63 protein-coding genes and 5 pseudogenes (1 of these 68 only partly in view) are annotated in these 56,751 nt (G+C 42.2%); 44 read left to right on the forward strand and 24 right to left on the reverse strand.

Features of this window, described 5'->3' with window-relative positions; genetic code table 11:
* The 3 genes and pseudogenes from V8V91_RS23280 to V8V91_RS23290 form a co-directional block, all read left to right on the forward strand.
* A pseudogene (locus V8V91_RS23280) lies at positions 1–424 on the forward strand (alpha-E domain-containing protein) (it extends 310 nt beyond the left edge of the window).
* Between the two features lie 38 nt (positions 425–462).
* Positions 463–1,128 carry a transglutaminase N-terminal domain-containing protein gene (locus V8V91_RS23285; protein ID WP_373397453.1) on the forward strand — a complete coding sequence of 222 codons (666 nt, stop codon included), beginning with the start codon at positions 463–465 and terminating at the stop codon, positions 1,126–1,128.
* Positions 1,125–1,412 (forward strand): transglutaminase family protein, encoded by a 288-nt coding sequence (locus V8V91_RS23290; RefSeq protein WP_373397454.1) that lies wholly within the window; start codon positions 1,125–1,127, stop codon positions 1,410–1,412. Before V8V91_RS23285 ends, V8V91_RS23290 begins: the two co-directional genes overlap by 4 nt.
* Here V8V91_RS23290 and V8V91_RS23295 read toward each other — a convergent pair.
* Positions 1,409–2,179 (reverse strand): DUF6503 family protein, encoded by a 771-nt coding sequence (locus V8V91_RS23295; RefSeq protein WP_373397455.1) that lies wholly within the window; start codon positions 2,177–2,179, stop codon positions 1,409–1,411. The genes V8V91_RS23290 and V8V91_RS23295 overlap by 4 nt on opposite strands.
* 388 nt (positions 2,180–2,567) lie before the next feature.
* Between V8V91_RS23295 and V8V91_RS23300 the strand changes: the two genes are divergently transcribed.
* The 9 genes from V8V91_RS23300 (at position 2,568) to V8V91_RS23340 (ending at position 11,549) form a co-directional block, all read left to right on the forward strand.
* The gene (locus tag V8V91_RS23300) at positions 2,568–3,527 is read left to right on the forward strand and encodes a PepSY-associated TM helix domain-containing protein (protein WP_373397456.1); all 960 of its coding nucleotides are present in this window, start codon (positions 2,568–2,570) and stop codon (positions 3,525–3,527) included.
* A gap of 23 nt (positions 3,528–3,550) precedes the next feature.
* Complete coding sequence (locus V8V91_RS23305) at positions 3,551–3,760, forward strand: PepSY domain-containing protein (protein WP_373397458.1); 210 nt, start codon at positions 3,551–3,553, stop codon at positions 3,758–3,760.
* Between the two features lie 183 nt (positions 3,761–3,943).
* On the forward strand, positions 3,944–4,612 hold the full coding sequence (locus tag V8V91_RS23310) for a response regulator transcription factor (RefSeq protein ID WP_373397459.1): 669 nt from the start codon (positions 3,944–3,946) through the stop codon (positions 4,610–4,612).
* Positions 4,609–4,779, forward strand: coding sequence for a hypothetical protein (locus tag V8V91_RS23315; protein WP_373397460.1), 171 nt, complete (start codon positions 4,609–4,611; stop codon positions 4,777–4,779). The genes V8V91_RS23310 and V8V91_RS23315 overlap by 4 nt, the downstream gene beginning before the upstream one ends.
* A 20-nt stretch (positions 4,780–4,799) precedes the next feature.
* Positions 4,800–5,972: a sensor histidine kinase gene (locus tag V8V91_RS23320; RefSeq protein WP_373397461.1), complete on the forward strand. Its 1,173-nt coding sequence runs from the start codon at positions 4,800–4,802 to the stop codon at positions 5,970–5,972.
* Positions 5,973–6,061: 89 nt separating this feature from the next.
* The gene (locus V8V91_RS23325) at positions 6,062–8,527 is read left to right on the forward strand and encodes an efflux RND transporter permease subunit (protein ID WP_373397462.1); all 2,466 of its coding nucleotides are present in this window, start codon (positions 6,062–6,064) and stop codon (positions 8,525–8,527) included.
* Positions 8,478–10,079 carry an efflux RND transporter permease subunit gene (locus tag V8V91_RS23330; protein ID WP_373397463.1) on the forward strand — a complete coding sequence of 534 codons (1,602 nt, stop codon included), beginning with the start codon at positions 8,478–8,480 and terminating at the stop codon, positions 10,077–10,079. Before V8V91_RS23325 ends, V8V91_RS23330 begins: the two co-directional genes overlap by 50 nt.
* Before the next feature lie 23 nt (positions 10,080–10,102).
* Complete coding sequence (locus tag V8V91_RS23335) at positions 10,103–10,336, forward strand: hypothetical protein (protein WP_373397464.1); 234 nt, start codon at positions 10,103–10,105, stop codon at positions 10,334–10,336.
* A gap of 88 nt (positions 10,337–10,424) precedes the next feature.
* Positions 10,425–11,549, forward strand: coding sequence for an efflux RND transporter periplasmic adaptor subunit (locus V8V91_RS23340; protein ID WP_373397465.1), 1,125 nt, complete (start codon positions 10,425–10,427; stop codon positions 11,547–11,549).
* Between the two features lie 175 nt (positions 11,550–11,724).
* Here V8V91_RS23340 and V8V91_RS23345 read toward each other — a convergent pair whose 3' ends face one another.
* Together V8V91_RS23345 and V8V91_RS23350 are read right to left on the reverse strand one after the other, a co-directional pair.
* A complete protein-coding gene (locus tag V8V91_RS23345) occupies positions 11,725–12,099 on the reverse strand; it encodes a hypothetical protein (protein WP_373397467.1) in 375 nt (124 codons plus the stop codon).
* Positions 12,100–12,206: 107 nt separating this feature from the next.
* Positions 12,207–12,365: a hypothetical protein gene (locus tag V8V91_RS23350; RefSeq protein ID WP_373397468.1), complete on the reverse strand. Its 159-nt coding sequence runs from the start codon at positions 12,363–12,365 to the stop codon at positions 12,207–12,209.
* A gap of 814 nt (positions 12,366–13,179) precedes the next feature.
* On the opposite strand from V8V91_RS23350, the gene V8V91_RS23355 reads away from it, so the two are divergent.
* The 8 genes from V8V91_RS23355 to V8V91_RS23390 all read left to right on the forward strand — a co-directional run bounded on the left by V8V91_RS23355 (position 13,180) and on the right by V8V91_RS23390 (position 20,932).
* Positions 13,180–16,395, forward strand: coding sequence for a SusC/RagA family TonB-linked outer membrane protein (locus V8V91_RS23355; RefSeq protein WP_373397469.1), 3,216 nt, complete (start codon positions 13,180–13,182; stop codon positions 16,393–16,395).
* Positions 16,396–16,432: 37 nt separating this feature from the next.
* Positions 16,433–17,362: a SusD/RagB family nutrient-binding outer membrane lipoprotein gene (locus V8V91_RS23360; RefSeq protein WP_373397470.1), complete on the forward strand. Its 930-nt coding sequence runs from the start codon at positions 16,433–16,435 to the stop codon at positions 17,360–17,362.
* Between the two features lie 114 nt (positions 17,363–17,476).
* A complete protein-coding gene (locus V8V91_RS23365) occupies positions 17,477–17,980 on the forward strand; it encodes a SusD/RagB family nutrient-binding outer membrane lipoprotein (protein ID WP_373397471.1) in 504 nt (167 codons plus the stop codon).
* 81 nt (positions 17,981–18,061) lie between these two features.
* On the forward strand, positions 18,062–18,328 hold the full coding sequence (locus tag V8V91_RS23370; protein WP_373397472.1) for a hypothetical protein: 267 nt from the start codon (positions 18,062–18,064) through the stop codon (positions 18,326–18,328).
* Positions 18,268–19,041 (forward strand): hypothetical protein, encoded by a 774-nt coding sequence (locus V8V91_RS23375; protein ID WP_373397473.1) that lies wholly within the window; start codon positions 18,268–18,270, stop codon positions 19,039–19,041. Before V8V91_RS23370 ends, V8V91_RS23375 begins: the two co-directional genes overlap by 61 nt.
* A gap of 109 nt (positions 19,042–19,150) precedes the next feature.
* Positions 19,151–19,975, forward strand: coding sequence for a hypothetical protein (locus tag V8V91_RS23380; RefSeq protein WP_373397474.1), 825 nt, complete (start codon positions 19,151–19,153; stop codon positions 19,973–19,975).
* A complete protein-coding gene (locus tag V8V91_RS23385) occupies positions 19,972–20,367 on the forward strand; it encodes a metallophosphoesterase (protein ID WP_373397475.1) in 396 nt (131 codons plus the stop codon). The genes V8V91_RS23380 and V8V91_RS23385 overlap by 4 nt, the downstream gene beginning before the upstream one ends.
* Entirely contained in the window at positions 20,324–20,932 is a 609-nt protein-coding gene (locus V8V91_RS23390; protein WP_373397476.1) for a metallophosphoesterase, read from the forward strand. The genes V8V91_RS23385 and V8V91_RS23390 overlap by 44 nt, the downstream gene beginning before the upstream one ends.
* Here V8V91_RS23390 and V8V91_RS23395 read toward each other — a convergent pair.
* Positions 20,887–21,665: pseudogene (locus tag V8V91_RS23395) on the reverse strand (serine hydrolase domain-containing protein). The gene V8V91_RS23390 and the pseudogene V8V91_RS23395 sit on opposite strands and share 46 nt — an antisense overlap.
* 822 nt (positions 21,666–22,487) lie before the next feature.
* On the opposite strand from V8V91_RS23395, the gene V8V91_RS23400 reads away from it, so the two are divergent.
* Positions 22,488–22,790, forward strand: coding sequence for a GIY-YIG nuclease family protein (locus tag V8V91_RS23400; RefSeq protein ID WP_373397477.1), 303 nt, complete (start codon positions 22,488–22,490; stop codon positions 22,788–22,790).
* Between the two features lie 324 nt (positions 22,791–23,114).
* On the opposite strand, the gene V8V91_RS23405 is transcribed toward V8V91_RS23400, so the two are convergent.
* From V8V91_RS23405 to V8V91_RS23430, 6 genes are all read right to left on the reverse strand, one after another.
* Positions 23,115–23,672, reverse strand: coding sequence for an OsmC family protein (locus V8V91_RS23405; protein WP_373397478.1), 558 nt, complete (start codon positions 23,670–23,672; stop codon positions 23,115–23,117).
* 142 nt (positions 23,673–23,814) lie between these two features.
* Positions 23,815–24,678 (reverse strand): helix-turn-helix domain-containing protein, encoded by an 864-nt coding sequence (locus V8V91_RS23410; protein WP_373397480.1) that lies wholly within the window; start codon positions 24,676–24,678, stop codon positions 23,815–23,817.
* 630 nt (positions 24,679–25,308) lie between these two features.
* The gene (locus tag V8V91_RS23415; protein WP_373397481.1) at positions 25,309–25,746 is read right to left on the reverse strand and encodes a VOC family protein; all 438 of its coding nucleotides are present in this window, start codon (positions 25,744–25,746) and stop codon (positions 25,309–25,311) included.
* A 235-nt stretch (positions 25,747–25,981) separates the two neighbouring features.
* Complete coding sequence (locus V8V91_RS23420; protein WP_373397482.1) at positions 25,982–26,314, reverse strand: hypothetical protein; 333 nt, start codon at positions 26,312–26,314, stop codon at positions 25,982–25,984.
* Between the two features lie 248 nt (positions 26,315–26,562).
* Positions 26,563–27,552, reverse strand: a complete 990-nt coding sequence (locus V8V91_RS23425) for a hypothetical protein (RefSeq protein ID WP_373397483.1) — start codon at positions 27,550–27,552, stop codon at positions 26,563–26,565.
* A 401-nt stretch (positions 27,553–27,953) separates the two neighbouring features.
* A complete protein-coding gene (locus V8V91_RS23430) occupies positions 27,954–28,265 on the reverse strand; it encodes a hypothetical protein (protein ID WP_373397484.1) in 312 nt (103 codons plus the stop codon).
* A gap of 411 nt (positions 28,266–28,676) precedes the next feature.
* Here V8V91_RS23430 and V8V91_RS23435 point away from each other — a divergent pair, with 411 nt between their 5' ends.
* Positions 28,677–29,393 carry an SDR family NAD(P)-dependent oxidoreductase gene (locus V8V91_RS23435; protein WP_373397485.1) on the forward strand — a complete coding sequence of 239 codons (717 nt, stop codon included), beginning with the start codon at positions 28,677–28,679 and terminating at the stop codon, positions 29,391–29,393.
* Positions 29,394–29,516: 123 nt separating this feature from the next.
* Here V8V91_RS23435 and V8V91_RS23440 read toward each other — a convergent pair whose 3' ends face one another.
* Positions 29,517–30,080: a VOC family protein gene (locus V8V91_RS23440; protein ID WP_373397486.1), complete on the reverse strand. Its 564-nt coding sequence runs from the start codon at positions 30,078–30,080 to the stop codon at positions 29,517–29,519.
* 258 nt (positions 30,081–30,338) lie between these two features.
* Positions 30,339–30,821 (reverse strand): HD domain-containing protein, encoded by a 483-nt coding sequence (locus V8V91_RS23445; protein WP_373397487.1) that lies wholly within the window; start codon positions 30,819–30,821, stop codon positions 30,339–30,341.
* 329 nt (positions 30,822–31,150) lie between these two features.
* Here V8V91_RS23445 and V8V91_RS23450 point away from each other — a divergent pair.
* The 6 genes and pseudogenes from V8V91_RS23450 to V8V91_RS23475 all read left to right on the forward strand — a co-directional run bounded on the left by V8V91_RS23450 (position 31,151) and on the right by V8V91_RS23475 (position 36,533).
* Positions 31,151–31,869 (forward strand): annotated as a pseudogene (locus V8V91_RS23450) (FAD-dependent oxidoreductase).
* The gene (locus V8V91_RS23455) at positions 31,794–32,276 is read left to right on the forward strand and encodes an FAD-dependent oxidoreductase (protein WP_373397488.1); all 483 of its coding nucleotides are present in this window, start codon (positions 31,794–31,796) and stop codon (positions 32,274–32,276) included. Before V8V91_RS23450 ends, V8V91_RS23455 begins: the two are co-directional and overlap by 76 nt.
* 83 nt (positions 32,277–32,359) lie before the next feature.
* On the forward strand, positions 32,360–32,938 hold the full coding sequence (locus V8V91_RS23460; RefSeq protein WP_373397489.1) for a helix-turn-helix domain-containing protein: 579 nt from the start codon (positions 32,360–32,362) through the stop codon (positions 32,936–32,938).
* A 1-nt stretch (position 32,939) separates the two neighbouring features.
* Entirely contained in the window at positions 32,940–33,458 is a 519-nt protein-coding gene (locus V8V91_RS23465; protein ID WP_373397490.1) for a hypothetical protein, read from the forward strand.
* Positions 33,459–33,551: 93 nt separating this feature from the next.
* Positions 33,552–34,070 carry a GNAT family N-acetyltransferase gene (locus V8V91_RS23470; protein WP_373397491.1) on the forward strand — a complete coding sequence of 173 codons (519 nt, stop codon included), beginning with the start codon at positions 33,552–33,554 and terminating at the stop codon, positions 34,068–34,070.
* 84 nt (positions 34,071–34,154) lie between these two features.
* A complete protein-coding gene (locus V8V91_RS23475; protein ID WP_373397493.1) occupies positions 34,155–36,533 on the forward strand; it encodes a tetratricopeptide repeat protein in 2,379 nt (792 codons plus the stop codon).
* 55 nt (positions 36,534–36,588) lie between these two features.
* Here the strand turns inward: V8V91_RS23475 and V8V91_RS23480 are convergent, their stop codons facing one another.
* Entirely contained in the window at positions 36,589–37,263 is a 675-nt protein-coding gene (locus V8V91_RS23480; RefSeq protein ID WP_373397494.1) for an OmpA family protein, read from the reverse strand.
* A gap of 252 nt (positions 37,264–37,515) precedes the next feature.
* Between V8V91_RS23480 and V8V91_RS23485 the strand changes: the two genes are divergently transcribed.
* From V8V91_RS23485 to V8V91_RS23535, 11 genes are all read left to right on the forward strand, one after another.
* Positions 37,516–38,364, forward strand: a complete 849-nt coding sequence (locus V8V91_RS23485) for an ectonucleotide pyrophosphatase/phosphodiesterase (RefSeq protein WP_373397495.1) — start codon at positions 37,516–37,518, stop codon at positions 38,362–38,364.
* Positions 38,361–38,720 carry a hypothetical protein gene (locus V8V91_RS23490; RefSeq protein WP_373397496.1) on the forward strand — a complete coding sequence of 120 codons (360 nt, stop codon included), beginning with the start codon at positions 38,361–38,363 and terminating at the stop codon, positions 38,718–38,720. The genes V8V91_RS23485 and V8V91_RS23490 overlap by 4 nt, the downstream gene beginning before the upstream one ends.
* A 42-nt stretch (positions 38,721–38,762) precedes the next feature.
* Positions 38,763–39,161 carry a group III truncated hemoglobin gene (locus tag V8V91_RS23495; protein ID WP_373397497.1) on the forward strand — a complete coding sequence of 133 codons (399 nt, stop codon included), beginning with the start codon at positions 38,763–38,765 and terminating at the stop codon, positions 39,159–39,161.
* Between the two features lie 231 nt (positions 39,162–39,392).
* On the forward strand, positions 39,393–40,124 hold the full coding sequence (locus tag V8V91_RS23500; protein WP_373397498.1) for a formate/nitrite transporter family protein: 732 nt from the start codon (positions 39,393–39,395) through the stop codon (positions 40,122–40,124).
* Positions 40,125–40,145: 21 nt separating this feature from the next.
* A complete protein-coding gene (locus tag V8V91_RS23505) occupies positions 40,146–40,838 on the forward strand; it encodes a DUF1080 domain-containing protein (protein WP_373397499.1) in 693 nt (230 codons plus the stop codon).
* Positions 40,839–40,974: 136 nt separating this feature from the next.
* Positions 40,975–41,256 (forward strand): hypothetical protein, encoded by a 282-nt coding sequence (locus tag V8V91_RS23510; RefSeq protein ID WP_373397500.1) that lies wholly within the window; start codon positions 40,975–40,977, stop codon positions 41,254–41,256.
* Entirely contained in the window at positions 41,253–41,720 is a 468-nt protein-coding gene (locus V8V91_RS23515) for a hypothetical protein (protein ID WP_373397501.1), read from the forward strand. Before V8V91_RS23510 ends, V8V91_RS23515 begins: the two co-directional genes overlap by 4 nt.
* A 5-nt stretch (positions 41,721–41,725) precedes the next feature.
* On the forward strand, positions 41,726–42,112 hold the full coding sequence (locus V8V91_RS23520; RefSeq protein ID WP_373397502.1) for a hypothetical protein: 387 nt from the start codon (positions 41,726–41,728) through the stop codon (positions 42,110–42,112).
* On the forward strand, positions 42,088–42,408 hold the full coding sequence (locus V8V91_RS23525) for a hypothetical protein (RefSeq protein ID WP_373397503.1): 321 nt from the start codon (positions 42,088–42,090) through the stop codon (positions 42,406–42,408). Before V8V91_RS23520 ends, V8V91_RS23525 begins: the two co-directional genes overlap by 25 nt.
* Positions 42,408–42,797 (forward strand): hypothetical protein, encoded by a 390-nt coding sequence (locus V8V91_RS23530; RefSeq protein WP_373397504.1) that lies wholly within the window; start codon positions 42,408–42,410, stop codon positions 42,795–42,797. Before V8V91_RS23525 ends, V8V91_RS23530 begins: the two co-directional genes overlap by 1 nt.
* A gap of 79 nt (positions 42,798–42,876) precedes the next feature.
* On the forward strand, positions 42,877–44,016 hold the full coding sequence (locus V8V91_RS23535) for a hypothetical protein (RefSeq protein ID WP_373397505.1): 1,140 nt from the start codon (positions 42,877–42,879) through the stop codon (positions 44,014–44,016).
* Between the two features lie 162 nt (positions 44,017–44,178).
* Here the strand turns inward: V8V91_RS23535 and V8V91_RS23540 are convergent, their stop codons facing one another.
* Both V8V91_RS23540 and V8V91_RS23545 read right to left on the reverse strand, forming a co-directional pair.
* The gene (locus tag V8V91_RS23540; protein WP_373397506.1) at positions 44,179–44,490 is read right to left on the reverse strand and encodes an RES family NAD+ phosphorylase; all 312 of its coding nucleotides are present in this window, start codon (positions 44,488–44,490) and stop codon (positions 44,179–44,181) included.
* A gap of 5 nt (positions 44,491–44,495) precedes the next feature.
* Positions 44,496–44,957, reverse strand: a complete 462-nt coding sequence (locus V8V91_RS23545; protein ID WP_074223292.1) for an antitoxin Xre-like helix-turn-helix domain-containing protein — start codon at positions 44,955–44,957, stop codon at positions 44,496–44,498.
* Between the two features lie 211 nt (positions 44,958–45,168).
* Here V8V91_RS23545 and V8V91_RS23550 point away from each other — a divergent pair, with 211 nt between their 5' ends.
* On the forward strand, positions 45,169–45,723 hold the full coding sequence (locus tag V8V91_RS23550; protein ID WP_373397507.1) for a transposase: 555 nt from the start codon (positions 45,169–45,171) through the stop codon (positions 45,721–45,723).
* 28 nt (positions 45,724–45,751) lie between these two features.
* On the opposite strand, the pseudogene V8V91_RS23555 reads toward V8V91_RS23550, so the two are convergent.
* From V8V91_RS23555 to V8V91_RS23595, 9 genes and pseudogenes are all read right to left on the reverse strand, one after another.
* A pseudogene (locus V8V91_RS23555) lies at positions 45,752–48,733 on the reverse strand (DNA polymerase III subunit alpha).
* A gap of 865 nt (positions 48,734–49,598) precedes the next feature.
* Positions 49,599–49,832: a type II toxin-antitoxin system RelE/ParE family toxin gene (locus V8V91_RS23560; protein WP_373400798.1), complete on the reverse strand. Its 234-nt coding sequence runs from the start codon at positions 49,830–49,832 to the stop codon at positions 49,599–49,601.
* Between the two features lie 85 nt (positions 49,833–49,917).
* Positions 49,918–50,124, reverse strand: coding sequence for a hypothetical protein (locus V8V91_RS23565; protein WP_074223298.1), 207 nt, complete (start codon positions 50,122–50,124; stop codon positions 49,918–49,920).
* A gap of 164 nt (positions 50,125–50,288) precedes the next feature.
* On the reverse strand, positions 50,289–50,849 hold the full coding sequence (locus tag V8V91_RS23570) for a pentapeptide repeat-containing protein (RefSeq protein ID WP_373397508.1): 561 nt from the start codon (positions 50,847–50,849) through the stop codon (positions 50,289–50,291).
* A 55-nt stretch (positions 50,850–50,904) separates the two neighbouring features.
* Positions 50,905–51,204, reverse strand: a complete 300-nt coding sequence (locus tag V8V91_RS23575; RefSeq protein ID WP_373397509.1) for a hypothetical protein — start codon at positions 51,202–51,204, stop codon at positions 50,905–50,907.
* A gap of 74 nt (positions 51,205–51,278) precedes the next feature.
* Positions 51,279–51,680 (reverse strand): creatininase family protein, encoded by a 402-nt coding sequence (locus V8V91_RS23580; RefSeq protein WP_373397511.1) that lies wholly within the window; start codon positions 51,678–51,680, stop codon positions 51,279–51,281.
* A gap of 56 nt (positions 51,681–51,736) precedes the next feature.
* Positions 51,737–51,946 (reverse strand): ATP-binding protein, encoded by a 210-nt coding sequence (locus V8V91_RS23585; protein ID WP_373397512.1) that lies wholly within the window; start codon positions 51,944–51,946, stop codon positions 51,737–51,739.
* Positions 51,943–53,574, reverse strand: coding sequence for a tetratricopeptide repeat protein (locus V8V91_RS23590; RefSeq protein ID WP_373397513.1), 1,632 nt, complete (start codon positions 53,572–53,574; stop codon positions 51,943–51,945). The genes V8V91_RS23585 and V8V91_RS23590 overlap by 4 nt, the downstream gene beginning before the upstream one ends.
* Before the next feature lie 358 nt (positions 53,575–53,932).
* On the reverse strand, positions 53,933–54,541 hold the full coding sequence (locus tag V8V91_RS23595) for a hypothetical protein (RefSeq protein WP_373397514.1): 609 nt from the start codon (positions 54,539–54,541) through the stop codon (positions 53,933–53,935).
* 332 nt (positions 54,542–54,873) lie between these two features.
* On the opposite strand from V8V91_RS23595, the gene V8V91_RS23600 reads away from it, so the two are divergent.
* The 4 genes and pseudogenes from V8V91_RS23600 to V8V91_RS23615 form a co-directional block, all read left to right on the forward strand.
* Positions 54,874–55,572 carry a ferritin-like domain-containing protein gene (locus V8V91_RS23600; RefSeq protein ID WP_373397515.1) on the forward strand — a complete coding sequence of 233 codons (699 nt, stop codon included), beginning with the start codon at positions 54,874–54,876 and terminating at the stop codon, positions 55,570–55,572.
* Positions 55,573–55,596: 24 nt separating this feature from the next.
* On the forward strand, positions 55,597–55,914 hold the full coding sequence (locus tag V8V91_RS23605; RefSeq protein WP_373397516.1) for a ferritin-like domain-containing protein: 318 nt from the start codon (positions 55,597–55,599) through the stop codon (positions 55,912–55,914).
* Complete coding sequence (locus tag V8V91_RS23610; protein ID WP_373397517.1) at positions 55,895–56,044, forward strand: hypothetical protein; 150 nt, start codon at positions 55,895–55,897, stop codon at positions 56,042–56,044. Before V8V91_RS23605 ends, V8V91_RS23610 begins: the two co-directional genes overlap by 20 nt.
* 26 nt (positions 56,045–56,070) lie before the next feature.
* Positions 56,071–56,415: pseudogene (locus tag V8V91_RS23615) on the forward strand (ferritin-like domain-containing protein); the annotation flags it as partial.
* Positions 56,416–56,751: the final 336 nt, after the last annotated feature.

Below are 56,751 nucleotides of genomic sequence, written 5' to 3' on the forward strand. Positions count from 1 at the left end.
TTCCGCTGAAGAGGTAGGTACTCCTTTGGATTTCTTGCATTGGATGGCATTGTTGAAATCGGTCACAGGTTTTAACTCCTACAGGAGAATCTATGGAAATATAGATCCTGCCGGAGTAGTTGAATTCATGGTGTTGAATAAGTATTTCCCTAGGTCCATTTACTATTGTATTAAAGAAGCCGAGAACTGTCTCTTAGCCATTTCTGGGAACATGTCCGGTGGGTATCAAAATAGTGCGGAAAAAGCGATGGGTGAATTACGATCCAAACTGGAATATGCAGAAGTTAGCGAGATCATCAACATCGGTTTGCATGAATATTTGGATAACCTCCAAATTAAGATCAACCATATCTCCAATCATGTCAATGAGAACTTCTTTAAAATCAAAGACAATCTCTTAGTACAGAGTCAGGTGAATGAATAGAAATCACGAATTCAATTTCTACCCATCTGCGTATTGAAGTGCCTCCGAAATGGTACTTTTTAGGGGAAGTAGCGAGTGAAAAATTCACTTGGACTTCCGAATTCTATAGACGGTTACACTACATTTTAATGAGACTTCAAGTCAACCATGTCACTGATTATACCTACGAAGGTCAGGTATACATCGGTGTACATAAACTTTATTTGTTCCCACAGGTACGTCCACATTTCAATATCCTGAAAACAGCTCTCAGGGTTTCTCCCAATCCTGTAAATCAAAGTATGAGGCAGGATCTTTTCGGTAATTTCTATTCACTGGTTTGGTTTAATGATTTATCAAGCCGCTTAAAAATTGAGAGTGCCCTGACCTTGGAGATCCAGAGTTTTAACCCATTTGCCTTCTTGGTAGATGATGAGTTTGTTCAATCGAATACCCATTCTTCCCAGCCCTTCTTCATTTATTCAGGTCCTGAAAAAGAATTGATTTCTTATTTTATTTTTAGTGATCAGGTTCCAGAATACCAATCATTTATTCAGGAGTTTTGGAAGGGGAATGAAGACCTCATCGGTTTTCTGGTTCGAATTACCGCAGGGGTAAAAGCAGCCTGGGAACATGTCATACGATATGAAATGGACCTTTGGTCTCCCCAATACACCTTTGCTGAAAAGAGGGGTCCTGTCGGGATTTGGCTTGGATGCTCATGAATATTCTTGGGAACATGGGGCTTGCCACCAAGTTTGTAAGTGGATATGCCTTTAATCCCGAGTTAAATGATGGGCATGAATTACACGCTTGGTTGGAGGTCAATCTGCCTGGAGCCGGTTGGGTAGGGTTGGATCCCAGTTTGGGCCTACTAACCGATCACCATTACATACCCTTAGCAGCTCATGCCAAACCAGCTCTGGCTTCACCTGTTCAAGGTACATTTACAGGAAAAGGAGACTCACATCTGAGTACGGATGTTCAAATAAAATTGGTCGAAAATTAATCGGCATACACTCCTTTTTCCGGCTTTTCAAAAATGGAGTCATCAAATGGTTCATTTAGTAATAAAATATCGGCAAAACTTACCTGATAGCGGATTCCTCTGGTAGAATCGTTTTCAATGGTAAAACCTGTGAGGTACCTTGGAAATACCAGGCCATCAGCGTTTCGGTAATCCTCATACCTCAGTGCGGTAAAGGATGGGTTAGGATTGCCAAAATAAGTCACCGTATAAAGCAAATACTCTAACCTTCCCGTTTCTTCATTCAGTAGCATGAAATATTGATCATTGGGAGATTTCCCGTTTTCCGGACTCATTTTAGCCTGTAAAGTTTTATAGGAGACCCCATTTAGGGTTTTGTTTTCTACTTGAGAAACTGTGATTCCAGGATCTGTGAAGACGTAGGGGATAGAATAAAAATAGAAATATAAATTATGGTAAAAGTCAATGGACTGTCCTCCAAAAGCGTCCCTGCTTGGAGAAACCCAGGTACCAGTATCATCTTTCCCTATTGAAAAATTGAACCCATCCAATCGGATTTTCCGGGAATCGAGGTTGATGAAATAGTTCTCTTGTGTCAAATTGGTTTCGTGGATCATAGAAAAACTCATGGCTCTCGCTTGAATCCATTTTGACCAGTCTCCATGTGCATCCAATAAGGCTTCGTATTCTGGGGATACTTCGGGTAAAGGTTTTTCATCATTGGGTTGACATGCAAAGCACAGGACAAACAAAAGGGCTGACAACAATGGGCTTATTTTCTTCATCATTCAAATATTTGGATTCCAAGTTAAAGATATTCACCGAACCAATACCATTTGGGTTGGATCAATTAAAAATATCTTGAGGAGAGAAAAAAGGAGGGGGAACAATTCTGTCCTTAGTCCTTCCATCTAAACCACAAGAAAATTGATCCAGGGTCTAACCCATGTTCTGATTAACTTTTATTTGGTTTTTTATCCGATTGATATCTTTAAAGAGTGCTTGTTTATAGAATTCCAGGACCTATTTAGAGGTCGAAGCTTCACTTTTTCAAAGCCTGATAAAAAAATCGAATATTTTATATTGGAATTAGTCTAAATAATAATTAGGATTGTTAGTTTTGTGCCGAACCATAAATGAAGCTTTCTGTCAGACCATTAATCCATTGACCTCCTCATGAAGAAATCAACTCTTTGGCAATCCGTTAGACATATTTTCAATGAAATCCACCTTTATGCAGGGTTGATTTCGGGCATCATTGTAATAGCTGTCTGTTTAAGTGGGACGATCTATGTTTACAATACTGAGATCAGAGAATCTGCAAATCCCGAACTCTATTCAGTGGAGGAAACAGGGACTAGGAAATCAGCAGAAGAATTGAAATTGAAGTTGGAAAGCGAGTTGGAATCAAAAGTAGTAGGAGTCAATTGGAATACGGATCCAGAAAGTAGTGTTCAGTTTACCTTAAAAAAGGAGGAAGAAAAGGGCAGGGGGACCACTTATTATGTAAACCCATATACAGGTGAAATTCTGGGGGATTCTGGAGTGAAAACCGCAGCCTCTGAATTCATGGGCTATATGTTTAGCCTTCACAGATGGTTGTTGTTGGACCGGGTAGAGGAGCCTATGATGGAGAGCATGTCCAATCGAGATTTGGGTAGGTTTATCAACGGAGTTGCCACGCTGCTTTTTACCCTGGGGGTGCTAACTGGAATAGTAATCTGGTTCCCTAAAAAAGTGAAAAACTGGAGACAAGGTCTGAAAGTAAAATGGAATGCAAACTGGAAAAGAGTCAATCATGACCTGCATAATACCCTGGCATTTTATTCCTTGATATTTTTATTGATCATGGGAGCGACGGGACCATTTTGGTCTTTTCAATGGTATAGGGAAGGTTGGCAGAAAACTTGGGATACCTATAGAGACCCTAATGCCAAAGTAGAGGAAAGTGCCAAACCTGAACCTTTGGCATTCACCCCAGGAGAGTTTACCCTGGATGAAGTACTAGAAGCCACTGATGAGGCTCTTCCCTATGAGGGGTATACAGGATTTCCTTGCCTGGAAAAGACAACGAACCAATCAGTGTCAGTAAGTATAGAAGCGGATTTTTTGCTCGGGCAGGGGCAGATCAGTTAAAAATTAATGCAGGTACGCTAGCAGTGGTAGAAGCTAATTTATTCTCAGATTTACCAATGAGACAGCAGGTGGGAAGATCGGTGAAATCTTTACATACAGGCGAGATTTTTGGACAATTCACGAAATTCATCTGGTTTTTGGCTTGTCTGATTGCTACCAGTTTACCGATCACAGGCACGCTTATCTGGCTGAATAAAAGAAGAAGAAGCCCACTAAAAAAAGAAAGCCTGTAGCGCGAACAGTGGAAATGGCCTGATATTTTGAGCCCCTTCTTAATAGAAAGGGCTTTTTTTTTGAATCATTCTACTACTTTTAAGAGAATCTTAAGAGCATTGTCTTGTCCCGAGAAGATTTAACCCGGAAATTTACCTGATAGATCTATTATTGGAAAGATCTAGAAATAAACCATATAGCGGATGCGTATTCTGGTAGTAGAAGATGAACCTGGGATTTCCAGCTTTTTAAAGCAGGGATTAGAGGAAGAGGCATTTGCGGTGGATGTGGCTGATAATGGGAAGGTGGGGCTGGAGATGGCATTATCCGGAAATTATGATTTGCTTTTGCTGGATTGGATGCTTCCTGGATTCAGCGGAATTGAAATTACCAAACAGTTTAGAAAAGAATTCCCGAGTACCCCGATTCTATTTCTAACCGCAAAAGACACCGTGGATGAGACCATATTTGGACTTCAATCCGGTGCAAATGATTATATAAAAAAGCCCTTCCATTTTGAAGAACTGCTAGAAAGAATACGGGTGCAGCTGAGATCAAAAGTGGGAGAACATGAGAAATTTACATTGGGTCCAATTGAATTATATACAGATAGACACCAGGTCTATAAGAATGGAGAAGAAGTTCAATTGACCCAGAAAGAGTTTGCCTTATTGGAATATCTGTTGCGTAACAAAAACAAAGTGTGCCGGAGAACCCGCATCATCGAAAGTGTCTGGGATATTCATTTCGAGTACAACACGGGAGTAATTGATGTATTTATCAATTCATTACGTAAGAAACTAGACCTTCAAAAGGATGAAGACTATATACAGACTGTAAGAGGAGTGGGCTATATGGCTAAAGAAAAATGAAATCATCCTATAAAGAGAAAATAGCGCGTAGATTGACTTTGGTCACGGCATTGCTGGTGATGGTTGTTTTTGGGATCATTTACCTGGTCGTGGATTTTACAGTAGTAGATAACATCGACCAGGAACTGGAGATGGAATCCAATAAGCATGTGGGTCAGATTTTTTAGCCAATGGAGAAATCAAGTTCATGCACAAAGATGAATGGCAGGAACAAGAGCATCAGGAGATCCAATTGAATCCCATATTCATTGAAATAGTTGATTTGGAGGGGAACTCCATGGATAAGTCCCCAAATCTAGGGACCAACCGCCTATTATTTCATCCCAATTGGAGTTCCAAAGAAGGTGCTTGGACCATCAACATTGGGGGGCAGGAAGTTCGCCAGAAACAGATGTTGCTGAAACACGAAGGGAAGCCGGAAGGATATATGCTCTTGGCTACCTCCTTTGAGGAAGCCCGGGAGTTGTTGGATAACCTTAGAAATATTTTGCTGATTCTCTATCCCGGTATCCTGATCTCCCTGTTTCTTACCATGAGGTACCTGGCAGGAAAAAGCATACAGCCTATTCAAAAGATTATTTCCAAGACCAATCAGATCACTCAGAGTAATCTCAACGAACGGGTACCAGTATTGGACCAAGAAGACGAAATAGGCCAATTGACCCGATCCATCAATGAATTGCTCAACCGATTGGAACAGTCCATGATCCGTGAAAAGCAATTTACTTCAGATGCTTCCCATGAATTACGGACCCCGCTTTCAGTCATGCGTGGGACCTTGGAGGTGTTGATCAGAAAGCCAAGAACTTCGGAAGAGTATGTGAAGAAAATCCAGACTGCGTTAGAAAGTATCGATCGAATGTCCGCCATGATTGATCAGCTGTTGGCCTTGGCAAGGGTGGAAAGAAGTGGAGAATCGATGAAAGACGAGGTGGAAATTATGTCCTTTGTCGAAGAAGTAGCGGTTCAGATTGAAAAAGAAACAGGTCGGGAAGTTCGCTTCCAAACCGAGGAGTCCATCCCTGTTTTTGTGCAGGTCAGTGAAAAGTCACTCCAGATGATTTTGAATAATTTGATCCAAAATGCCATTAAATATTCAGACGGGCCCATTGACTTAGAGATCCAAGTCGAAAATGGAAAGCCCTTGATTTTTGTAAAGGATCAGGGATATGGCATTGGAGAAGAATCGATCAAAAAGATCTTCGATCCTTTTTATAGAGACCCCTCAGCTTTGGAAAAATTGATCCCCGGCACCGGGCTAGGCCTGGCAATTGTCAAAAAACTCGCTCAGGAAAGTGGTATTGAAATCAGTGTTTCCAGTGAATTAGGGTCTGGAAGTGCCTTTCGTCTCGGTTTCTGACCTTTTCCCATTTTTAAGATAATCTTAAGGTTTTAAAAAGAAGTCTATAGTATTAATTGTGGATTTTTGACTAACAATTAGCGTGTTCGATGTTAGACAAAATTATCCAGTGGAGCATAAATAATAAGCTCATCGTTTTTCTGTTCATCGCGGGATGGATTGCTTTTGGGGTTTATTCTTTGAGTTCATTGCCTATCGGAGCGGTTCCGGATGTAACCAATAACCAGGTTCAGGTGATTACCACTTCCAGAAACCTGGCTACGGAGGATGTGGAGAAATACCTGACGTATCCTGTGGAATTGGAGATGGCCAACTTGCCTGGAGTGCAGGAAATCAGATCTGTTTCCAAGTTTGGGCTTTCAGTAGTGACCATTGTTTTTGACGATGATTTAGGGACTTATCTACCAAGACAACTCATTGCCGAGCGTATTAAAATCGCTCAAGAAAGTATTCCTGAAGGATTTGGGCAGCCTTTCATGGGGCCCATCACCACGGGTTTGGGAGAGATTTATCAGTACGTGGTGGATGTGAAGCCGGGCTATGAAGATCAATACACCACCACGGATTTAAGAACTATTCAGGATTGGATCGTTAGAAGACAGCTATCGGGAATTCCCGGTGTGGTAGAAGTGAATACCTGGGGAGGTTTTTTAAAGCAATATGAGGTTTCTATCAACCCGGAGCGATTGAAGGGGATGCAGATTGACCTGTCCGAGGTGTTTAAAGCTTTGGAACAAAACAATTCCATTGCAGGTGGAGGATACATAGAGAAAACGAATGAGAGTTTCTTTATCCGCGGAGAGGGCTTGGTAGAAAGCCTGGAGGATATTGGAAATATCGTCATAGAAAGCAGGGATGGTACCCCGGTTTATATTCGGGACATCGCCACCGTAGGATTTGGGCATGCCAATCGATTTGGGGCCATCACCGGAAATGGAGAAGGAGAAAAAGTGTTGGGGCAGGTGATGATGCTCAAAGGAGCGGATTCAAAAGGAACCATAGAAAGGGTAAAGGAGCGATTGGAAGAAATTCAGCCCAGCTTACCGGAAGGAATTGAAATTAACGGGTTTTTGGATCGGTCTGAATTGGTGGGTAGAACAACCTCTACCATTTCCAAAAACCTGATTGAAGGTTGTTTGATCGTGGTATTCGTGGTGGTGCTTCTCTTGGGGAATATCCGCTCCGGTTTGGTGGTGGCTTCCATTATTCCCTTGAGTTTATTGTTCGCACTTTCCATGATGAACATCTTTGGGGTAGATGCCAACCTGATGAGTCTGGGGGCCATCGACTTTGGGATAATCATCGATGGAGCGGTGATCATCGTAGAGTTTATTGCTTTTAAGTTTACCCAGATACACCAGAATTTCGCTGGATTAAGCAAGTCGGAAATCCAGAAACAGAAGGACCAGGTGGCATTTAACGGGGCATCTAAAATGATGCATTCCGCAATTTTTGGTCAGATCATCATCATTATTGTATTTATTCCTATTCTCTCCCTTTCCGGAGTAGAAGGGAAAATGTTCCGTCCCATGGCAGAGGTATTCAGTTTTGCTTTGATCGGTGCGATGATCCTTGGATTGACCTATGTACCAGTGGTTTCTTCTTTGTTTTTGAAATCCACTCCTCCGGGACCAAAAAACATCTCCACACTTCTGATTCGTCAGATCAATAAAGTGTATGAGCCTACCATTAAATGGGCCTTGGACAACACTAAAATTGTTTTGAGCACTGCCGCTGCCATGCTAATTGCGGCCGTATTGTTATTCTCTTCCATGGGATCTGAATTTGTTCCAACGTTGGATGAAGGGGATTTTGTCATTCAGCCAGTGTTGAAGACAGGTACCTCTTTGACCAATACCGTGGAGACCATGACCCAGATCGAAAAGATCTTGATGAAATTTCCGGAGGTGAACCAGGTGGTCACTCGAATCGGTGCTGCTGAGATCCCAACAGACCCTATGTCAATGGAGGAAACAGATGTCATTGTGACCCTGCATCCTCCATCCGAATGGACCACGGTAGAAACCAAAGATGAATTGGCGGATAAGTTCAAGGAGGCCTTGGAGGTAATTCCAGGCTTGGATTATGAGTTTACCCAGCCCATTGAAATGCGGTTTAATGAGCTGATTACCGGGGTAAGGGCTGATTTGGCGATCAAAGTATTTGGGGATGATTTGGATCAGTTGCTTAAAACCGGAAACGAAATAGAAGCTGCCATCCAAGGGGTGGAAGGCGCCGCGGATATTATCGTGGAAAAAGTAGATGGTTTGCCTCAGATGAAAATTGAGTACAACCGCAGCAAGATTGCCAAGTATGGATTGAATATCTCTGAATTGAACGACATCGTGACGATGGGCTTTGCCGGAGCTACCGCAGGAAAGGTGTTTGAAGGAGAACGGCAGTTTGACCTGGTACTTCGTTTTGAAAAGATTTCAGGAAGGATATTTCAAACATTGAACAAGCTTCAATCTTACTGCCTGGAGGGGAAGTGTTCCCTTAGGGGAATTGGCAACGATTTCCTATACCAAGGGACCTGCCAAGATTTCCAGAGATGATACCCAAAGAAGGATTGTAGTAGGGGTCAATGTAAGAAATAGGGATTTGCAGTCCGTAGTGGATGATATTCAGGAAATCATCCGCACCCAAATAGAGATTCCAGAAGGCTATCGCGTGGATTATGGAGGTCAGTTTGAAAACCTGCAACAGGCGAGAAACCGCTTGTTGATAGCAGTTCCAATCGCCCTGATCTTGATTTTTGTGCTCTTATATTTTGCTTTCTCCTCTACAAGGGATGCCATGATGATTTATTCAGCGATACCGCTTTCAGCTATAGGAGGAGTATTGCTTCTATGGGTAAGAGATATGCCATTCAGTATTTCCGCTGGAGTCGGCTTTATAGCCCTGTTTGGGATTGCTGTCCTGAATGGGATTGTGTTAATAGAACATTTTAAATCCATGGAATCAAAGTATACAGATATCAAACAATTAGTATTGATTGGCGCTAAAGAACGTTTGAGACCCGTGTTGTTGACAGCCTCCGCAGCGGCTTTGGGATTTTTGCCCATGGCAGTTTCAGGTTCTGCCGGTGCCGAGGTACAAAGACCTTTGGCGACTGTAGTGATAGGAGGTTTGATTTCAGCCACGGTTTTGACCTTGGTGGTATTGCCTGTTCTGTATGTTTTATTTAAAGGGGGAGTCAAGATTTCTGTTTCAGGAGCAAAAAAGGCCGGACTCAGTCTGTTGATCTTACTTTCATTGAGTGCCGTTACCATGGCCCAGGAGCAGCAGGAAGAGCTCACATTGACCTTGGATGAAGCGGTGAACATGGCTTTGGAGCAAAACCTCAACTTACAAGCAGCCGGTAAAGGGCTGGAAGCCGCTACCGTCAACACCGGAGCAGGATGGGATATCTCAAAGATGCAGGTATTCTATTCTCGGGATGAAAACGACATCGCCGAAAATGGCTATGCCAACAACAAGTGGGGGCTTCTCCAAAGTTTTGCCTTCCCTTCCCTGTACACAGCTCAGAAAAATGTGCTAGAGGATCAGGTAGCCATGCAGGAAAATCAATTGGCCATTCAGCAGCGGAGCCTACGTGGGGAAGTCAGCAAAGCCTATGTTACGGCAGTTCACTGGGATGAGGTGAAGAATCATTATGCAAAGTTGGATAGTCTGTATCGGGTATTTGCGAATGCGGCAGATAGACGGTTTGAATTGGGTGAAACCAATTACCTAGAGAAATTAACCGCCTCAGGAAAGCAGCGTGAGATCGGGTTGAAGCTCACAGAAGCAGGACAGAATTTTCAGGTGGCCTTGGAAGGATTAAAGATTTTGTTGAACTGGGAGGGAGACCTGAAGGTAGTGAATTCAGGGATTCATCTGGAAATGGCCGAATTGGATGTGGAATCGCATCCCGGAGTCAATTATTACCAAAGTGCATTGATGCAAGCCGACCATCAGGTGCAGGTGGAGAAAAGGAAGTTGCTTCCGGATCTCACCTTGGAATATGCCCGAGGAACCAACGTGTATTCAGGTTCAAAAATCTATCCTTCCTACATGGGAGGGATTACCGTCCCTTTATTTTTGGTGCACAGAAGTCCCAGGTGAGAGCCAGTAAGTTCCGAAAGGAAATGATGGAGCTCGAAGCCCTGAACTATGAGAAAAAACTGAGCTCCCGGTATAACCAAACTCAATATAAGGTAGACCAGAATTTAGAAGTCATCCGATATTATCAGGAAGAGGGGGAGCAGTTGGCTACCCAATTGATGGAACAGGCGAACCGATCCTTTCAGGAAGGAGAGATAGACTTTCTCCAATTTGTTCAACTGATGGAGAACTCCATGAATATCACGCTCAATACCTAGAAAGCAGATACAATTACCAAATCAATGTATTAGAATTAAACTATCTCATCAACTGATGGAAGCTATAAAATCAACTATTTGTAAAAGCATGATCATCGCGTGTTGCATAGGGGCAATGTTCCAATGCAGTTCCAAAACAGAGGACAGCTCCAGTGGGGTGGAAATCCAGTCTGAAGGAGGGAATTCAGAACAGGTGATCCTGACTCAGGCCCAGTACGATGCCATGAACATGGAATGGGGGAACATGGTCTTAAAAACATTTTCTGAGGAACTGAAAGTACAAGGTCAGGTGAAAATCCCTGTGGAGGGAATGCAGGATATCACCCCCTTTTTTGGAGGATATGTTTCCGGTCTCAAACTGATGGAAGGGCAAGAGGTTCGGAAAGGAGAGGTGTTGTTTTACTTAGAAAGTCCGGAGTTTGTGAAATTGCAGCAGGACTATTTGGAGGCAACCAGTCAGCTGAATTACCTGAAGCAGGAGTTTGAAAGACAAAAAACCCTTTATGGAGAGAAAATAGCTTCCCAAAAGGGATATTTAAAAGCAGAGTCAGATTACCAAAGTACCCTGGCCAGATCAGAAAGTCTGAAGAAGCAACTGGCGATGATCCATGTCAATACCGATCAGCTTACTCCGGCTACCATTCAGGCAAAAGTTCCGATTATTTCTCCCATTGCCGGATTTGTGGAAAGCGTATTTACGGTACCAGGGGCGTTTTTGCCTTCTGCTTCCAAAGCTGCCACCCTGATCAGTACAGAGCACATGCATATTGAGCTGAATATTTTCGAAAAAGATGCGGTTCATGTAACGGAAGGACAAGGAGTGATTTTTACCTTGCCGGACCTACCCGGGAATGAATTCGAAGCAAAAGTGTATGTGGTAGGAAAATCGATCAGCGAGCAACGCTTTGTTCCGGTTCATGCACATTTGGTAGATGAGAGTCAGGAGAAACGGCTGGTTCCAGGGATGTACTTGGAAGCCAGGGTTCAGTTAGCACCTCAGGAAGGATGGTCCTTACCTGTAGCTGCTGTAGTAGAATCAGAAGGGAAGAATTACGTATTGGTTCAAAGTGGGACCAATGACCAGGGCTTTGTCCTTACTAAAGTAGAAGTTCAACTGGGAAGACAAAACGATCAATTGGTGGAAATATATCCCAATCAACAGCTGAACGAAAATTCAAAAATTTTGGTGAAAGGAGCTTTTAATATGCTCTGATAACTCTGGTGACCCGTCCTAAAATAGATTGACAGGTTTAAATTAATAAAATTTGAGACCGAGGGTTGATTTTCTTCCTCGGTTTTTTGATGTCACTTGATCAGGAGTTTTCATATTCAGGCTTAAATGTGGTCTCTCCTGATTGTAAGTATTTACTGACTCTTCAATATATTTTTCAGATCCTGTCCAGTATTACAGGTTTCCACAAGAAGCTCCTGTTTCCAATATTCCTTAACCCTTTCAGCAAAACATTCCTGATAGCAGTCAACATCCATCGGTCATGGATGTCTGGATTTTTTCCTTCCTGCAATGTTTGCTGGTATAAAGATGAACAATATTGTAAGCCTCTGTCGGAGTGATGAATCAACGGCCATTTGGTTTTCCGTGTTTTGATGGCCATTTGCAATGCCTTTACCACATGCTGTGCCATATCATCACTAGGGCTCATATCCCATGATTTTTCCTTATGCATACATCCGTAACTAAACTTAGATAATGTGTCCTCTCTTCTTCTTACATAAGTTATATCGCTGACAAATACCTCTTCCATTCTGGTAGGTTTGATTCCTTTAACAGGTTGGGATGCTTTTCAGCCAGTGTTTCGAATGAGTGGTCTTGGTATAGCTTTTCAAGGGTTTGACCAACATCTTTCCTCTCTTAAATAGGCAAAAGAGCCATCTCTACCCAATTTGACTCCATTTCCCTGAATTGATCCTCTAGTAAATAATACAGTTTTCTGGTGCCCAGACAGGGCATCTTCATCCGCTTCTCCAATAACAGCGGTTTAATCTTGGACAGTTCTTCTTTTCGATTCAATGCTCTGTTTCTGCCTGATATAAAGCTTGGCGACTGATCCCAAACACCCTACAAGATTGGAAATACTTATTTGTTTTTCTTCTCTGAGGCGCCAGACGGTTTGGGGAAAAAACTTTTTTCTGATGGCTGTCCCGTACTGCTGATCGGAAATATCGATCATCTTGTTAAGAATCAAATTCTTTAACCGTTCGTCTTCAGCTCTCTCTCAAGTCGCTTGATCTTTTGGGCAGGGGTTTCTTCTTTCTTTTCAGGATTCATAAAATGGATGGATGGATTGGACCAATCCAAGCTACCATGTTTTCGCAACCAAACCGAAACTGTCGATTTCCTTATCCCATACAACCGCTGGAGACTTGTTTGTAAGTCATTTCACCTTGTTCTACACGCGAAACCAGTGATAATTTAAAGCCCAGGTTATAATCCTTCTGACTTCGCTTTTCCTCTTCGGAGATTCTATTCCTACATTTTCATAATAAGTCGATTTGTTGTCAACTTATTCTAGGACGCATTTCACTGGAAATAAATACTTGAAGCCTCCTGTTGGGAGGCTTTTTTTATGCAATCAAAAGTTTAGCATTTATATATTTTTTAATAACAAATCAGTAACAATTACTACATATTAAATCTCATATTAATCAATATAATCCTAGGTATTTTGTTGATTTATAAAATACTGGAACAATAATTTGTGATTTTAACAATAAATTAATTAACTTTTTGATAAAACACTTTTAACCTCTTTTTTTATTGGAGGTTTAGCTTTGGTAAAATTTTTAACCAATAAAAACTCACTATTTAAAAACTCTACTTTAAAATGATTGCTAAGAAAAGCATTTGGTATGGAGTGATGACAGCAATGCTGTTTTTCACACTGAGCCTCACCTTTGCCCAGGAATCCAGGGTCACAGGGAAGGTAATTGACGAGAAAAACGAGCCTTTGCCGGGAGCTTCCGTGCTGGTGAAGGGAACGACACGCGGAACGGTAACCGATATTGACGGTTCTTATTCAATTATGGCTAATTCAGGAGAAATCTTGGTTTACTCATTTGTAGGTTTTGAAACAGTGGAGGAAACTGTGGGAAATTCCACCGTAATCAATGTGACATTGAGTGAAGGTGTTGCGTTGAACGAGGTAGTGGTGACCGCTCTTGGGGTGGAAAGAGAAACCAAAGCCCTGGGCTACTCGGTTCAGGCCGTGGACGGAGATAAGTTTACGGAGGCAAGAGAAACTAATGTGATCAATTCGTTAAGTGGTAGAGTGGCAGGCGTGCAAATCACCAATGGATCTTCAGGAATCGGTGGGTCTTCCAGGGTGACCATTCGGGGAGAATCCTCTTTGAATATCAACGCCAACCAACCACTTTTTGTAGTAGACGGGGTGCCGATTTCCAATAACATCATTGGTTCTTCCGGTTCTGGTAACCAGGAAGTCGATTACGGGAATGCAGCGGGTGAAATCAACCCGGATGATATTGCTTCCATGACCGTATTGAAAGGACCTGCTGCAGCGGCCCTTTATGGTTCCAGAGCAGCAAATGGTGCCATCTTGATCACCACGAAAACAGGAAAATCCAAGAAAGGGCTTGGGGTGACCATCAACTCCAACACCACTTTTGACAATCCTTTGGTATTGCCAAATTGGCAAAACAAATATGGGCAGGGGAACAATGGACAGTTTGAATTTGTAGATGGCGCGGGTTCCGGTATTGCGGATGGGGTGGATGAAAGCTGGGGTCCTGAATTGGATGCGGGTTTGATGATCCCTCAGTTTGACTCTCCAAGATCTGTAGAAGGCTTTAGAGGAGGTGACTTGAATGCCCCTCCGGGAAGTACCATTACTCCAACCCCTTGGGTATCCAATCCAAACAACATCAAGGACTTTTTTGAAACGGGAGTGACACTTTCCAATAATGTTTCCTTGGCAGCGGCAAATGAAAAATCAAACATCCGGCTTTCCTGGACCAATCTCGACCAAAAAGGGATCGTGCCGAATACCGATTTGAAAAGAAATACCATTTCCTTGAACGGGGGAATGAATATCACCGACAGACTTACGGTGAATTCGGTAGTGAATTACCAAAGAACAAACAGTGGCAACCGTCCCAGCATCAGTTATGGTACTGAAAACCTGATGTATCTGTGGATCTGGTATGGTCGTCAACTCAACACCAGAAACCTAAGAGATTACTGGATGCCTGGACTGGAAGGTCAGCAGCAGTTTAATTACAACTACAACTATCATGACAACCCGTATTTCAATGTGTATGAAAATACCAACGGCCAGTCAAAGGATAGAATCTATGGGAACATCTCTGTGAATTACAAATTCACCGATAAACTCAACTTAATGTTGAGAACAGGTTTGGATACCTACAATGAATTGAGAGATCGTAAGAGAGCTTTCAGTACACAGCGTTTTCCAAAAGGAAATTATAGGGAAGATGATGTTTTCTTCTCTGAGCAAAACTCCGATTTCTTGTTGACCTATACAGAGCATACCAAGCCAGTTTGGTCTTACAGCATTGCTTTGGGCGGTAACTCCATGCGTCAGGAAAACAGATACGTACAAACTGTGGCTCCTCAATTGTTGATTCCGGGAATCTACAACTTCACCAACACGGCGGTAAACCTTCAGGTGAACCAGTACACTTCTGAAAAGAGAATCAACTCCTTGTATGGCTTCGGTCAAATTGGTTTCAAAAATGTATTGTTCCTGGATATAACCGGTAGAAATGACTGGTCCAGTACCTTGCCGGCAGATAACAACAGTTACTTCTATCCATCCGCTACCTTAAGTGCAGTGATTTCAGACATGGTCACCATGCCAGAAGCGATTTCGTTCTTGAAATTGAGAGCAGCCTATGCGGAAGTGGGGAATGATACCGATCCATATAGTCTTTCCAATGTTTACGGCTCACAAACCGCTTGGGGATCTGTTCAGGCGAAATCAGAGTCCAACAGACTTTCCAATGCAGAACTGAAACCGGAAAGAACCGGTGCCTTTGAAGTAGGAGCAGACATTAGATTCCTGAAAGGTAGAGTAGGCCTGGACTTCACCTATTTCGACAACAGGACCAGAAACCAGATTATTCCAATTGAATTGGATATCTCAACAGGCTATGCTTCCAGAATCATCAATGCCGGTGAGATCCAAAACAAGGGGATTGAAGCAGTAGTCAATGCCAACATCCTGAATTCTGAAAGAGGATTGAACTGGAGCATCGTAGCCAACTTCACCCGGACCAGAGGTAAAGTATTGGAATTGACGGAAGGGCTGGATGCTTATACCCTTACAGACAGAAATGGTGCGGTCATCCAGGCCAGAGTGGGTGAGAGAATGGGAAATATCTATGGGGTAGGTTTTGAAAGAGTAGAAGATGAAAACTCTGAGTACTATGGTCAGATTGTCCATAATTCCACTGGAACCCCACTACGTGATCCGGAATTGAAGCTTCAGGGAAATTACAATCCTGACTGGATGTTGGGGCTACAGAACAATTTCAACTATAAAGGGATCAGTTTAGGTTTCCTATTCGATTTCAGATATGGGGGAATTGTCGTGTCCAGAACAAAAACCATCGGAAGTACTTCCGGTCAATTGGAAGAAACACTGTATGGTCGTGAAAATGGCTACGATTTAGAAGTGGAAGGTAACGGAATCATCAGCCCGGGAGTAGTTCAGAATGCAGATGGGTCTTATAGCCCTAACACCTTCAAAACGACTTCTCGTAACTGGCACAACAGGTACTACGAGCGAAATAACGTAGAGGCTGCCAAGTACGATGCGACATTCTTGAAGTTGAGAGAAGTGACCATCGGATACACGATTCCAAGATCTGTTTTGGGTAAAATGCCAATCCAGGATGTGAAAATCTCCTTGGTAGGCAGAAACCTGGCCCTTTGGACGGAGAACCCACATTTCGACCCTGAAACACTTTCCATGTCTGGTGGTACGCTACAGCCTGGTGTTGAAAACATGGCGTTCCCTTCTACCAGAAGCATCGGTTTTAACTTGAATGTGAAATTCTAATTCCACTGAACGAATCTAAATTCAAAGACAGACAATTATGAAATTTAATAGTAACTATATAGCAGGATTAGGATTGGCTTTCGCTTTGGCGCTGACTAGCTGTGACAAAGATTTCGAAGAGATCAACATGAATCCTAACAGTCCAGAGACGGTTTCCTCCAGCTTATTGCTGCCTACCATTATTCGAAACTCTACCAATGAGATTTCCGGTAAGGCCTGGGGTTATGGCAATGTGGTCATGCAATACACTGCAAAAATCCAGTTTACCAATGAAGACCGGTACAATTGGGGGCCTGAGGGCAACCCGTATAGCACGTTTTACAACTCGCTAAGGGACATCAACAACATGATCTCCATTTCCACGGAAGCAAATCAAAACAACTACGTGGCAGTGGCGAAAATCATGAGGGCTCACATGTTCTCCTTTATGACCGATGCCTATGGAGATCTACCTTACTCCGAAGCGACCAAAGCAAAGGAAAGCATCAACTATCCGGTGTTTGACTCCCAAGAGCAAATCTACAGCAACATCCTTTCTGAATTAGAGGAGGCCAATGAGTTGTTGGGTTCCACCAACGAAGTGATAGAGGGAGATATCTTGTTTGAAGGAGATGTGATGAGCTGGAAGAAGTTCGCGAATTCACTTCGTTTGAGAATCCTGATGAGACTTTCAGATCGAATCGATCCATCTGAAGCCATGCAGACCATTCTTTCGGATCCTACCAAATACCCTGTTTTCACCAGCTTTGAAGATCAGGCAGCACTTCAGTATTTACAGGATGTGCCCAATCAACATGGCCTGTACACGACTAGATCAGGATCCTTTGATGAGTATCGATTGAGTGAGAATATGGAATCCGTTTTGAAAGAGCTGAACGATCCAAGATTGTATGCCTATGCGCAACCAACCAATGATTCCGTGTGCAGGAATTATCGGAGAGGTGGACGACTATCAAGGAGTGCCTAACGGATTGGCGGATGAAGAAGCTTTGGCTTATAGCCCATCAGGCGATCCTGCCAAAGGGGGTCTAACTTCATCTCCAGAGTAGGTTTGTTATGGTCTTGTTCTGCCTGTACTTCCTTGGCAAATCCGATCGGAGCGCAGGCAATTTTGATAAGCTATGCCGAACTGCAGTTTATCCTGGCAGAAGCGAGTGAAAAAGGGTATATCTCAGGAGATGCCGCAACGTATTACAACAATGGGGTGAAAGCTGCATTCAACTACTATGAATCCAGATACAGAATCGTGAATCTTCCTGAGATTGCGGATCTATTGGTATTTGATGAAGCGTATTTGACCCAGCCTAAGGTGGCCTACACGGGTTCCACGGAAGAGAAATTAAGCAAGATCGGGACACAGAAATGGCTTTCCCTGTTCTTCACTGGATTGGAAGCTTGGTATGACTGGAGAAGAACAGATTATCCTAAAATTGAGCCAGGACCTGCGGCCTACATCAATACCGTTCCGGTGAGGTTTATGTATCCTTCCAGCATTCAGGCCTTGAATGGTGACAACTATGAAACGGCAATTCAAAGACAAGGTCCAGATGCCATCACCACTCGTGTATGGTGGGATGTCGATTAATTGGTAACTTCTAAACGAATATTTCATCCGTCAAGCCATTCGGCTTGGCGGATTTTTTCACAACATACAACACGCAAAATCATGAAAAACCTCAAAATAACCTTCACCTGCTGTGTGATGCTGCTGGCACTTTCTCTGGAAGGAATGGCCCAGGATTACAAAACTGAACATGTGGTATTGATTACCCTGGACGGAATGAGATGGCAGGAAGTATTTAAAGGAGCAGATTCATTACTGGTAGATGATACTGGAATGATTGAATCTCCTGGTTCTTTACTGAAAGATTTTTGGGATACGGACCCATTGAAAAGAAGGGAAATGCTGCTGCCGTTTTTTGGAATACCTTAAGCAAAGAAGGGCAGATTTATGGCAACCGGGCTTATGGAAATAAGGTAGACAACAGCAATCACATGTGGTTTTCCTATCCGGGCTACAATGAGTTTTTAAGTGGTTTCGCAGATGATGAGCGAATCAACAGTAATGATAAAATCAACAATCCCAATGTCACCTTGTTGGAATATCTGAATCAATTACCTGAGTACAAAGGCAAGGTAATGGCTTTTGGATCCTGGGATGTGTTTCCGTACATCGTCAATGAGGAGCGCAGTGGTGTTCCTGTCAATGCCGGATTTGATGTGGCAGAAGGAGATGATCTGACCCCGGAAGAAATTCTGACCAACAAACTGCAAAGTGAAATCCGCGGTCCTTGGGGAGGAGTGAGATTGGATCCTTTTACCCATAGCTACGCGATGTCCGCTTTAAAGACCAAAAAGCCAAAAGTGCTGTATATATCATATGGAGAAACAGATGATTGGGCGCATGGCAATCACTACGACCAATATATCTGGTCTGCCAAACAAACGGATGCCTACATCAAGGAGATCTGGGATTTTATCCAATCGGATCCACAATACAAGGATAAGACAACGATGATCATTGGCGTGGATCATGGGAGGGGATCACCAAAACCAGTTGGAGAGGCCATGGCACCCAAATTCCGGAAGCAGGACAGATTTGGCTGGCAGCCATCGGTCCGGATACCCCGGCCACTGGGGAAATGAAAACCAATGGACAGTGGCATTCAGCCATGGTAGCCAGAACCGTATTCAAATTATTGGGTTTGGAATACCCTGATGAGAAAGCAGCACCAGTAATTGAAGAAATGATCAAATGAGAATATTGATTGCCCTAGTTGGACTGATGCTATTATTCACCAACTGTACCAATCCATCCATCAAAAATGCTTCTCCCACCTATGGAGAGGCATTTTTTGCAAAGGAAGATTTGGTAAAAGCTCTTTTCGAACAGCAGTACCCAAGCGAAGGACTTCACCTGATCACAGAGGGCTGGGAGTTTTTAGGAGCAGATTCTTTGCCCGGGATTGATCGAAGTTTACCGGAATTTGAAAAGGGAGAGCCGCTGCAATTACCTCATCGGGTGAATCTTCCCAACCATTCCCTATGGTACCGGACCCAAGTCGATTTGAGGAAAGGCTATTTACTAATTGACTCAGACGATGGGGCCCAACTTTGGATCAATGGAGAAAGAATTCCAGGGGAAGAAAAGTTGGAGTTGTTTCAAGTGAAGGAAACCCCACATGCGGAACTGATCATTCGCAGTGTGAACAATGCCATGTCAGGTGGATTGAGAAAGGTCTATTGGATCAGTGAGTCAGATTTTTCTTCCTGGGAATCCCGTCAAAAAGAACTCCTGGATTCCTTGCTCTTTCAGGCAAAGTTCCAATCTATAGTGGATGATCAGCTTTTACAGAAATTGGACTCAAAGGCACAGCAGGATCTGTTGGTGGATTATCCCATTTTACTCACGGAACCGGTATTGTTAAGCAATCCAAGGGGAGGATATTTTATCCGTTGGATTTCGGAGGAGGCCAGAGGAGCAAGTTTGATTTTTGAAGATGGAAGAAAGGAATTGATTCAGTCCAATGAAGGAGTTTTTACCTATGATTTGGAGGGGAGGAGCAGGTCCGTTTTATGATCTCCCAAGGGAATTCATTGTTCGGACCCTATGAGTTTCAAAAGCCCAAAGCCGGTGATTCAGTGAAACTGGCCATTTGGGCAGATTCCCAAGGCGGTTGGGATACCTTCCAGGAGATCGCTCAGGGTATTGAATCACATAAGCCTGATTTGAGCATAGGGGCGGGAGATTTGGTCAACAATGGTTCTGAACCTTGGGCCTTTCCCAGGTTTTTACAAGAGCTGAGTTGGATGAAGACTGCCCAATTGCTGGTACCTGGAAATCACGATTACGATGGGTTTTACGAGGACCTGGAACCCAGGCTCCTGCCAGCAATACATTCAACAATCCGGGGAACCCAGCTATGGAATGTCCCAATTAGGACCTGCGGCGATACTCAGTTTGGATCCTAACGTTAATTTCCCGGTTTCCATTCCTGAAGGTACCGATCAACGAGAATGGTTGGAGGCAACCATGGATTCCGAAGCATGGAATGCAGCTCCCTGGAAAATCATCGTGTTGCATCAGCCTCCCTATTCCCAAGGTTGGCCGGGGTATCAGGGGGAAGCAGCGGTTCTGGATTTGTTGGAACCCTATTTCCATCAAGGCAAGGTAGATTTGGTCATTGCGGGACATACCCATGATTATGAACGCCTGAGCAAGGAGTTCTCAGGACATTCCGTTCAGTTCCTCATTGTAGGAGGAGCAGGTGGAGGCTTGGAGCCTGAAGGTGAAAATTCTCCAACGCCCGTAATGGATCAGCTGATCAAAAAGCATCACTATGGGATTTTGGAACTCGATCAGCATTCCTTGAATCTGGAAGTAGTTGGAAAAGGGGAGAAGTATTGGATGCATTTCAGTTCAAGAACTAAGAAAGGGAACTGGATGAGGTATTTCCCTTTAAGACAGAAAAAGAGAAAGGTGGATAGGAATTATTCGCCGTTCTCTCTCCTAATAATTTTGAGGACCCGACTGTAAATCAATTCCGAGAGGTTCCAGTGCATTCCCTCGAAATTGGTCGTATTGGTAAATTGAATCACCACTGCATCCAGGTCTTGGTGGTATTTTGCAATACTTTGGTAACCCGGAATCAGTCCCGTATGGTCGTACACATAGATGGAAGAATATATTTCCTGTTCTCCCTCTTTAAACAGAGAACCGTCATTTAAGGCCCGCAGAAAAACCCCCACATCCTCCGCAGAGGCTACCATGGAACCATATTCAGCGGTTTTGATATCCTCTTCGATGCCCTCATAATACCCACTCATCAAGTCCTCCAGCTTTACCTCATGGAAGGAGCCAAAGGTATGCTTTAGTCCTAGAGGAGAGAGCACTTCTTCCTGAATAAATTGGAATTTGGGATAGCCCAGCTCATTTTTAATGATTCTGGAAATCAACAAATAATTCGTGTTGGAATACTCATAACCTTCTCCTGGGGCAAACCCCGCAGGCAAGTCCAAAATCAAATCCATGGTTTCTTCAAAACTGTCAGGGGATTCTCCCAAAATCCGGGATGGTTGGTGTAGTTGGGGATGCCACTTCGATGTTGGACCAGCATACGCAAAGTGATTTGATCCGCATGCTCAATCCGGTCCGCATACTCCGGAAAATATTCCGCAATGGATTGATCCAAAGACAGACGTTGGGCATGGGCCAATTTGGCAATGGCAACGGCATCGTACAGTTTACTGATGCTGGCGATCTTGAACAAGGCTTGAGGATAGGCCGGTATTTTTGGTCTCGATCATGCCATCCGGCCGCATAGAATTGGGGTTCCTTTCCCGCTTGATCTACATAGACGATGATTCCTTCAAACCCTAATTCCAATCCCTGATTCACTTCTTCTTGAACATTGTCTGAAAGGGGAGCCATCCAAGCAAATAACCAGGTCCAAGGCACATAGAACAAGGAGATTACCGTGCCTACCAACAAGAAGATTCGTAGTAAGTTTTTGGATCGAGACTTGGTCATGAGAGGTGATTTTTGGACTTAAGATCTGGCAGATCGAATCAAAAAAAGATAGTTGAAAAGCAGAATAATCAGTCAGACAATGTAATTCCCCACAAATTAACTCCCTAGTTTTAAAAGTCAAGGTCAAGGATCAATTAAACTAGTTGGAGTAGTATGTGTCTTCTACCTTATTCCTAAAGGATTACAAATCCTTAAGAGCAAGGATAGCACCGTCATTGCGAGTGACGTAGGAACGTGGCATTCTCGATATTCTATGCCTTGATTTTTATTGATGGGGTTTCTCCTTAACTGAATTCATTCTTCGAGATTTCCACGTCGTCGTACCTCCTCCTTCCACCTTCGGTGGACAGGCGCAATGACGGTTCAAATTTCTCTTAGTTCGTTTTATATGGTACGTGTGTTCGCGTACCGTCATTGCGATCCCGAGAATCGGGAGAAGCAATCCAGTTTATTGAATTCTAGATTTTTTCCACTTGGAAACAGACTTCGTGCTTATCTAAGATTGTAAAGAATAGGTTGTGCAAGTGCCTGTTTTTCATATGAATAATAACTATATTTTTCTATGCCAAAAGGAGGTGCGGTTTATATCATTACAAATTCTAGAAATACAGTTCTGTATACAGGTGTTACTAGTGACCTTATTCGTAGAGTTTATGAACATAAATATGGCCTAAACCGAAAGTCTTTTACCTTCAAATACAATTTGGTAAAGCTTGTTTATTTTGAATCATTTCATTCGATTGAAGAAGCAATTTTTAGGGAAAAGCAGATCAAAAGTGGAAGTAGGAAAAAGAAGGAAGAATTAATAAATTCAATGAATCCAGAATGGAAAGATTTAGGAGAGGATTTGGAGCAGTTTTCATAGAAAAGTAATCAAACCCGGATAAATGCTCGAGATTGCAGCGTCGTCGTACCTCCTCCTTCCACCTTCGGTGGACAGGCGCAATGACGGTTCAAATTTCACTTAGTTCATTTTATATGGTACGGTTGTCCGCTTACCGTCACTGCGATCCCGAGAATCGGAAGAAGTAGTCTCGGTTTTGTTACGTAATTGCTTTAATCCCGAGATTGCCATGTCGGACCAATGCACATTCATAAATCGATACAAATCAAATTCAATTAAAAAAAGGATTACAATTTCACGTAATCCTTTTCTAACACTTTGGGCCACTTCATCTCTACATCCACATTACTCTTTTAATGCTACCTGAACATCCATGGGATGAATCAGGGAGTTGTAGAGAGGAGATTGCTTTGCCAGGGTCAGCAGTTCTTCCTTTTGGGCCTCATCCACACCCTCAATATCAAAGGTCACGCGGATTTGCTGAAAGCCTTTGACCCCGTGTGGTGCCATACCCAGAAATCCTTTGATGTCAATATCTCCTTCCACTCGGGATGAAACCGCTCCGATTTTGATGCCTCTGGCCGCTGCCAGTAAAACCATGGCAGTAGTCATACAACCCAGCAGTCCATGCAGCAAGACCTCTCCTGGATTGGCGCCTTTGTTGGTTCCCAACAGGACAGGAGGTTCGTCATTGTCATAGATAAAAGGTACTGTACGGCTGGTGTCTTCTTGCCCTGCTCCATAAAAATCCTGTACATAACTTCTGTTATGGGCTCCATCAATCCATTGGTTGGTGGCACGAAGTTCAAAATTCCCGATTTCAGGGTTGGTCTGTAATGCTGCTACTACACCTGCAATTGCTTCCTGATCAAATCCGTTTACTGTTTTTGCTAAAGTTTCCACTGTTCTTTTGGTTAGGTTTTAAAAATGTAACTATGCAAATGTAGAGCGGATAGAGACCCCAGATAGGCAGAAAAGTTCAGACGATTGACAATTCGGTTCAATCTAACCTGTTGAAATCGAAAAGGGTAGAAGGAGGGGTTTCCTATGATCTCTCCCTGTATTGGATGGGAGTCATGTTGAATTTTGATTTAAAAGACCGGTTGAAACTGGATGCTTCCTCAAAGCCTGATTCAAAACCGATGAGGTTGGCGGGTTTGTCCGTGGTTTTCAATAAATGGGCAGCCAGATCCAAACGTTTGTTGGCCAGCCATTTGCCTGGAGAGGTATGGTAGACCTCTTGAAAGTTTCTTTTAAAAGAACTTAAACTCATGCTGCAGAGGTCGGCATATTGTTCCAGGTTCAGGCAGTAGGCAAAGTTCTGTTCCATGATTTGTTGTAATTGGGCACTTTGTTCCCGGTTGATCGAAAGCAGGTATTGGGCTAAAGTCCGATGGATGGGATTGGTGAAAATATTCAACAACAACTCCTCGAACTTCAGGTGCAACAGGTTTTTATCAGGATAGCTTGGAGAACTCAGGAAAGCAGCAAGGGATTGGATATACGCTTCCAGGTAGGCATCCAATTGGATTCGTATGACCGCATCGGTATCATCCTGGTGTTGAAGCTTGTTCATTCCAGCGATGGTAGAAAAGCGCTGGATAAACTGTTTGATAAAATCATCGGGAATAAATACCATCAGGGCACAGTAATCCTCATCAAAAAATTGATGGACCAGGTTGGCTCCCTTTTTTACAAACAGGGAATCTCCTGCTTCCACTACATAATCCTTGTAAATGCTCCGCCACATTTTTTTACCGGAGGTGACAAAGACAAAGTAATTTGCATCCGACCAAATCCCCGCTTTTACCTCATTGACCAAGCATTTGTATTCAATAAATAGCAGGTCATGGATCTGAATTTTCTTATAGTGATTGCTCGATTTTAGAAATCCATAGAGGTCCAGCATGGAAAAAAAGTTTAGAGGTGCTGTTTACTCTTAAAAATTAAGGCTTTTTTATGATTAAATCGTTCTTGAATAGGTGTTTTGAGTTCAATTCCAACTAGGATATCCCTCTCTATAGTTATTGACTCTTCCAGGTATACCCGCTGTCAGGCTGAATCTTTAATATTCTTCGAACATACAAAAAGGATATGACAGGGATTTGTATTGGGACCAATATAGTGGTCACCTTGAGCACTTGAGAAAGGAGAATCTCGAAATCGAAAGGTCCTCGACTACGCTCGGACTGACTTGGTTTTCGTGTCGTTAAATCAATCTATCATTGGTAGCACTGGAGTGACATGAGTCGCGTATATCGAAGCCTGGAAAAATCAACTTTCTAATTATTTGCCCAGTTGTCCGCGTACCGTCACTGCGATCCCGAGAAACGGGAGAAGCAGTCCCGGTTAAAAGTCTGAGTGCTTTATTTTCGGGATTGCCACGTCGTCGTACCTCCTTCTTCCACCTTCGGTGGACAGGCGCAATGACGGTTCAAATGTCTATTAATTCTTTTTTATTGTACGGTTGTCCGCGCACCGTCACTGCGATCCCGAGAAACGGGAGAAGCAGTCTCGTTTAAAAAGAAGAAATCCACTATTAAGCCTTTCCTTGGAATTTAGGATCATAATCCACCATCCATTCAATTCCATATTTATCGCGAAACATGCCAAAGTAAGAGTCCCAGGGGCTGTCGGCTATGGGGACTTCCACGGTTCCTCCAGCAGATAAGCCATTAAATAAATGATCCGCTTCCTCTTTGCTTGCGGCACTGATGGAGATTTTGGATCGGTGTTCTTCTTCATTCACAGGACCCATAAATTCAGGAACATCATTTCCCATCAGGATATTACCGCCGATGGGCAAGGCAATGTGCATGATTTTATTGGCTTCTTGTTCGGAAACAGGTTGCTCAGGACTTGCCATATCCTTGAACCGCATAATCATCGCGAACTCCCCGCCAAAGACCGATTGGTAAAAATAAAATGATTCTTCGCAGTTTCCATTAAAGTTGATATAGGGATTAATCAGTGCCATAAATTTTGGGTTATAAGTTGATACTCAAATATATTCACTTCACTCACAAAAAGTTGGGCTAAAATCCGTCAAAAAAAGGAGGGTTTGCGACAAGGGGAGAGGGGGGCTTGTGTTTTGGAGTATACGGCTTTTGAGGCTTCATTTTGTTCCACTTGCTGAAAAGAAATACTAGAAATAAATCTTAAATTAATACGACACGCGGCAGTTGACTAAAACACGTCGTACTGTAGTTTTTTTAAATCCTAAACCCATTTTCTTCGCAGAATTTAAGGAGTTTGTCCTTGTGAGACTCTGATTCTAGTACGAATTTAAATTCTGTTGTCTTATCGCCGAACCGAATTCTCATTAGGTTGTCGTTCCCATGGTGAGTCTGGTAAAATGCTTTTTGTTGAACGATAAATTGTCCTTTATACCCTATCACTCGAATTTCAATGTCTTTCTTGTCCCTTATCTCAATTCGTTCCTTTCCTATATAAATAGATTCGGCCGTCAATTTAAGACTCACTGGTCTATGTCCTATAGAGGTTCGATGTCCTGACAGGGTAATTTTTCCAATTGCCAAAACCACGTAGCTTAGAATGATGAGGTGAAATGTGTACTCAGAATCCAGGAGATATAAAACTTTTCAACAAGAAAAATCAGGATACCAATGAGATAAGGTCTCTCTTTCCTGATTTTTAAGTTGTGAGTCTTTAATTCGTTTTCTTTAAAAATGTATGAGGAGAATTCGTCCATATGAATATTTTATACAACAGCCTTATGTATGGTGTATGTCCCGAAAGGCATGTACTAAAGAATTATGTTAGCTACCGTTTTTTATTTTAATTCTTTTACAAATCCATATGTTGGTACAGGTGTTTTCCCATTTGGCATTTCACTAAATGCTTTATAGAAAATGTAGTCCTTATCCTTATCAATCCCCTTAAAAGATTTTATAATCTCTGAATGCACCTCTTCATATTCTGCTTTAGTTTGAACTGTATCTTTTAGATCCAAATTTGTCAAATATTCAATCATTGGGAAATATCCGTCAGCGGTTCCTTGTGGATAGATTGTTAGAATTTGAGGTTTCGAGGCAATAGCTTCAATGGTTATTGGGAATTTGTATTCAGAGTTTATTTCCGTCATTACCTTTTCATAAAACTTCTTCATTTCATCTTCCTTTTGGTATTGCCAAAACTTATTGGCTGGATTTGAAACATTTGAGCTCAGAAACATATTATTTGCAGCGTCCATCAGGTACCCTTTTTCATATTTAGCTTTTGCTTCTGAATACAGTTCGGGGGCAGTTTTTCCGTTGACTTTGTATTGTCCCAATTGAATAATATTCAGTTTCCAGCCTTCTGGATATTTACCGTAAATGTTGGTTACAATGAATTCATCAATTCCGTTTTTGGGAATAATAAGTGAAATGAACATTTCTTCATTTAAGGCTTGATAGAGAATGAAATAGTCATTGAGTCCGTTTACTCCTGAAATAACGGTATTACCTAACCCCGTTGTGGAATTAGTTGCTAGAAATTGATTTAAAATTCTGTAGTCAGTTGTAGTAATTACGTTGCCTGCTTGCTCTATCAATTGGTCAATATCCTTACCTATTTTTTCTAATAACTTGTCTGACATTATTGATTTCACAAGGTCAGAATTATTGGTCGTAATAGCTTCCAAAACTTTTTCATCCAACCTTGCTATTTCAGTTTTTAAACTTTGTTCAATGTTCTCATCTTTCCAAGTCCCAGTCGTCCCAACGTTGCAGCTTTGCAGTCCTAAAGCTATTAGGAGTATAAAAAGGATTAGGTTTTTCATTCTCATCATACTGTTCTATTCAATGGTGGCTAACCCTTATAAACCCAAGTTCATTTAGTCTATGGCATATATAACCCCATTATCCACAGGGGTATTTTTGGTATTGCTGAATCTAAATTAAGGGTTTCGGTGATATCCTTCTGCTCTGATTAAAATTTTTCTTTGAAAATTTGAAATGGACCTCATGTTGCTTTCACTTGTTGCAAATACTTAACGATGGGTAGGCATTGATTAATCGTAAAAGGCTTATAGTTCCTGGCTTTAAAATACTACTGATATACCAAGGTTCCCAAAGCCCCAATAGTCAGCTTCTTTGAGATCTATTTCCTCAAATTAATCTCTTACTTCACAACGGAGCGAACTCGAAGGAAACCTAGAGCAAACCCGTCACTACCATAACCTTAATTATTTTTTGTGGAGGATTCTTGAGACTGGCTTTTGGGAGTAATGGAGTGGGGACAATCTTGTTTCTGAAAGGAAGAACGAAAAGAAATAGAGTCTTGATGAATATGACTTGCCATCAGTTCAAAAAAGTACTGCCTATTGCTCACGTCCAGGTGGGTTTGATCTCGTTGTGAAAGTTCCAGCATCCAATATTGGTACATTTCCCAGAGGTAGACGTGGGTGTCCTGGTCGCTGTAATAGTCGAACAAAGCATTTTCTGGATGGTCGAGTGGAATATGCATGGGATCATGTATTTTGTTGTTCTTCATGCTCAATTGATCTGATGGGTCCAATGTTAATTTTTCAACAGAAGTAGTTCTAATCCAATTTATTATATACTCAGGATATCTCACCTAGTTTCCTTTAATTTCGCTCATACTTTTAAAAGTTACTATTTCTCAGTTATTTTCTTTTAAAACCTGTGGCTGTTAGGAAGGGGAGGTTTAAATGTGAATTTTATTCAGGATAAAAACCCCTGATTTTCGGTGTGAGATTGCCTTTTTGACCGCATTAAATCTGAATTTTTCATTGAGAATCAATCCTGATTTTAAAGACGAAACTTTTACGGGGGGTATTTTGGAATCATCCACGAACTGATTTCTTCTAAAATTTGTAAAATCAAAAAAGAACAGAAAAATGAATATAAATAAGATAGCCCTTGTCACCGGGGAAGCCGAGGATTGGGTAGAGATATGGCCATTCGTTTGGCAGAAAAAGGAAATGACCTGATTATTACCTACCATACCAATTTTGCTGCTGCCCAGGAGGTAGTTTCTGAAATTGAAAAATTAGGCCAAACTGCGAAAGCTTTGCAACTCGATACCAGTGATATCAAGAGCTTTGATGCATTTTTTACCATCCTCTTTGAATACCTGCAAAGCGAGAAGGAACGCACTAGCTTTGACTTCCTGATCAACAATGCAGGAACAGGCCTTTACGTGCCCTTTCTGGAAACCACGGAAGCCATGTTTGATGAGATGATGAATATCCACTTAAAAGGGGTGTATTTCCTGACCCAAAAGGCAGTTCCGTATTTGGCGGATGGAGGTAAAATCATCAATATTTCCTCCGGCTTGGCAAGATTCAGTTTGCCAAATTCCTCTGCATATGGAGCCATGAAAGGTGGAGTAGATGTTTTGACTCGCTACTTGGCGAAGGAATTGGCCGGAAGAAAGATCACTGCCAATGTAGTGGCACCTGGAGCGATTGCCACAGAGTTTGGTGGGGGAGAAAATCGGGATAATGAGAAGAAAAGAACCTTGATAACCGCTGCCACTGCCTTGGGTAGAGTAGGAGAAGCAGAAGATATCGGTGGAGTTGTTGCCTTCTTGTGTTCGGAAGATGCCCGTTGGATCAATGGTCAGCGGATAGAAGTCTCTGGTGGGATTTTTCTATAATTTTTGATGCAGGATAAGTAGTCTAAAGAAGGTGGTTGATTTTCAATTCTTGCAATCGCTGTCTATTGGGAGTATTATGACCTTCCGATAGGCGCTTGATTTTTATGATTTGGTTTTGAAAAACTATCGGTGCTGATCTATTAAAATCAAATTTCCATCTGGGTCATAAAGCATTAAACTCGCAGGGCCACTGGTGTTTTCATCAGCCTCAGAGGTCAAGTCTAAATTTTCACTCTTCAGGTGTTTTTGAATCTCTCTGACATCATGAAATTCATCTATGTTTTGGGCATTTTCATCCCAACCCGGATTGAAAGTCAATATATTTCCCTCAAACATCCCTTGAAAAAGCCCAATTAGACAGTTTTCATTCTTCATGATCAAGTAATCTTTACTCGTTTCACCACCCAATTGTTCAAAGCCTAATTTCTCATAAAAAACTCTGGAAGATTCAAGGTCTTTCACACTTAGACTGATTGAAAAAGCACCAAGTTTCAAATTCTCTTCTTGAAGTTGGACCGGGTTTGCAGGAACCGTGGAATTGCTTTTAGTACTCTCTTTGAAGAGGAAGGAATGGGAATAGAACCCTAATCCAAATACCATTAAAAAGCTCAGAATTTTTACTTGCATCTTTTCCATTAGATATAAACTTAAGTCTGAAATAAACTCTAAAAATCGATTTGTTTCCAAAAACTGATTTATGAAGAAAAGATACAAAAAGTAGGGGGTTCAGTCGTTAATATCTCAAAATGAATATGTTGTGAGAAATGAAAAAGACGAATTAAACCAAGGTTTATCAGTGGTAGGTTGGGATTTAAATAGGGGGAATTTTAGAAGTGAGCTGGATTAATTAAGAGGCTAGAATTCGCTCAGCCATTTTCTTATAGTTCTCCAAATCCGGAAGTGGGACATGTTCTTCCTTGGCCATTTCATCCCAGGTCCTCATTTTTAGGGATACTTCAAATAGGGGGCGTTTTCAAATGCCGCTGCCTCGGAAGCATTCATTTTCCCTCCCTGAAACTCCAAGGTCTTTCTGCTGGCTTCGGATAATTTGTCAAAGTATTCCGGGAATTTATACGTGAGGTAGCGTTTTGCCTGTACATGGTTTTCCACCAGTTTGGCTACTTTCTCTGGAAATCCCAGGTCTCTCAAAAAGTCTCCCCCGATCTTCTCATGGCTTTTGATGCCATATCCATCCATGGATTCAAAATTGCCCAGGTGCACACAAAGATGCCCGATATCATGAAAGAATGCCGCCAGTATCACCTCCTCATCGTATCCCTCTTTTTCCGCAATCTGAGCAGATTGACACATATGTTCGATCTGTGATACAGGTTCCCCAATGTAATCCTCTTCCCCATATTTCCGGTACAGGTCAAAAACCAGTTCAATGCGTTTGGTTTTGGATTGGTTTGAATAGGTTGGTTTCATGTCTTTCTAGTTTATAAATACTAAATAACCTGTTGAAGGATTGCCTGCAAAATCTGAAAGGTTAAGTTTAAATCAAGTCTCTATTAATTTTAGATTATTCAATCCCTATAGGTTGAATAATCCGTGGAAGAATTGATTTTCATCCCTTAAGTTAATAAATAATTAACCTTATAAATAGTTTTGATACTGTACAAAAGTTTAATTTTGCTAAACAATAATTGAGTTGGTTTTGAAAATAAGGGGGCAAGTGTCTTGCACGAAGCTCCCTTTTTTTGGCAGTAGAAAAATGATTATCGAATCAACACTGAATTTTTAATAAATTAAGGGATATGAGTTCAACTTCATCAGCAATCGTCATTGGAGCCGGGATCGTAGGCTTATCTGTTACCCGTGCTTTGCAGGCCAAAGGGTGGAAAGTTACCGTCATAGAGCGGCATCCACAGGCTCAGGGAGCCTCTGTACGGAATTTTGGAATGATATGGCCCATCGGACAGGCCCAAGGACCAGCCTATCAACGGGCAAAGAGAGCCCGTGAAATCTGGATCGAAATGAGCCAAAAGGCGGAGTTTTTGCAGAGAAAACAGGATCTCTCCACTTGGCTTATACGGAGTTGGAAATGCAGGTGGTAGAGGAATATGTGGCTGCCATGAAAGGAGGGAAGTCCGCAGAGGCATTGACCCCCGAGCAGACCCAAAAAATAAGCCCAGCCACTAAATTGGATGGGTTGAAAGGTGCTTTATGGTCGGATGAAGAAATGATTGTAGACCCGAGGGAAGCGGTGTTTAAGACTGCGAAATACCTGGATTTCTTGCCTGGAGTGGAGTTTATTTGGAATAAAGTTATTTCCAGAATTGAAGGGAATACGGTGTACAGTGGACAGACTTCCTGGTCTGCAGACAAGGTGTTTGTATGTTCTGGAGCGGATTTTGAAACCTTGTATCCAGAAGTATTTGCTGGAATCCCCATTACCAAATGCAAATTGCAAATGATGCGCTTGGTGCAGCAGCCGGAGAATTGGAGGATAGGCCCCCTTTGTGTGCGGGGTTGAGTTTTATCCATTACAAAGGATTTGAAGTAGCAGATTCACTGTCAAAGCTTCGTGAAGTGTACCAACAGCAATTCCCGGAATTATTGGAATTGGGCATCCATGTGATGGTATCCCAAAATGGATTGGGGGAATTGACCATCGGGGATAGCCATGAATACGGCCTGAATTTGAGTCCATTTGACCAAACCCATATCAACGAGCTCATCATCAATTTCCTGAAATCCTTTGCCCAGTTTAAGGATTGGAGAATCGGCTCGGCCTGGCATGGCATTTACCCTAAAATGACGGATGGATCCATTGATTTTGTAAGGGAAATAGATCAATATGTAACCATTGTCAATGGAGTAGGTGGGGCAGGTATGACCTTGTCATTTGGATTGGGAGAGGAAGTCGTTGATCAACTTTAATGGCCCTCAAACCCTTTTAAGTAGTTATTTTTTTCTGGAACGCAATAAATCAGTAGTTTTCCAGCTGTTTAGACCCAAAATTTATGGAGCATGAAGTAATCGTGCAGATCAGTAACAAGATCAAAAGCATCAGAAAAGAAAAAAACCTCACCCTACAGGATATCGCAGATCGAGCAGGAGTAACCAAAGGCTTGATCTCCCAAATTGAGAACAGCAGAACTATCCCTTCCCTCTTAGTATTGATCCAGATTATCCAGGCCTTGGAAGTGGATCTGGATTCATTTTTTGCGGAGTTAAGCCGGTATAGTCAGGAGACAAAAATTATCGTCCAGCGGAAATCCGACTACGATCGATTCGAAAAGGAACCCGCCAGTGGCTATGAGTATTTTCGGATTTTTACCAAGAAAATGGGGCAAAGCACCATTGACATTGTCCTGTTGGAAATCCAGCCGGGAAGCACCAGGGATTTTGTGCAGACCGAGGCTTTTGAATACAAATTCATCATTTCTGGCTCGGTCAAATATGTGTTCCGCGATCAGGAAATTGTTTTAAATGCCGGAGATTCCTTGTTATTTGATGGCCGCCTGGAGCATAATCCCGTGAATGAAGGGGAGGTGCCTGTCCAGATGTTGGTAGTCTATTTCTTTGAACAGAAACGCTAGAATGAAGTATTTTCTTTTCCTGATCATCCTAATCGTAAGCTGGACCTCTCAGGCCCAGACTATGTATCGCGATGAATTGGGCAGGTCGGTATCCAAAGATGAATTCCAAAACAAGATTTTGAACGGTCCTTATTTTGGGGTACCCAGTGAGGATCCGGAAGTGATGATGCTCATCTATCGTATGCCGTTCGGAAAAGTGGAGCCAGGACCATTTTATGAAAAGCTAGGAAAATCAGAGGAGTTGAAGGAAGGGAAATCACTAATCGTGATTTTTTACCCGGGGAAAGATGAATGCAATTCCACAGGGGACAATGCCAATGACCGAAAGTATTTTAAGAAAACCCATGATTATTTAATGAAGGTGGCAGCGAAAAGAAATGCTTCCGAGCCGGACTACCTCTTCAAAAACTCCCATGGCTTGGAGAAATACCAAGGAATTATTTCCTGGATGCCCGATCCAGATGGTGTTTTTGAGCAGGAGTTTTTTAATTCCCTTATCCCTGCAGAAGCTTTGTGGTGATCCATCCAAGCGGGGAATACCGATCGATATTGGGAGAGTTTCCCAATAACCAGGTCGATCAGGCATTGAAAATATTGAACAAAAACTAACATCATGAAACCCGTGGATATTCAGGAAGTAACGGCCAATGAATTAGAGGAGTTGGTCCTTATGGCCAGGAAGTCGTTTTTAGAAGCTTTTACTGCCGGTAATAAAATTGAAAATGTTTACGCCTATTTGGATGAAGCATTCACTCCCGCCCAATTTGAAAAGGAATTTATCAACCCTTGTTCCAAGTTCTTTGTCGCGAAGTCAGAAGGGAAAATCATTGGCTATACCAAAGTCAATCAAGTGCCTTCCCAAACAGATATCCATGATGAAGAAAGTTTGGAGATTGCCAGATTGTATGTATTGGAAGCATACAAAGGTCAGGGTTTTGGGAAGCAGTTACTGGACTACGCCTTTGATTTTGCCCGGGAAAACTCACTGAAATATGTGTGGTTGGGAGTTTGGGAGCATAATAAACATGCCATTCAGTTTTACGAAAAACAGGGGTTTAAAAAATTCGGGACTCATCCTTTTCCATTCGGAGATGAGGTTCAAACGGACTGGCTGATGAAAAAAGATACCTGAATCCAACAGGTAAACATTAATCAGAAGGTAAATTCTCAAAATTGAATTTAATCCTTATTTTTCGAATTAAAGAATCTAGTAAGGATGAAGCAAAAACCCATTTTTTGGATACTTTTCATTTCCCTTTTGGGGGCAGCATTATACATTCATACCTTTAATTATGGGTATTCCGGAGACGACGGGATTTATGCCTACTTCAATCGTGTCACCCAACAAGGATTAGCCGAATGGACAGAACTGTTTCAATACGGTTCCATGAATTTTATTTCAATTAATCCCGTAAATACCAGTATTTACAGACCTTTTACTTTACTGACTTTTGCAATTGAATATCAGGTTTTCGGGGAGTTCAATGCCACAAACGGTCACATTCTCAATGTGATTTTATATTTCTTCTTATTGGTCATTTTGGGGAATCTATTGGTGATCCTGTCCCAAAAGAAGGCCCTTCCGATCTTTGTCCCTTTGCTGGTTTTACTTCTGTATGCAGTCCACCCCATCCATACGGAAGTGGTGGCATCGGTCAAAAGCAGGGATACTTTATTAGCTTCCTTGTTCGCTTTTTCGGCAATTCTTTACTGGGTCAAAAATGAAGGGAGCTTTACTCTTCCTAAGCAATTTTTGGTGGGAGGCTTATTTTTCCTTTCCCTGATTTCCAAAGAGGAGACTATTACCCTGATGGCTTTGGTGTGCTTAATCGCTTACTTCTTTCAGAAACGCTCCTTTGGAGCAAGTATCAAATCTGTGATTCCTTATTTGATTCCGGTCATCCTTTATTTGGTATGCCGGGCGATCGTGTTGGATGAAGCCGCCACTATGTATGATTCCAAAATCAATTCGGTATTATATGGCGTATCAGGCGGAGAAAGACTGGCCACCAACCTATTTATTTACCTACAGTATGTAAAATTGCTGGTAGTTCCCCATCCACTTTCCTGGGATTATTCCTTCAGCCAGATTGATGTTCAAACCTTTGCCAATCCTCTTGTTTGGGTCAGTTTGCTATTCTTCGCCGGGTTGATTTTTGTGGCAGTCAAAGGCCTGAAGTCCCGGTCATTGATCAGTTTTGGGATTCTCTTTTACCTGGCTACTTTTTCGATTTTCGCCAACTTAACAGATTCTTTGACCATTGGATCGAATCTCGGAGAGCGGTTTCTGTTCATCCCTTCTCTGGCATTCTGTTTTTTGGTGGTATATGGACTTTATATGCTCATGCAGCATTATCAAATCCAAAAGGCCCCTCTTATTTCCTTGTTGATTTTAATGCCGTTCTTACTTGCTTTCTCCTGGAAGACCATCGATCGCGCCAAAGTATGGAAAGACGGCCTTTCACTTTCCTATTCAGGAATCGAAACTGCTCCAAAAAGTTGGAGAACACATGTGATGTATGCAGAGGAATTACGTTTGGAAGCCGCCAAACTAAAAACAACTTCTCCGGATTCCGCCAGGGATTACTATGCAGAATCGGTGGTGCATTTTGATCAGGCTTATGAGATTTTGGGAGAAGATGCCTCGGTCTCCCAATATTTGGCTGCATTGGCAGAATCTTTACTTGGAGTGGGAGATACCACCAGAGCGTTGGTGGTGCTGGAGCAAAGCATAGAAAAACAACCGGATTCCCATTTCGCCAAATTCAAATTGGCGGCAATTTCCTTTGAGCAAGGAGACTATGAGCGGGCAAGGCGGCTGTATCTGGAAAGCCTTCAGACGAAGAAACCTGATTTGTATGCCACCTATAAAAACTTGGGATTGACCTACATCCGTCTGAATGAGAAAGCGAATGCGGTGGCAGTTTTTGAAAAGGCCCTCGAGGTTCAGGAGGATCCGGAAATCAATAGAAACCTGGCTTATTTGTATACCGAATTGGGGGATTTGGAAAAGGCCAAAGCCTATGGCGCAGGAGAAGATGGTTTTTCTGTGGAAGAGAACGCCTTTTTATTGACGATGAGAGCGGGAAATACTGCCTTTGAAAATAAAAATTATGCGGAAGCAGTCCGGAATTATTCAGAAATAGAGGCAACGTTTGAGGACTTTGGAGGCTCAGAAAAGTATCCTTCCTATTATGCTGCTTACGGAAAAGCCCTGTTGGAGTCCAAGGATACCCTTGCTTCAAAAGCCAGGTTTTTGAAAGCATATGATGTTGATCCGGGCAATTCGGTGGTGTTGACCAACTTAGGTACGATCTCCTTTTTGAAGGACAGGAATTATGCGAATGCAGAAAAGTATTTCAGGGCTGCAGTAGAGGCCGGTCATGAAGATCAGTTCTCCGCCTATACAAACCTTGGGACGGCCTTGATTGTACAGAGAAAAGAACGGGAAGCCATTGAGGCATTTGAAAAATCCCTTCAATATGGGTCTAGCAGATCTGTGCTCTCCAATTTGTACCTGCTCAATAAAGCGGTGGGGAATGAGGAACGGATGAAGTATTACCAAGAGCAATTGGCCAATACGAGTAATCAATAAAAAGAAAGGCAACCCATTGGGTCGCCTTTCGGATCTATAAATAGGGTGGTAGGACTTATTGTCCCAACTCACCTCGTTCAGCCATACGTTTCATTTTCTTATTGGCATAAATAGCCACTTCCACCCTTCGGTTTTGTTGCCTTCCAGCTTCGGTTTCATTCGTGGCAATCGGCTGTGATTCTCCGTATGCAGCAGTTTCCAATCGGGATCGATCAATACCCATGGCAGTCAGGTAATCTTCTACAGAATAAGCCCTTTCCCTGGATAAGTTTAGGTTATAGTCATCCGAACCTGTGGCATCTGTGTGACCTTCCACTAGGATATTGGTGTCCTCGTATTTTTTCAAGGTCTCAGAAAGTTCGGTCAAGTTTTCTCTGGAGTTGGCATTGAGATCAGATTTATCCACTGCGAACATCAATCCGGAATCAAAGGTGATCTTAATTCCCTCACCTACTCGTTCCACGGTAGCGCCTTCCAGATCTCTCTGAAGTTCTTCAGCTGCCTTATCCATTTGGTTTCCGATAATGGCACCTGCGGTACCTCCGATTGCTGAACCAATCAATACACCTGTGGCTGTATTGTCTTTTCCAGCAATTACACCACCAAGCACACCGCCGGCGGCACCGCCTATTGCACCACCTTTGACGGCATTACTTGACTTACAACTTACAGCTCCCAGGGATACGGAAGCGATCATTACGGTATAAATAATTTTGTTGGTCGTTTTCATAATCTTTTTGTTTGATACCAGCAGCAGTTCAAATCATAGGCCATTGCGATTCTGGGCGATTTTGGCTGTTTTTGCGAAATTAGGATGGAAAATTATTCCCGAAAATGGGGAGTAGTCCACAGTTTTTGACTAATCTTAATCTATAGAAGAAGGGGGTAAGGGGTCCAATCTGGATGAAAAAGCAGCAGCCATCCGAAATGGATCCTTGGTTTCGATGCAATCCAAAAGTATTTTCATGCAAAGATTACTTTTATGAAAAAGACCATTCTGTTTTTAGTAGCCTTGATGGGATTGCATTGCTATTCCTGGGCACAGGAATCCAAAAAACCAGTGGTGATTCTGATCTCCCTGGATGGATTCCGATATGATTATGTGGAGCGGTTTCAGCCTGAAAACCTAAGTAGATTTATTGCAGAAGGGACAGCCGCTAAATCTTTAATTCCTTCTTTTCCTACCAAAACATTTCCGAATCACTACACCATCGCTACCGGGTTGAGACCGGAACACCATGGGATTGTGGACAATAGGTTTTATGATCCGAATCGCGACGAGGAATACCATCATAACAATCCTACCTATTCAACAGATGGGTCTTGGTATGGAGGAACGCCACTTTGGGTCTTGGCCGAACAAAATGGGATGAAAGCGGCAAGTTATTTCTTTGTGGGGTCAGAAGCAGATGTTCAGGGAGTAAGGCCAAGCTACTATTTTAATTACGATGGAAGGGTCGATAACCTGACGCGGGTAAGCCAGGTAATTGAGTGGTTACAGCTTCCCGAAGAAGAAATGCCCCAGATGATTTCCATGTATTTTTCGGATATGGATGATGTAGGTCATGCCTATGGGCCGTTGAATGACCAGAAATTAAATAAAAGATTGCAGCAGCTGGATCACACCTTAGGAACCTTGATGGAAGGAGTAAAAAATTTGGACCTAGACGTCAACATTTTTATTGTTTCTGACCACGGCATGATGGAAGTGCCCTTTAAAAACTTCTTTGCGTTGGATGAAATCACAGAGGGGCTGGATTTGAAAGTAGTAAATAATGGAGCCTTGGCACATTTGTATCTTGACAATCCCAAAAAAAAAAAAGGGTATTGAAGAAACTAAACAAACGTGAAGGCCCTTTTAAAGTGGTGGATGTGGAAGAATCAGAATACTATCAGGATTTATCCCGGTATGGAGATCGAATCGGTGATATTTTGATTTTACCTGAATTGGGATTTTACATAGCCAGTAACCAAGAAGGCTTGGCCCGGGTAAAAGCCAATATGGCTAGGGCAGAGTCCGATTATTACGGAGGCCATGGTTTTAGTCCTGCCTACCAACAAATGCATGGGATATTCTATGCCAATGGACCTGAGATTAAGGAAGGGCTGACCATTGAATCCTTTGAAAATATCCATATTTACCCCTTGATCTGTCAGATTTTGGGATTACCGATTCCAGAAGTATAGATGGGGAGTTACAGGTGTTAGCGCCAATTTTGAAAGATTAGAATGGATAAGATTGATATTCGCAGTAGAAAAGAAGTAGACTTTCTGGTTCGTAGGTTTTATGATCAGGTACGGGTTCATGAAACCTTGGGTCCTGTGTTTAATCAGATTGTGGAGGACTGGGAGCATCATTTGACCCATTTAAGTGATTTTTGGGAGATGGTTTTACTGCAAACCGGTCCAGGGGCCGGCAAGTTTAACCCCACCAAAGTCCATCGGGAAGTGGATGCCGCAGTAGATCACAGCATAGAACAGCAACATTTTGGGAATTGGCTGGAGTTATGGTTTACCACCATAGATCGGTATTTTGAAGGAGAAGTGGCAGCTTATGCCAAAGAGCATGCGCGAAGAATGGCTCATATGTTGTTTATGAGAATATGGGAGGGGAGACAATTGAACTGACCTTTCCTTTTGGCAAATGAATCACTCAGGTGAAAAATCCTAGAAATATGACCGAGGAAGAAAAAAATATGCTGCAGAACAAAAGAAGTTAGCTGCTGAAGAAAAAAGCTGGCTGCTGAAGAGAAAAAGAAGCAGAAAGTAATAGACAAGGAAATCCAGACCACCAAAAAAACTGGGAAAGATGCCCCTAAGTCACATGGGGAGATCCTGAGAGACCAGATTTCAGATGCCTTGGAAACCTATGAAAAAAGTCCAAGTAGTTTGTTTTTGAGCTCAATTACCGCTGGTCTGGAGATTGGGTTTAGCTACCTGATGATATGTACCGTTTTCTTTTTTGCAATGGGTAAAATGGATGAAGGTTCTATTTTTAAACTGATTTCTTTGGTCTATCCATTGGGGTTTATCTTGGTGGTTTTGGGGCAAAGCATCCTATTTACGGAACAAACGGCCTTATTGACATTGCCTGTTTTAAATAAAAAACAAACCATTGAGGCCATGCTCAAACTTTGGGGAGTGGTGATCAGTGGAAATTTAATAGGAGGCTATATCATTGCGCTACTCCTCAATTGGCTAGGTCCGAGGTTGGGGATATTTGATAAAGAGGTAGTGGTAACCATTGCCTTGCATGTCCTGGAAGTGAAACCGATGGTGATCTTGGTCAGTGCAATCGTCGCAGGTTGGTTGATGGGGCTGCTGTCCTGGCTCCTGGCTTCGGTCAAAGATACCATCAGTAGGATTGTCATGATCTTTTTGATTACCTCTGTCTTGGCATTCACGAGTTTGCACCACAGTATTATTGGAAGCATTGAGGTGTTTTCAGGAATGTTGAAATCCCCGGAAATTTCGCTTTTGGATTATTTGATGTTTCAAGGATTGGCTTTGCTGGGAAATGCTTTTGGAGGAGCAATTTTCGTAGGCCTGATTAAATACCGAGCATTTGTATACAATATCGTTGGCAAGTAGACCACTCTAAAATCACATGAAATGAGGAATTTTTTATACGCTGTTTTTTCGATTGGATTGGCAATCCTTTGTTTTTTTCAATGCACCAAGCCTTCCAATGAACCAATCCCCTTATTTAACGGGACTAATTTTGACGGCTGGCATATGGATGTTCCAGATTTGGAAGCGGACAGCAGTTTAAGGATTCCTTTTATTATTAGAAATGGATTGCTCGTGAGCTTGGGTACACCGGAAGGACATTTAATTACCGATCAGGAATATGGGGATTATACCTTGGAACTGGATTACCGATTTGCCGGAGAGCCCGGGAATTGTGGGATACTGGTTCATGCTTCTGAGCCCAGGGCATTGTATGAGATGTTTCCAAAATCCATTGAGGTTCAATTGATGCATAGCAATGCGGGAGATTTTTGGTGTATACAGCAGGACATAAAGGTGGAGGAAATGGAAAGTAGGAGAGGGTCTCAAGAGAATTGGGGGATTTCGGAAGGGAAAGAAAGAAGGATTGTGAATTTGACGGATGATTCAGAAAAGCCTTTGGGTGAGTGGAACCATATAAAAATCAGGTGTTTCAAGGACACGATTACCGTTTGGCTCAATGGAGATTTGGTCAATGAGGGCTTTGGAGCGACTGCCACCAGAGGGCAAGTGGCCTTGCAGGCAGAAGGTGCTGAAGTGGAATTTAAGAATATTTTTTTGACTAGAATAAACTAAAAAAATCCTATATTAAGGAGTTGTATTTCATTGTTTTTCAAATTTTTGTCAGGATTATTGATGGAAAATTTAGTTTTAAATTGAACTAATTCAATTTGATTGAAATATTATCACCGTATAACTCAGGATTTTTATCATGGAAAAGTACCTTGTTGTTATAAATTGGCGGACTTTTGTGGCTTTGGCAATCACTGCGGTAATGACTCATTTTACCTTGGAAAGTAATTTCCAATTCAATTTTGGACTGACCATGATTAGTATTGCCATTATTTTTCCTTTGGTTTTTTCCATAAAAAGTGCTTTTAGACGTAGAGAGAAGGCATTGGAACATTTAGCAAAGTTCCGTGCAGGATTGATAACAGTAAATGCTTGTTTACAAGGGGGAGGAAAATCAACGAAGAGGAAAAAGCCTTGGTGAAAGCCGATATACTGGCTATTTCGAAGAGTTTACGGGAATATTTGGGGCCAGAATCCACTTCACTGGATAAGGTAAGGACGGATGCAAATAAGTTGACTGAATATATTCAGGATCTATCCTCCCGCATGAAGTACAATGCTGCTTTGAAAATCCAAGGTTTTATGCGAGATGTGCTCTCTGGAATTGAGAATACTGCTGCCATAAAAGAGCATAGAACACCAGTTACCATCAGGGCATATTGCCTGGTATTCATTTATATGTATCCTATTATTTTTATTCCATCCGCATATTACAATTTAATGGAAGGAGGTTCGGTAAGCGCACCTTGGATTTTATATGCAGGAGGATTGATTTCCACTTTTATTTTGATCTCTCTTTATAATGTTCAGATCCAATTGGAGAATCCATTTGATCAGATAGGAATAGATGACGTGAAATTGGAAATGTTTGATTTGAATGAGTAATCAGCTTGAAAATCAAGTTGGTTTTTGCTGTTTTTAAAGATTTGGTCGACTATGAAAAGTTTAATGTATGGAATAGGGACCTGTTTAGGGCTGTTGCTATTTCACTTGAATGGATATTCCCAAGAGGAAATCGATTTGTTTTCGGATCAAGAACCCTGGAAATCAAAATGAAGTTTTCCCTCAAAGAGCTGAGAAAACAAACGAATGACTCTACCTATATGGATCACAGTCTTCAGCTGAAAAATGAAGAAACCGGAGAGTGGGAAACTTTGGATATTGAGATGCGGGTGAGGGGGAATTTTAGATTAGATAATTGTTTTTATCCTCCGCTCCGAGTGAAAGTGAAGAAAAACAAGCCAAGGGAACCGTGTTTGATGGAAACAGGAATCTGAAATTGGTGATACCCTGTTCCAAAGCAAATGGAGCGGATAGTGATGTTATCAAAGAATACCTTTGTTACAAGCTTTTTGAACCCATTACCCCTTATGCTTTTCAGACCAGATTGGTGAAAGTGTATTTTGATAATGAGGATGATAAGAAAGAGGAGGAGGAGGAGCTGATTGGGTTTTTCATAGAAGATGATGACAATGTAGCAGATCGGTTTGGGGGAGAGATTCTGGATGGGAAAAAATCATTGGAACCTTACTCGAAGATTCTGCAGCTGTGCGTCATGATTATTTCCAGTTAATGATTGGAAATACAGATTGGTCCACCATGTACCAGCACAATATGAAAATCCTGAAATTAGACTCTAAAACAGTAGTTCCGTTGCCCTATGATTTTGATATGACGGGCATCGTGAACCCTCCTTATTCCCAGGTGAGTAATTTGGTGAATATTGAAATGGTGACAGAGCGACTGTATCGGGGATATTGTAGGGAGGAGTCCCTGATGCAGGCAATCAGGCAGGAATTTCTTGAATTGCAGCCAGAAATCTGGGCCAGGGTAGAAGCTCATGAAGCAATGATGGATAAGGGTGATTACAGAAATTTCAGTTCCTATCTTCAGGAATTTTTTGACATTATAGGAAATGATCGAGCCTTTGAAAGCCAGGTTTTAATGGACTGCCGTAAATAACTTTTAAGAATTAGTAAGTTATTTTAACAAGCGATAAAGTGTGCTAGCTTCTATATCGCCTAAGTTTTTAAGGGTAGGTATGAAGCAATTTTACATTCCATTTTTATTCGTTTTAGTCCTGACATCAGCTTGTAGCTCTGGGGATAAAGTAACAAATATTGATTTGAATTTTCAGGTAGAAATCACCGATTCTCTGCAGATCGATTATTTGGGGGATTTGTGGATTCAAGACTATGATTCGGTTTCTCAGGAGTGTGTGGCCTTGACAAAAAATGATCAGGAGCTATTGTTTATCGATTCTCAGGGAGAAATCGCATCTACATTGAACATCCCGTTTGAAGGGCCCAATTCCATGCAAGGAATATTCCTTTTGTCTTATAGAAATGAAATCTTGCATATTTTGAGTTCGGTCAGTGGTTTTCATTTTATAGGAAAGGATGGGGAGTTTAAGAGGTCCATTTTATTGCCTTATCAGTACATTTTCCATAACAATGCATTAGACCCTGCCTTTTCTTCATTGGGAGATCAAATTGCTTACTTCAAGCCGGTGAATTTTGAAGATCTGAGAAAGGGAGGAGAAGTGGAATTTGTAAAGTATCTGTATACTGCCCCATTTTTGGAAGTGATGGACACAGTTTCCAAGGAGATAAGCACCACCATGGAGTTTCCCCAAACATCCATGTATGCGGATGGGAATTACTATTTCTTTCCGTTTCCCAGGATCAAGAAATTGGGGGGTAACTGGTATCTCCATTTTGATCATGAGTTGAAATATTTTGTCTATGAAGAAATTGGAGAGGAAATAGTCCTTGAAAAGACGGTTGATTTGGAGGTCAAAGATGCCGTTTTACCTAGGGCCGAAGAGTTTGAGGTGGCGATGCAATATTCTATGAGTGATCAACGGCCCGCTACCATTTTACAGCTCTATAGATTGGAAGAAAAGACGATCGTTTTTTACAAGAAGGGGATTCCGGAAAAAACGGTGGAGTTAGATCCAACAGCTTCAAATTTAGATCAGATGAATCAAACGTATGCGGCAGTTTTTGATGAAGAAAACAATTTGATCCAAAATGGGATAGATGTCCCGGAAGGGTTGATTTTCAGCAGGGCAATAACTGAAGATGGTGAGCTTTTGGCGAAGAAGGATCAGGTGTATTTAGGAGTGGAGGAGGATCAGGTGATTTATTATAAGTTAAAAGTGCTGGAGGAAGGAAAGTAGATTGGTCTTGATGATCATCTCATTCAATAATTCTCTGGTCGAGTTGTAAAGGGTAGGTTTTGAAAGTAGCAAGATTGAATTTTTCCGAGAGCGGGTTGATAACAAAATTCAATGAAGTTGGATCTACTACAGATGGGGCAGCAAAACACAACGTATTGGAAGTTAATAGCTTGGTTCCGAATTCCTTTGAAGTTTTGGAAGGAGGGAGTTGGTTCCAGTTGGAAGGGAGATCGTCAATTTTTGGAGAAAAATCAGTTCCTCAGGAATCTGTATTTCCATGACGGAGTACTTGATCAAACGATCAGAAGAAAATAACTCAGGGTCGATCGTCAGTCTTTCCAACAGCGAGGAAGAAATGCTTGATCCGGCATAAATAGCAGGATGACCGGGGAGATTCCATCGGCCTCCAAAAAGTTTAGCACCTGTGCCACTGGTATCGTTGTATTCGGTTAAGGCTATTCGGTAGACAATCATGTTGATCAAATGGCGATGCCATACTGAAGTCTCATGATTTCTGTTTTCAGAAGATCAATTCCCTCGGTCAGATCGATTAATTCCAATGGTTTTCTGTTTCCAAGCGTAAATAGTGGACGCTCCATCCATCTTTTAAATCCTTCTCTGCCAAAGTAATTGATCCCAATTGCATATAATTCTGCGAGGCGATAGATTTTTTCTGATTGTAGGGTGTCAAAAACTTCTTTTCGCTGAAGGGTTTTGGAGGAAACACCCAAAGCAGTGGCCAATGTATTGTAATCCAGACCTGCCATTTCTTTGAGGGCATCAAAAGATTTTTTCTCCAAGCCATTTCTAAAAGTCTCCAAACGGCTTAAAGGCTCATCCAATGCATTGCCGGCGACATGAAGAATGTCAGAAGCAGAAAGGTTTGCTGTTTTAGCGTAGGCTACTGCAGGCTCATTGACTTTGGAAGATTTTTTTGCCATGATCAGAAAAGGAAATTTGTCTTTTAATATAACGTAAATTGTCCTATTTAGATCGTATTTCCCTCTACTTTTTTCTGATAATCAGGCAAATGTTTGTTTCTAACCCCTGAAAGGATTTTTGGTTCAAGTCTTCAGACTTGGACATTGTCTGTAATAGACTGTTTTTTGGAAAAAAACTAACTAAATTAATGGATTAGTTGATGTTTTTTCGATGAGTAGAAAATATAAAATTAGAGATCAGGACAAACTTTATTTTGCAACCTTCACTGTGATTGAGTGGATAGATTTATTCACTCGTAGAGAGTATAGAGATATCTTTTTGGATTCACTTCGGTATTGTCAGAAATTTAAAGGTCTTGATTTATGTGCCTATTGTATCATGTCAAGTCACGTTCATTTGATCCTTGGCCGGAATGGGGAGTTACCGATAGAAGGGTTAATGAGAGATATAAAAAAATTTACTTCTGTTAAGATTTTAGAAGCGATAAAGGCTAGTCATACAGAAAGTAGAAAAAATATTTTGCTATGGCATTTTGGCAATGCTGGGAGAGCAAACCCAAATAATACTCACTATCAAGTCTGGCAGCAGCATAATCATCCAATTGAATTGAATACAAATGAAAAAGTCAGCCGATGCCTTCATTATATTCATCAAAATCCCGTAAAAGCCGGAATTGTTCTTTCCCAAGAGGATTATTTGTATAGCAGTGCCGTCAATTATGCGGGATTGCCAGAGAAATTGATTGATGTGTTATTGATTGCGTAATGATGTTTACAGTCTGGAGACTGTGTTTTTATGTAGTCCAAGTCCGAAGACTTGAACTATTCCCCTGCTTCCAATATTCCAATCGTTCACATCTGGTAGCTTCGATGCTGTAGAAGTCAAATTCGGCGGTGACTTTCCCTTCGATCAGGTAAATAGCCCTTCCCTTAAAAGGATATTTTTTGACCACGGGAGGGAAATGTACCGTATCGATCCATTGCCCTTCTCGATCGATGAAGGTGCCAAAGTTCATAACTTCCCCCTTAACCGTGCGGGTGTATTTGACGGTCACCAGGTAGCCAACGATTTGCACGGTTTTACCCAGATAGCTTTTGAGTTCGGCAGCACGAATGCCTCGAATGCTTTGATCTTTGATCAGGTGAAAAGGAGAATCCAGTGGAAACTCCAGAATGTCGATTTGGTCTACGATCTCCTGTCGGATGTCGATTTCCTCGAGTTGCGGTACTGCAGGCTGACGGAAATTGAATCCGAATTTTGCTTGAAAAGGTCGGTAGGGCCGGGAATCGCTTTGCGCTTATTCAAGATGAAATGTGCTTCCCAAAGCAGTTCCTGCTTGGTTTTACCGGTGAACCGGAAGCAATTGATCCGAATGAGAATGAGTAGCTGTTCCAGGCTGATTTCCACCCGTCCGCAGAAATCCGCCAGTCCAAGGAAGTGCCCATTTTGCCTGCGTTCGGTGAGGATTTTTTCTACCGAAGCTTTCTCCAAGTACTTGAGGTGGATGAATCCGAGATAAACCATTTTCCCGATGATTCGGGTCAGGTACTCACTTTCGTTGATGTGGGGAGCTTGGATATCGGCCCCGTTCATTCGGAGTTCATGCACGTAAAACTCCGTGTGATAAAAACCTCCGAAATTATTGATTACTCCCACCATAAACTCCAGTGGAAAATAAGCTTTGAGGTAGAGGCTTTGGTAGCTTTCCACCGCAAAAGAAGCGGAATGTCCCTTTGCAAAGGAATAACCCGCAAAACTCTCGATCTGATGCCAGACTTCGGCAGCGATTTGATCGGGATGGCCTTTCTCCCGGCAATTGCTGAAAAACCGGTCTTTCACACGCTGGAACTCATCTTTGGAGCGGGACTTCCCACTCATACCTCTTCGCAGTACATCAGCTTCGCCCAGGCTCAATCCGGCAAAGTAATGCGCCACCTTGATCACATCTTCCTGATAGACCATGATGCCGTAAGTTTCGGGCATGATGTCAGCGAGAACAGGATGGGCGATTTTGCGACGCTCCTCATCCACATGCCGTAAAATGTATTCACGCATCATCCCTGACCTTGCCACTCCCGGGCGGATAATGGAGCTGGCAGCCACGAGTTCTAGGTAGGTATTGGCTTTCATCTTGGCCAACAACATACGCATGGCAGGAGATTCCACATAGAATGCACCAATGGTATGCCCTGTCTGCAGATGTTCACGAATCAGGGGATCTTTTTAAACTCTTCCACCTTTCGGATGTCCACTTTCACCCCTTGGTTTTGGTAGATGATCTCGATCGCACTTTTGATATGTCCGAGGCCGCGCTGGCTCAGGATGTCAAACTTATGCAGTCCGATGTCCTCGGCGACATGCATGTCCACATGCGAAAGGGGAAATCCCTTGGGAGGCATTTCCGTGGCGGTATAATAATGGATGGGCTTGTGGGAAATCAGGATTCCACAGGCATGGACGGTCAGATGGGAAGGCATGTCATGGAGTACTTGGCTGTATTTCATGATCAGCTTTCCGAACTGATCCGGCTGGTAGCCAGGTTTGTCCGCGAAGTGGATCAGGGACTCGATTTCACTTTTGGGGAGACCAAAAACCTTTCCGAGTTCACGGAAGACGGAGTTGTATTGAAAGGTACTGTAGGCTGCCAATAGACTGACATGTTCCTGTTTGCCTTGATTGTACTTTCTGAAAATATACTCTGTGACCTCATCCCGGTCTTTCCATGAAAAATCAATGTCAAAATCGGGAGGATTTTCCCGGTATAAGTTGATGAACCGTTCAAAATATAGATCCAATTCGATGGGGTCCACATCGGTGATCCCCAGGCAATAAGCCACGATGCTATTGGCACCGGATCCTCTGCCTACATGGTAGAAGTTGCGCTGCTGGGCAAAGGTCACAATGTCGTAATTGATCAGGAAATAGGAGGTGAAAGCCTTTTGCTGGATCAGTTCCAGTTCCTTTTCGATGCGTTGGGAAATTTCGGGTGTCAGATCGGGATAGCGGTAGAGCGCCCCCTTGAAGGTTTCCTGGCGTAGGAAATCGTAATCTTCCCAATCGGAGCCTAGAATATCCCGTTTGTTTTTGACCGCTTGAAAGTAAAAGGAGAACTGGCAGTGCTCCAGTAGTTTTTGGGCATTGGCCAGCAAGTAGCTATGACCTTCGGAGCGGGCGACCATATCGGCATAGCTATAGAAGCGGTCACCAGGGTCTCCCTGTTCCTCCAAAGGAAGTTTACTCAGTAGGGTGTTGAGGTCCATACTTCGCAAGAGGCGATGGGCATTGAACTCAATTTTGGAGCTAAAAGTCGCGGGTTGCAACATGACCAGACGGTCCTTGTATTGGAACCAAGGAGAGGAGATTAATTGATTGAGTTGAGTGGGGTGTACTCCGATGTATTCATTTTCCCGCAGGGTAAAAAGTGCTTGGGCAGGGGATAAATGATAAAGCTGTGATCGAAAGCCGGAGCCCGTTTCCCGAATGGTTTTTTGTGTACCAGGTGCTCAGAAAGATGGCTGTTGAGCTCGAAGAAGCCTTCCTGGTTTCTGGCCAAGCCAATGTATTGTTGTTGGGTGCCATTTCGGAAGTCAATCCCGATGACGGGATGAATGCCCACCCGTTGGGCTGCTCGGATAAAGGGGAATACTCCTGCGGTGCAATTGATATCTGTCAGGGCAAACGCATCCAGACGTTTGCTTTTCGCTTCCCCGATGAGTGCGTCTACGGATAAGGTCCCGTATTTGAAGCTGAAGTGAGAATGACAGTTGATAAACATGATTTTATAATATTACGCTACGCTGAAATAAGCCTTTGGCCAAATAGAGTCGCTGCGCTCCTGAAATACAGCTTCGCTGAGATAAGGTCGCATTCTCCCTAGATATGCTTGCGCGAGATATGCCTTCCTACCTTCGGCAGGCAGGCGGCGAAATAAAGACTCCTTCGTCGTCCGAAATAGGCCTGTGGTGAAATAGCTTGGTTCAGTATTTCACCGACCGAAGGGAGGTTTATTTCTATGGTATTTCTATGGTATTTCTAAGGATTTCAATAACACTATCTGCCTTTAGGCTATCTTAGTTATATCTGCTCTAAGAGCTATTTTTTTATATTAGAGATCCAGCTAAGCTGAAATAGACCTGCGGCGAAATAGAGTCGCTGCGCTCCTGAAATACAGCTTTGCTGAGATAAGGTCGCATGCTCCCTAGATATGCTTGCGCGAGATATGCCTTCCTACCTTCGGCAGGCAGGCAGCGAAATAAGGACTCCTTCGTCGTCCGAAATAGGCCTGTGGTGAAATAGCTTGGTTCAGTATTTCACCGACCGAAGGAGGTATATTTCAATTGTATTTCCAAGTATATCTATTGCTCTTTTTAAATGTCAATTTTATTAACATTTTAATGTTTATAATGTAAACATAAAGTAGGATCGAAAGCAAGAAGATGTAGAGAATTGTCGGGAATTTCTACTCAGAGATACTTCAATAAGAAGATCACAAAAGGAATCGCCAATCCAATCATAAGTATTAAAAGCTGGAAATTTGCAGATTTGGACGATTCTGGTTTTTTCATGAGTAGGATTGATATGACCAGAATGGTGATCGACTTTATAAAAAAATAATTGCCTATGTAAGGCAGATTAGAAAATCACAGATTAATTTGATTTAATAACTCCTTCAATTCGCTATCCTTGATTGTCTCTTTGCCCGATTTATCATAAATCGAAAGTAGAAAGACTGTCGTCTCGGTGATTTTTACAAAAGTAATGATTCTTGCCCCTCCAGACTTCCCTTTTCCCTTAGAAGAAATGGCCATTCTGATTTTAAAACAGTTTTTACCTAATGGCGTTCCCTGGAAAGGATTTTTTTGAAGGGTCTGAATTAGGCTTGAAAAATCTTCTTTTAAAGAAGGATACTTTTTTGCCTATTTCTTCAGCTCCTTACCGAAATTAGGTATGGTAGCTACTTCATAGTTCATCCAATAAATCTTTTGCTGAGATGGCTTTGATTTTACCTTCTTGGACAAGATTTAATTCTTCCACCGAACGTTTTAAATTTTTATAAACATTAGCTTTATAGGTAGAGATAGGCTCAGCTTTGACAAACTTAAAGTTTTTCAAGAGCTCCATGATAAAATCAGCTTTTTGATCTTCTATGTCTAATAAAACTTTCATCTGAAATAGGCTTTTCTCAAATATACGTTTTTCAAAAGGAATCGGCTACAATTTAAAATGAAGCTTAGTTTCTTGTTGGGAGCTGTTTTACCGCATGCCATTTCAAATCTTGATATTTGAAAAAAAACCGAAGCATTTGACTTCGGTGGAGTTTGGAGAGAGGGTTATCCAATCTTAATCCCATATTTTCCCAGCAAACCAGGAAGTCCGTCCAAATCAAAACGGGCTCCTTTGATGCGGTTGAGTTCTGGGTCGATGCGGTAGTTTTGAGCTTCCCGGAAATCGGCTTTTTCCAATACAGTTTGGTCAAAAATGGCTCCACTTAACTCACTCCCAGCGAAGCTGCTTCCAATCAAATTGGCCATCGTGAAGTCCGCTTCAAGTAATCGGCAAGAATTGAAAATGGTTTTTTTTACCTGGAGATTGTAAAAGCCGCAATAGTCCATTTGACAGTTTTTGAAGGAAAACTCGATCAGGAAAGGGTTGCAGCTTTGGAAGTGAATCCCCAGCATTTTACAGGAATCAAAATTGACGCCACGAAAAGAAACTCCAGGAACCTTGCAATTGCTTAGGTCACAATTAGTGAAACTGCAATCCTCAAAACTAAACCCCTGCAGGTTCATTCCCGCGAAATTGCATTGGGAAAAACTGCAGCCTTCGTATTCTCCGGTTTGGAAATTTTCTGGAATTAGATTCTGGAATTGCTGGTCAGCGTAATAGGACATCTAAACAAAGTCTAAAAGCTAGAGGGTAAAGGTTGAAATGATTCAAAGATTAAGGTTAAAGGCCGGCCATGTCCCACTTTCGGATGGTCTCCTTGATCAATCCAGCGATTTTTGCATTGACTTTTTGGAAGTATTCCTTGGCCTGTGCCTCATCAAAATTAGGATACCCTTGACCTTCTTGGTACAGCCCAATGCTGGATGGGAAAGGTACTGCTGAATAGGTTCCAGCTTTAGGATATGCAGTTGCCATGTCTGTATTGTATTTTTCTTTGTGAACCAAGGTAGGATCAATGGCCTGGATGTATGCGGTTTCGTTAAGACCGGCATGTCCACCGTCTTCTTTGAAAACTTCCATGGTCACATCGGAGGCATAAGACCACCAATTGACGACCAGGGTACGTACCCCCAGTTCATTGGAGATGTCTTCCGCTACTTTTGTAAAACGGCAGTCTGTCCACCTCCATGTCCGTTGAGAACGATGATGTTTTTGAAGCCATTTCTGGCTAAACCTTTCAAAATGTCCCGGATGAAAGGGGCATAGGCTTCTTCACTGATTTTGAAAGCGCCTGGGTAGGCAGCCATGCTTCCTGTGATTCCATAATTCAGTGTAGGGGCGATCATGGCATTGAGTTCGCCGGCAATGTCTTTGGCCATTGCAAAGGGAGCCGTATTGTCCGCTCCGTTATTGACTACACCATGGGGCTCCAAGGTGCCTGTAGGAAGCAATACGGTGTTGATTTTTTCTGGGACAAACGCAGCAAATTCCATCCAGTTGATCCGGTCCATTTCCCGGGTAGTGATTTGTTGGGAAAAAGAGGCATAGCCAACCATAATAGCAGTTGAAATAGAAAAAGTTTTTTCATGAGGAGGAGGGGAAAGAATTTGGGTTAAGACTCGATTAGTTCTTTTGTGGTATTTATTCTTTCAAAGCTAAGAATGATTTCTGTTCCTTCATTGGGTTTGCTATGAATCCGAAGATGTCCTTGGTTTTTTTCCATAAACTGTCTCACCAACAGCAGCCCTAAGCCTGTTCCTTTTTCCTTTTGAGTACCTTCAGTAGATTTAACCCTGACCACCTGGGAAGAAATTTCTTTCATTTTTCTTCAGAGATCCCTATTCCGTCATCTTTGATATGGAGGTTGATGAATCCGTCCTCTTCCTGTACAGAGTTCCATAGTTTGATTTGGCTATCGGAATTGGAGAACTTGATGGAGTTTTGAAGACAGTTTTGCAAAATGATGCGAAGCTGCTGGGGATCCACTAGCACCTGAGCTTGATCAAAAATCGATGAAAAATCGATGGTGATGTTTTTGGAAACTGTCTGATAATCCAATTGACCCACTTGTTCTTTTACGATTTCGGAAAGATCGGTAGCAGTTCTTTTGGTGATGATTCCATCGAGCTGCGCATGAGACCAACGAAGGAGTTTTCGGAGCATCTCATCTGTGTCTGACACTTGTTTGATGAGTAATTTCCTTACAGTTTTTTGTTCATCCTCATCCAAAAGACCATTCTCTTCCAATTCCAACAGTTGCTTGACAGAATTGATAGGGGCTTTTAGGTCATGGGAAAGGATGGAGAACAGCTTATTTTTTTCTTCATTGATCGCTTCCAGTTTTTCATTTTGAATTTGAATTTCCTTTTGCTTTTCCAGAAGAACCTGATTTATTTTTTCTTTTTGTTTGATCACTCTTCCATATAAAATAAAGCCGATGATGAGGCCTATTAAAGCTATGACCAAAATAATTGTCAGTTTTTTGTTGAACTGGGCACTGTTTTGGGCCAGCTCTTTTTCCTGAAGCAAGTTCTGGTTGTCGGCATCTGCCAAAAGTAGCTGAAGATGGCTGATTTCAGCATTTTTACTTTCATTGTATAAGCTGTCTGAATAGGCTTTATACAATTTGGCATGCTCTAATGCCAGGGCATATTGGTCAAGTTCCTCATAGATTGCCAATAATACTTTTGACAACCTTCCTTTATCCCAATACCCTCTTGTTTTGTATACATAGTCTTTGGAAATCTCAGCATATCCCAATGCTTTTCTAAGATTTCCCTTCGCTATTTCGATTTCCGCCAAACCGGAATAAGCAAATGTATAGGCCCAGTTGGATAGTTGCCCCGGGTAGTTCAGCACTTGTCTGTAATATTTCTCGGATTCCTCGAGTTTTCCCTCATCAAAATAAATCTTACCAGCTCTATTAAGAGTCATGGTATAGATCACTCGATCTTGATGATCTTTTAAGTATTCCAGCGCCAAGTCAATGGATTGATGGGCTTTGTCAAACTGCCCTAGGTCGGACTCTCCAATACTTCTATTAAAGTAATTCTTTCCTATTCCGTAAGTGTCTCCAAGTTTCTTGCTGATTTCTATGCAGCGGTTAAATATATCAATGGCCCTCTCTAGTTGATTTTGACTTAAGTAAATGAGCCCACGGCCATTGAGTGCGTAGTTCAGACCGGACTCATCTTGGGTTTTGTTGAAAATTTCGCTGGCAGAGGAGTAATACTTGATCGATTCTACGTAGTCTCCTTCGACGTAGTACAAGGTTCCAAACAAATTGGCAACCTTCCCAACTTTATTGTCATCTTCCAGTAGGCGGGCAAGAGAATCTGCCTTGCTGAGGTAATAGAAAGCACTGTCCCATTCTGCATAAAGGTATTTTTCCCCTTTACTGATCAGTGTATCCAACAACACCTCTGAATCCATTTTAGTGGTACTTTCCACTTGAATAGGGGGGTAGCCCAAATCAGGGAAATCAATAAAATTAAATAGGACATTAGGTGATATCTAGGACTTAATTGCTTTTACAGAACGGAAATATAATTTACTTGGGGTAAATTAAAAAAAATACAGGTTTGAAAATTTTAAGTGGTCATTTTGGTAAATTATTGGAATACAGATTTATACGATGCTGTTTTAATTCAAAAAATAAATTCCCGGTATGGGCTAATTTTTTTCGAATAAAAAAATATGAATTTTCCGTATTGGAAAACGAAATTGGTTTTCTCTTGTTTTCCATTCATTAAGGATTTGATTGGGTGGGGAGTGGTAAAAAAAGCTCCCAAAAAGGGAGCCAGGTGTTTTATTCACAAGTAACATTTGGATTAAACATCGTGAATATACCATTTGGATTATGTTTCCAAACCCATACATGGAGTTGATAATTTCGGAAAGGTAGTGGAGCAGGAGGAAAAGCTTCATCAAATTCCTGCATTCCAAAATAAGGGATCATCTCATTTTCTGCATCCCAGGCATCCGCTACGATCACAAATTCTACTCCTACCAGTTTCATTTGGCCATTTTTATCCATTTCATATAATAATGCTTCTGGCATGGTAGGGTCATACTCTCCATCCACCGCAGCGAAGTTGACATAATGGTATCCCATGCCTCCCGCTGGAGTAGCCACGCATCCAGAACCTTGCTCATATCCATCTTCCATTGCCACTTCTATTCTATGGTATTTAGCGGTAGCGGCTCGAAGACCTGCGAGCATTTTGTTTGTTTCAGAATCCATTCGGAGGTTCTCCAAGGAAAATGTTTCCGGATAATCTGTTGCTCTTTCGAGCGTGGTGTTTGGATCTAAAGGTTGATCAAGACTGCTTTCGTCGGTGATACAGCTTGATAGAATAATTGTCATTGTGAGCACCATTGCAAGCCCACAATACGAACCACGAAAATAATTTTTCATTGTTTTTTGGGTTATTGTTTGAAAAATGTGAGTAAATAAAAATTTGAATTATCCCTTTTAAAGGGTCCAGTCGCAAAATATTGACAGTCAGTATACTGTCTATCTAATTTAGAAATAAAATTGCATTATTTTACAATGATTTTGGTATTTTTTTAAGACTAAAGTATTGTTGAAATGACTAAAATCATCTTTTTTTCGGCCTGTTAAATCCAGTTACCCAAAACGCTTCGTAACTCCTTCCAAATCATCCGACCGAATCTGTTTTGGTCATATGGTTTCATTTTTTTCCATGGAAAACCAAAAACCGGATTATTAACCTAAACACAATTAAAATGAAAAATGAACTGATCAAGCCTAAAGGACTGGTGACCAATACCAACAGAAGGAATTTTCTGAAGTTTGGAACGATGTCAGTTGCAGGGGCAGGACTTCTGCTGATGGGCTGTAATGACGATGAAGATATGATGCCTCCTATGATGAACGAGGGAGTAAACCTTGGTTCCGGGGATATCGGTATTTTGAATTATGCCTATGCATTGGAGCAGTTAGAAGCGGCATTTTATGCCAATGTAATTGCCGGGGGATATTTTGCCAATGCAAGTGCAGAAGAAAAGACCATTATGGGGGATCTGGAGAAGCATGAAAGGGCTCACAGGGACTTTTTAGCGGCATTGGGAAGCGCTGCAATAGCAGACTTGGAAGTGGATTTCAGTTCCATTGATTTTAGTAGCAGGACTTCCGTTTTGGGAGCAGCCAAGACATTTGAAGATCTAGGTGTGGCAGCATACAATGGTGCTGGACAGTTTATCGAGAATGTGGACTACTTACTGATTGCAGGGAAGATAGTTTCTGTGGAAGCAAGACATGCGGCTGCAATTCGTGACTTGATCAATCCAGGTTCAGATGATTTTGCCGGAGATGATTTGATTGACTCCAATGGTCTGGAGCGAACCTTGGGATTTACGGAAGTATTGACAGCGGCATCTACTTATGTGAAGACGCCGATCGACTTTAGTCAATTGCCTAGCTAATATTCACCTTAACCACAATTAGATATGAACTTATTAAAATTGCTTGATACCATGTGTCCGGACACCAATAGTCCGGAAGAAAAGGATCTATTTTTCTCCAGAAGAGAGGCGTTCCGCCAGTTTGGAGATCTCAGTAAAAAAGTAGCCATGGCTGCAGTGCCATTGGGAGTACTTTCGGCCTTGCCAAAAGTAGCCAAAGCAGATACGGCCAGTCTGATCGATGTGCTCAATTATGCATTGACGCTGGAACACCTGGAATACCGGTACTATCAAATGGGTATTGAGTCTGGGGTAATCGAGGGGGCCCGACCAGAATATTTTCTTGAAAATCAGAGATCATGAGTTGGCACATGTCAATTTCTTGACGGAAGTAATTGGGAATGTGTTGATGGGAACGCCTGTTGAAGAGCCGGAATTTGACTTTACTGCCGGGGGTATTTTTCTCCATTTACAGATTATCCCACCTTCTTAGCGCTTTCGCAGGCATTTGAAGATACAGGTGTAAGAGCCTATAAAGGGCAGGCTGGAAATGTGATGGAATCAGATGTGGTCTTAACGGCAGCGCTTTCCATTCATTCGGTGGAGGCCAGACATGCCTCGATGGTCAGAAGACTGAGAACGAAAAAAGGTCAGGATACGGTGAAAGGTTGGATCACCAATGGGTCTATCGGTTCCCTTCCAGCAGCTACTCAGGCGATTTATGCCGGAGAAGAGAATGTGATGCAGGGAGGAGTGGATGTGACTTCATTGACCGGGATTGATGCTGCAGCTGTCTCCGAAGGCTGGGATGAGCCATTGAGCAAAGATCAGGTACTTGGTATAGCGTCTTTATTCTTGGCGTAATCAGAATTGTTGGGTTGGGTGGTGAGATGTCATTTCCATTGGAGGTGGCATCTTTTTTATTGGGTCGCTATGCTCCTGAAATACGCCTTCCTACCTTCGGCAGGCAGGTGGCGAAATAGCTTGGTTCAGTATTTCACCGACCGAAGGGAGGTTTATTCCCATTGTATTTCCAAGTATTTCAATAACACTATCTGGCTTTAGGCTATCTTATTTAATATCTGCTCGAAGAGCTATCTTTTAAAATAGAGAGATACGCTTCGCGAGATACAGTCGCTTCGCTCCTGAGATATACCTTCCTACTTTCGGCAGGCATGCGGCGAAATAGCTTGGTACAGT

It is taken from the genome of Algoriphagus halophilus, from assembly GCF_041729275.1.
Taxonomy (GTDB): Bacteria; Bacteroidota; Bacteroidia; order Cytophagales; family Cyclobacteriaceae; genus Algoriphagus; species Algoriphagus halophilus_A.

Bases quoted from the DNA above. Each gene is read 5' to 3' on its own strand.
- V8V91_RS23290 (WP_373397454.1), top strand. From the start codon at position 1,125: ATGAATATTCTTGGGAACATGGGGCTTGCCACCAAGTTTGTAAGTGGA.
- V8V91_RS23295 (WP_373397455.1), bottom strand. From the start codon at position 2,179: ATGATGAAGAAAATAAGCCCATTGTTGTCAGCCCTTTTGTTTGTCCTG.
- V8V91_RS23300 (WP_373397456.1), top strand. From the start codon at position 2,568: ATGAAGAAATCAACTCTTTGGCAATCCGTTAGACATATTTTCAATGAA.
- V8V91_RS23310 (WP_373397459.1), top strand. From the start codon at position 3,944: ATGCGTATTCTGGTAGTAGAAGATGAACCTGGGATTTCCAGCTTTTTA.
- V8V91_RS23315 (WP_373397460.1), top strand. From the start codon at position 4,609: ATGAAATCATCCTATAAAGAGAAAATAGCGCGTAGATTGACTTTGGTC.
- V8V91_RS23320 (WP_373397461.1), top strand. From the start codon at position 4,800: ATGCACAAAGATGAATGGCAGGAACAAGAGCATCAGGAGATCCAATTG.
- V8V91_RS23325 (WP_373397462.1), top strand. From the start codon at position 6,062: ATGTTAGACAAAATTATCCAGTGGAGCATAAATAATAAGCTCATCGTT.
- V8V91_RS23335 (WP_373397464.1), top strand. From the start codon at position 10,103: ATGATGGAGCTCGAAGCCCTGAACTATGAGAAAAAACTGAGCTCCCGG.
- V8V91_RS23340 (WP_373397465.1), top strand. From the start codon at position 10,425: ATGATCATCGCGTGTTGCATAGGGGCAATGTTCCAATGCAGTTCCAAA.
- V8V91_RS23345 (WP_373397467.1), bottom strand. From the start codon at position 12,099: ATGGAAGAGGTATTTGTCAGCGATATAACTTATGTAAGAAGAAGAGAG.
- V8V91_RS23355 (WP_373397469.1), top strand. From the start codon at position 13,180: ATGATTGCTAAGAAAAGCATTTGGTATGGAGTGATGACAGCAATGCTG.
- V8V91_RS23360 (WP_373397470.1), top strand. From the start codon at position 16,433: ATGAAATTTAATAGTAACTATATAGCAGGATTAGGATTGGCTTTCGCT.
- V8V91_RS23370 (WP_373397472.1), top strand. From the start codon at position 18,062: ATGAAAAACCTCAAAATAACCTTCACCTGCTGTGTGATGCTGCTGGCA.
- V8V91_RS23380 (WP_373397474.1), top strand. From the start codon at position 19,151: ATGAGAATATTGATTGCCCTAGTTGGACTGATGCTATTATTCACCAAC.
- V8V91_RS23385 (WP_373397475.1), top strand. From the start codon at position 19,972: ATGATCTCCCAAGGGAATTCATTGTTCGGACCCTATGAGTTTCAAAAG.
- V8V91_RS23390 (WP_373397476.1), top strand. From the start codon at position 20,324: ATGTCCCAATTAGGACCTGCGGCGATACTCAGTTTGGATCCTAACGTT.
- V8V91_RS23400 (WP_373397477.1), top strand. From the start codon at position 22,488: ATGCCAAAAGGAGGTGCGGTTTATATCATTACAAATTCTAGAAATACA.
- V8V91_RS23410 (WP_373397480.1), bottom strand. From the start codon at position 24,678: ATGCTGGACCTCTATGGATTTCTAAAATCGAGCAATCACTATAAGAAA.
- V8V91_RS23415 (WP_373397481.1), bottom strand. From the start codon at position 25,746: ATGGCACTGATTAATCCCTATATCAACTTTAATGGAAACTGCGAAGAA.
- V8V91_RS23425 (WP_373397483.1), bottom strand. From the start codon at position 27,552: ATGAAAAACCTAATCCTTTTTATACTCCTAATAGCTTTAGGACTGCAA.
- V8V91_RS23430 (WP_373397484.1), bottom strand. From the start codon at position 28,265: ATGAAGAACAACAAAATACATGATCCCATGCATATTCCACTCGACCAT.
- V8V91_RS23445 (WP_373397487.1), bottom strand. From the start codon at position 30,821: ATGAAACCAACCTATTCAAACCAATCCAAAACCAAACGCATTGAACTG.
- V8V91_RS23455 (WP_373397488.1), top strand. From the start codon at position 31,794: ATGCAAATTGCAAATGATGCGCTTGGTGCAGCAGCCGGAGAATTGGAG.
- V8V91_RS23460 (WP_373397489.1), top strand. From the start codon at position 32,360: ATGGAGCATGAAGTAATCGTGCAGATCAGTAACAAGATCAAAAGCATC.
- V8V91_RS23465 (WP_373397490.1), top strand. From the start codon at position 32,940: ATGAAGTATTTTCTTTTCCTGATCATCCTAATCGTAAGCTGGACCTCT.
- V8V91_RS23470 (WP_373397491.1), top strand. From the start codon at position 33,552: ATGAAACCCGTGGATATTCAGGAAGTAACGGCCAATGAATTAGAGGAG.
- V8V91_RS23475 (WP_373397493.1), top strand. From the start codon at position 34,155: ATGAAGCAAAAACCCATTTTTTGGATACTTTTCATTTCCCTTTTGGGG.
- V8V91_RS23480 (WP_373397494.1), bottom strand. From the start codon at position 37,263: ATGAAAACGACCAACAAAATTATTTATACCGTAATGATCGCTTCCGTA.
- V8V91_RS23485 (WP_373397495.1), top strand. From the start codon at position 37,516: ATGAAAAAGACCATTCTGTTTTTAGTAGCCTTGATGGGATTGCATTGC.
- V8V91_RS23495 (WP_373397497.1), top strand. From the start codon at position 38,763: ATGGATAAGATTGATATTCGCAGTAGAAAAGAAGTAGACTTTCTGGTT.
- V8V91_RS23505 (WP_373397499.1), top strand. From the start codon at position 40,146: ATGAGGAATTTTTTATACGCTGTTTTTTCGATTGGATTGGCAATCCTT.
- V8V91_RS23510 (WP_373397500.1), top strand. From the start codon at position 40,975: ATGGAAAAGTACCTTGTTGTTATAAATTGGCGGACTTTTGTGGCTTTG.
- V8V91_RS23530 (WP_373397504.1), top strand. From the start codon at position 42,408: ATGATTGGAAATACAGATTGGTCCACCATGTACCAGCACAATATGAAA.
- V8V91_RS23535 (WP_373397505.1), top strand. From the start codon at position 42,877: ATGAAGCAATTTTACATTCCATTTTTATTCGTTTTAGTCCTGACATCA.
- V8V91_RS23540 (WP_373397506.1), bottom strand. From the start codon at position 44,490: ATGATTGTCTACCGAATAGCCTTAACCGAATACAACGATACCAGTGGC.
- V8V91_RS23545 (WP_074223292.1), bottom strand. From the start codon at position 44,957: ATGGCAAAAAAATCTTCCAAAGTCAATGAGCCTGCAGTAGCCTACGCT.
- V8V91_RS23550 (WP_373397507.1), top strand. From the start codon at position 45,169: ATGAGTAGAAAATATAAAATTAGAGATCAGGACAAACTTTATTTTGCA.
- V8V91_RS23565 (WP_074223298.1), bottom strand. From the start codon at position 50,124: ATGAAAGTTTTATTAGACATAGAAGATCAAAAAGCTGATTTTATCATG.
- V8V91_RS23570 (WP_373397508.1), bottom strand. From the start codon at position 50,849: ATGTCCTATTACGCTGACCAGCAATTCCAGAATCTAATTCCAGAAAAT.
- V8V91_RS23575 (WP_373397509.1), bottom strand. From the start codon at position 51,204: ATGGAAGTTTTCAAAGAAGACGGTGGACATGCCGGTCTTAACGAAACC.
- V8V91_RS23580 (WP_373397511.1), bottom strand. From the start codon at position 51,680: ATGGTTGGCTATGCCTCTTTTTCCCAACAAATCACTACCCGGGAAATG.
- V8V91_RS23585 (WP_373397512.1), bottom strand. From the start codon at position 51,946: ATGAAAGAAATTTCTTCCCAGGTGGTCAGGGTTAAATCTACTGAAGGT.
- V8V91_RS23595 (WP_373397514.1), bottom strand. From the start codon at position 54,541: ATGAAAAATTATTTTCGTGGTTCGTATTGTGGGCTTGCAATGGTGCTC.
- V8V91_RS23600 (WP_373397515.1), top strand. From the start codon at position 54,874: ATGAAAAATGAACTGATCAAGCCTAAAGGACTGGTGACCAATACCAAC.
- V8V91_RS23605 (WP_373397516.1), top strand. From the start codon at position 55,597: ATGAACTTATTAAAATTGCTTGATACCATGTGTCCGGACACCAATAGT.